Below are 55,405 nucleotides of genomic sequence, written 5' to 3' on the forward strand. Positions count from 1 at the left end.
GTGTCTGGGGGGGCCGCCGGTCCGCGCCCGCCCCGCGACAGCCCCCCCGCCCCCCCCCGGGGGGGGGGGGGCCCCCCCCCGGCGGGGGGGGGGGGGCGCGCCCCGCGCGCCGCCCCCCCCCACGCCCCCTGGCACTTCACCTGAGGGGTTCTCAGGGAGACTTTTCCGCTACGAGTCGACCCGCGCGGTCACCACGCTGGAGAAGGTGGTCAGCCGGGTGTACACACCCGGGTGACCGGCCTCCGCACAGCCCTCGCCCCAGGAAGTGATCCCTGCCAGGACGCCCCCGATGAGCAGGGGACCGCCGCTGTCGCCCTGGCAGGTGTCCACGCCGCCGGATGTGTATCCGGCGCACACCATGTCGCTCGCGACGAAGTCGGAGCCGTACGAGCCGCCGCAGCTGGAGTTCGACACGATCGGCTGGGGTGCCGCGGCAGCGGTGGGGGCGCTGAGCAACGCCGACGCGGCGGCCCGGTCGCGGCGACGAGCGCCGCTCTCTTCCTGACACGGTCGAGCCCGAACATGGATCTCCTTGCTGGGGGAGCTGCCGGTGGGGGGTCGCGCGGGTGTGGGGGGCACGGGGGTCGCGGGACCGACCCCCGTGTGCCCGGGCGAGCGGCACGTCCCTTACGCTAGGGCCGGAGCCCTCGGCGCCCAATGAGGGAACCCCCTAAGGGAGTCGGGTGAGGGAAAACCCTCGGTCGCCTCCCGGCGCACGCGCTCCGCACGCATTCCGCGCACGCACCCGCGCGGTGGACCGGCCGTGGATGTACGCCACGGGCCCGCGTCAGGCGTCGACCCGCGGAACCGCTACTTCGCGTGACGCCCCGCCGCCAGGCGGACGATGTCCACCCGGGAGCGGATCCCCAGCTTGCGGTAGACCCGGGTGAGGGTCGCCTCGACCGTCTTGACGCTGATGAACAGCCGCGCGGCGATCTCCCGGTTGGTCGCGCCCTCCATGACCAGCGCGGCGACCTGTCGCTCCATCGAGGCCAGCCCCTCCAGCGCGTCCGACGCGGGCACCGGCGCGGGCGGCGACGACGGCTCCGCCGGAACCTCCGCGGCGGCCGCGTCGACCTGGCGCAGCCACGGAAGCGCCCGGCACCGCCGGAACAGCCGCGCCGCCTCGTCGTACGACGTCGGCCCCGGCCGCCGGGTGCGCAACCGGGCCAGCGCGAAGGCGGCCCGCGCCTCCTCCAGCCCGTACCCCAGCTTCGCCAGCCGGGCCTGAACGGACGTCAGACGGACCAGCGCGCCCTCCAGGTCACCCTGCGCCGCCCGCACCAGCGCCTCCGCCCGGTCCAGCACCGCCAGCACGCTCTCCCGGCCGAGCCGCAGCGCGTGCTCGCGGGTGACGTCGATGACGTCCTGCGCCTCGCCCGGCTCCCCGACGCGCACCAGCGCCTCGGCGAGATCGCCCTGCCAGCGGCCGCGCGCCGGGTCGGTGATGCCCAGGCCCTGCTCCAGTTCCCGCACCTGGCGCAGCGATCCCACCGCGCCCGCCGCGTCCCCGGCCACCAACTGGGCGTAGCCGAGCGCGGCCAGGGCCCGGGAGAGGTACATCTGGTCGCCGTCCTCCTCGGCGCGGTCCACGGCCTCCCGGGCCAGCGCCAGCGCCCGGTCGACGTCACCACCGGAGGCCTCGGCGAGGGAGGCGAGCATGGCGGAGGCGCCCAGGCCGATGCCGGAGTCACGCGCCAGCCGCAGGCTCTCCCGGGCCAGGTCGAGGGCGCGTCCGCAGTGCCCGGAGCGCAGTTCGATGTCGGCGAGGAACCGCTGGAAGTGCACCTCGCTCTCGACCATGCCGCGCCGGCGCACCTCGCGCAGCAGCGCGGTGATGGTCGAGCGGGCCTCCGGCAACTGGTCGCTCATCAGCAGCCAGCGGAAGCGGGCCATGCCGGCGCCGTTGTGGTGGCAGGCCACATACGGGTCCTGAGGCTCCTTCAGCGCCCGCTTGATGGTGGCGGGGGCGTCCGGATGACCCATGAGGATCTCCGTCGAGGCCTGGAAGGAGAGCGCCATCAGCTCGGTGCGCCGGTCCTCGCCGCGCGCGGCCAGCTCCGCCGCGTGCGCGGCCTGCTGACGGGCCTCGGCGAAGTCGCCCTCGACGACCAGGCCGCGCCAGGCCAGCTGGTAGTGGACCTGGGAGAGCAGCCCGGGGTCGTCCCCGGCGTCGGCGAGCACCTGCGGGTAGACGGCGTCGACGTCACCCAGCGCCTGCCCGGCCGCCTCGATCACCACCATCCAGGCCCGCACCCGCTCGGCGGGCGCCGTGGCACGGGTCAGCACCTCGCGGGCGATGTCCCGGGCGAGGTCCACCTCGCCGGCGGTGATCGCGTCCTCCGCGGCCTGAAGGCGCCGTTCGTCCGGGCCCGGACCGTCGTCCGCCGGGGTGTGGCGGGCCGCGAGCAGCCCGAGCGAGGCGGCCACCGAAGGCGCCCCGCGGTCGCGGGCCAGCGCGGCGGCCTCGGCGAGCCGCGCGGCCACGTCCGGGTCCGTCCCGGTGGTGGACAGCGCCAGGTGGCGGGCCCGCTCGATCGGATCGGAGGCGGCCGTGGACAGCGCGGCGTGCGCGGCCCGCCGCTCCTGCGCGGGCGCCTCCGCGTACAGCGCGGCGGAGATCAGCGGATGCGCGAACCGTACGGCCGGGCCCTCCGGCTCCGTCGCCAGCAGTCCGAGCGCCGCCGCCTGGGCCGTCTCGGCCTCGGCGTTCTCCCGGCCGGCCGCGTGCAGCAGCGCCAGCGTGGGGCGGGCGCCCGCGCTGACGACGAGGAGGGTGCGGCGCGCCTCGTCGGAGAGCATGTCGAGGCGGCTGAGGACGAGGTCGCGCAGCGAGGTCGGCACCGGGAGGGGCTCGCCGGGACGCGGCGGGGTCGGGTTCTCGCCGAGGGCACGGCCCAGTTCCAGGGCGAACAGGGGGTTGCCGCCACTGGTGCGGTGGATCTCGCGGACCGTGGAGCGGGGCAGGTCGGTGTAGCCGCGGTGGTCGAGCAGGGCGGAGACCTGGGCGCGGGAGAGCGGGTTGAGGCGGACGGCGAGGGTGTCGGGCGGAGACGCGCGTAGATGGCGGTCGTACTCCTGCCCCTCCGTGCGGACCGCGCACAGCAGTTGGACGGGGGTGTCGCCCAGGCGGCGGGCGGCGAAGCCGAGGAGTTCGGCGCTGGCGGAGTCCAGCCACTGGAGGTCGTCGGCGACGAGCAGGACGGGACCCGTGGCGGCGAGGGCGCGCAACGCCGAGAGCACGGCCAGCCGCAGCGCCAGGCCGTCGCGCTGCAGAGTCGATTCGCCGCGTCCGGTGAGCGCCGACTCCAGGGCCGTGCGCTGAGCCGACGGCAGCTTGTCCGATATCTCGTCGAGGACCAGACCGAAGAGGTCCGCGAGGGCCAGGAAGGGGAGATGGGATTCGGACTCGGTCGCCGAGCAGCGCAACACGGTGCGGGCCGCCTCGCCGTAATCCGCGGCCAATGCCCGCAGCACGGTCGACTTTCCTATTCCGGCGGGTCCGTGGAGCAGCACACTGCCACCGCGGGCCAGCTGGTCACGGGCGCCCGCGAACAGTTCCTCCCGGCCGATGACCAGGTCGGGGCGGCACCTGGCAGGCTCCTTGAAGTCCCGTCGCACGGTCACCGCTCCCCTCCGTGTGTCGTGTCCGGGCCAAATTCTAGGCAACGTGTCATTGAAATCCGGAGGGACGGCGTGGTGAGGGAGATAACAGCTTGGGCATGGAGAAATTCATCAGGGTGCCCGGTGAATGGGCGGTCGACGTCCGCCACGACGGTCACTCCTCCCCGGCCTCGCGCCCACGGCCGCTCCCGCGGTCCGTCCCTACGGCAGCAACCCAGCCCTCCGAGCCGCCACCACCGCCTCCCCCCGCGTGTGGGCCCCCAGCTTCCGCATCGCCGAGCGGAGGTAGCCCTTGACCGTCTCCGGGCGCAGCCCCAGCCGCCCCGCGGCCGCCGCGTTGGTCGCCCCCGCCGCCACGCAGGCCAGGACGTCCAGCTCGCGCGGCGCCAGCGTGACCTCCGCGGTCGCCGGACGCGCCGTCAACAGCCCGCACGCGGCGAGGAGCTCGGCGCGCAGGTCCGGGTCGCTGATGCGCGGAGCCAGCGCGCGCAGGGCCGCGTGGGCCTCCCGGACCTGCTCCCGGCCGACCGCGGGACCGGTCGAGCCCTCCGGGCGCGCCGCCGACAGCAGGTCCCGCGCCTCGTCCCCGACCACCAGCGACTGCTCCACGTCCCGCGCCACGTCGACGGCCGCGGTCAGCGTGCGGTCGCCGAGCGGCTGGGCCGTGCGCAGGGCGCCGTACAGCACCCCGCGCACCCGGCGGCGTACGACGACCGGGATCGCGAGGACCGAGCGCAGACCCTCCTCGGCCACCGCCGCGTCGTACTCGTGGCTGATCTGCCGGGAGAGCGAGTAGTCGGTGACCGCGCAGGGACGGGCCAGGGCGACCGCCTTGCCGCCGAGACCGTTGCCCGACGTCACGGCGAGGCCGCGCAGCGCCGGGGTGGCCGCACCGCTCAGCTCGCTGATGCGCATCCGCCGCCGCCCCGGCTCCACCAGCCCGCCGAAGGCGACCGGCAGCCCGGTCACCCGACGCAGCCGTGCCAGCGCGCCACGGATCTCCACCGCCCCGGCCGCGTCCGCTGCTGTCACCTGCCCGCCCTTCCCCGCGGCCCGTCCGCCGCGGTGCCCCCCGTTCGGGGGTAGTGAGACCCGCATCACGGATTACACGATGGCAGAGAGCCGCCCGGCAATGGCCCGGGACCGAACGGGAGCGAGCCGGAGGGGCGCGCCGCAGGCGAGGGCGCGAGCGCACGGAGGCCCGGAGGGCCGAGCACGGTCGCACTCCCGCCTCCGGCACGCCCGGAGGTGAACGACCAGGTGGAAGAGGTGGAGACATGAGCACGGCGACGGAGCAGTTCCGCAGGGCACGGGACTTCCTGCTGGAACACCGCGAGGACTACGCCACGGCCTACGAGGGCTTCGACTGGCCCCGGCCCGAGCACTTCAACTGGGCCCTCGACTGGTTCGACGTCATCGCGGACGGCAACGACCGCATCGCCCTGCACATCGTCGAGGAGGACGGCTCCGAGGTCCGGCTCTCCTTCGCCGAACTGTCCGAGCGCTCCGACCGGGTCGCCAACCTGCTGCGCGAACGCGGCGTCGAGGCCGAGGACCGCATCCTCGTCATGCTCGGCAACCAGGCCGAACTGTGGGAGACCGCGCTCGCCGCGATGAAGCTGCGCGCCGTCGTCATCCCCGCCACCCCGCTGCTCGGCGCCGCCGACCTGCGCGACCGCGTCGAGCGCGGCCGCGTGCGGCACGTCGTCGTCCGCGCCGAGGACGCCGGCAAGTTCGACGAGGTGCCCGGCGACTACACGCGCACCGCCGTCGGCGGCGTACCGGAGGGCTGGCAGCCGTACGAGGACGCGTACGCCGCCTCCGCGGAGTTCCTGCCCGACGGCCCGACCCTCGCCGACGACCCGCTGATGCTGTACTTCACCTCCGGCACGACGGCCCGCCCCAAACTCGTCGAACACACGCACGTGTCGTACCCGATCGGGCACCTGGCCACCATGTACTGGGTCGGTCTCAAGCCCGGTGACGTGCACCTCAACATCTCCTCGCCCGGCTGGGCCAAGCACGCCTGGTCCAACCTCTTCGCCCCCTGGAACGCGGAGGCGACCGTCTTCCTGCACAACTACACGCGCTTCGACCCCGCCCGCCTGATGGCGGAGATGGACCGGGCGGGCGTGACGACCTTCTGCGCGCCGCCCACGGTCTGGCGCATGCTCATCCAGGCCGACCTCACCCAGCTGCGCACCCCGCCGCGCGAGGCCGTGGCCGCCGGGGAGCCCCTGAACCCCGAGGTGATCGAACGCGTGCGGCGGGCCTGGGGCGTGACCATCCGGGACGGCTTCGGCCAGACGGAGACGGCCGTCCAGATCGCCAACAGCCCCGGACAGCCCCTGAAGACCGGCTCCATGGGCCGCCCCAGCCCCGGCTACCGCGTGGAACTGCTGGACCCGGTGACCGGCGCCCCCGGCGCGCGGGAGGGCGAGATCGCGCTGGACCTGTCGCCGCGGCCGGTCGGCCTGATGACCGGCTATCACGGCGACGCCGACCGTACGGCGGAGGCGATGGCGGGCGGGTACTACCGCACGGGTGACATCGGCGAACGCGACGACGACGGCTACATCACCTACGTCGGCCGCAGCGACGACGTCTTCAAGGCCTCCGACTACAAGATCAGCCCGTTCGAGCTGGAGAGCGCGCTGCTGGAGCACGAGGCGGTCGCCGAGGCGGCCGTCGTCCCCGCCCCGGACGAGCTGCGGCTGGCCGTGCCCAAGGCGTACGTCGTCCTCGCCGAGGGCTGGGAGCCCGGTCCCGACACCGCGAAGGTGCTGTTCGAGCACTCCCGTGAGGTCCTCGCTCCCTACAAGCGCGTCCGCCGCCTGGAGTTCGCGCCGCTGCCCAAGACCGTCTCCGGCAAGATCCGCCGCATCGAGCTGCGCGAGGCCACGGCCGCGGGCTCCGTCGACGAGTACCGCGAGGAGGACTTCCGGTGAGCTCCTACACGCACGGCACCGGTACCACCCCGCTGCTCGGCGACACCATCGGCACCGACCTGGACCGCACGGCGGCGCGGTGGCCGGACCGCGAGGCGCTCGTCGACGTGCCCTCCGGGCGGCGCTGGACCTACGCCCGGTTCGTCGCGGACGTGGACCGGCTGGCCTGCGCGCTGCTCGCCAGCGGGGTCGCCAAGGGCGACCGGGTGGGCGTCTGGGCGGTCAACTGTCCCGAGTGGGTGCTGGTCCAGTACGCCACCGCCCGCATCGGCGCGATCATGGTGAACATCAACCCGGCGTACCGCACGCACGAGGTGGAGTACGTCCTGAACCAGGCCGGGGTGTCGCTGCTGTTCGCCTCCCTCGGCCACAAGACGAGCGACTACCGGGCGATGGTGGAACAGGTGCGGGGCAGGTGTCCGCAGTTGCGGGAGACCGTCTACATCGGGGATCCGAGCTGGGAGACGCTGGCCGGCCGCGGCACACCCGAGCTGCGGGAGGAACTGCGGGCCCGGGCGAGCGAGTTGTCCTGCGACGACCCCATCAACATCCAGTACACGTCGGGCACGACGGGCTTCCCCAAGGGAGCGACCCTTCCACCACTCGCGGACATCGACGGGGTCGAAGAAGCGATGCCCGTCTGGATTAGATGCGGGTGACAGACGTCAGTGAGTTCGATCACCGCCGTGGCCAAGAGTGCCCGGTGCGGCTGGCTCAGCTTGTGCCCTCACCTTCCCCCTTGGGAATGTTGGTCGAGCTGACAACAGGTTGAGCGTCCTGGTCGCTTGCCGCTGACGGTGGATGCCGGCCCGAGCCGTGGCTGGGTGTCGGTCGTTGCCGTGTTGCTGAGCTGCCGGGAGCCGCTTTGCCGGCTGTTGCGTGAGTGGCGCGTGCTGCCCTGGGCCGCCTTGGTGCCTGACTGCCCGCTCGGGGCGGGGGTATGACCCCCTGAGCCGTGGTTTCCGGACCGCTACGTCTTACCGGCCACGATCGCGCCACGGTTTCAGGGTCGATCTGAGCGCACCCTGATGCGGATTGGCCCGAGGTAGATCGACGTTCGGCTGAGTGCCTCGGCGAGCGCTCGCGACCGTTCCCCTGGCGCCTCGGAGACTGGAGTGACATCGACCAGCGGAAACCTGACCAAGTCCACTGGCTTTTCATCGCCGTCGACGAGTACAGACAGTACGACTTCCTGCCCCTTGCTCAGCAGCGAGGGGAGGACGTCAACCCAACATTCTCCCGATGTGTCATTGCCCACGATGCGCCAGCCGGCGGTGTCGAATGTGGGGCGAATGCTTCCGGCGGGGGATGTCGTCACATCCAGGATGGTGCAGACGGGAGCTCCAAAATCGAACCGGAGTGGTTGAGCGTCATGGAACATGGCGGCGGTGATGTCACGCCGACCTGAGTTGGCAATGACGAGTTCGACGATGCGCGGAGATGCCAGCGGTGCGCCGAAGAAGGTGACCGCGAGCTCTGACCCCTCAGAGGTACCTGGCATGTTCATGAGTGGGGTATTGGACCGCACCCACCAGGTAAGTTGCCGCTTCGGGTTGCTGGCCCTGAGTGTTGCCCATGCCGCGAGAACGCCCACCGCGATGCCGACAGCGATCGTGATGACGAACTGCCACCACGAGCCGGATTCCCACCAATCCCCCGCCAGAGTGTTCATGGCCGGAAGCTACATCATCGCCGTTGCCTCCCAGTCACTTCAGGTCGATCTCAGCCTGGCTGGGGGTGTGAACGAGCAGGTCAGACCGAGTCGTCTTCGGTCGGGAGGAGGTCGGGCTCGTAGCGCTTCATCGCTTCGCGGCGCTCTTTCTCGAACTGAGCTTGGATCATCTCAGGAGTGATCCCCCGCTGCCTCGCGAGAGGGTCAAACACCCTCTCGGTCAGCCGCTCGTCCGTCTGGGTGAACAGTCGGCAGTCCGCCTTGAGGTCCGCGCACAACTTGGCCCTACTCGATTCGTCGACCATCTCTTGGATGCGCTCGCGCCAGAAGTGGTGAACCAGGAAGTTGCGCCGCTTCAGGCTGCTGGTCAGGTCGTCCACTACTTCCGGGTAGGCGCTCACGTACGGCTCGGCACGCTTGATGAGCTTGCCCATCATGTCCTTGAACCCCTGGGCCCACGGGTCGCGGATGAGCCGTTCCCCCTGCTCCTCCGCCGTGATGATCCTGGCCATGGCGAGGGTGTTGACGAGGGTGTGTTCGAGGACGTTGGCCTTGAAGATGGCCAACCCAAAGAGGGCGTACACAGTCTTGTGGTCTGTGTCGCTGTCGTACTCGTCGTCAGGCTCCGGCTCCTCGCGCCAGGTCGGCTCATGCCTGACCACATACAGTCCGTCCATGCCTCAAGTGTGACGCCAGAGGTCGCCCAACTCGTACTGGGCCTCTACGACTTGGCCTCAAGCCCTCCTGAGCCGGCCGACCTGCGGTGGGCGTGTCCTGAGCACTACGCAGGACACGCCCCGTGCCAGTGCGTCTGAGGCTTCGGGCTGAGTCCCTACGCCGCACGGCCTCGGTTGTCGAGAGCGAAACCTGAGTCAGGGAGGCTCTGCGTGTCCGTCTCGACGCTCAGCCGAAGAGAGAGTGCCAGACCCTCACGGATGGCGTGAGAGCCAGTGAGGGCGCTGCCAGTGACCCAACCGAAGCCCTTCACTTCGTGGTCAGTGACGGCGTCCAGGACGGGCGCCACGGCGTCGAGAGCTTCCATCGTGTCGGCGTGCGGGTGGACGTGCCCCTTCGTGGCGTGCAGCTCGACGTCGAGCCAACGGGCGGAGCCTCGGCCCTGGTATGCGTCGGCGGAGATGAGTCGGACGTCCACGCCAGGGGGCGTGGCGGAGTCGAGCAGGGCCGCCAGGTGCTCGCCAGTACGGCGGGCGGCGTGGTGCACGTGGGAGACGGTGAACAGGGGCGTCACTTCCTTCCAGTAGGGGGTGGTCATGCGGCCAGGGCCTCGGCGATGACGAGGGCGATGGAGATGCCAGTACGGCGCTGCGCCTGCCAGGTGTCGAAGCTGCGGTGACAGGGCTTGGCGAGCGGGGCGTAGTGGTCGGGGTCGGGGGAGTACAGGCGGCCGGACTCGTCGACCTTCACTGCCGGGTCAGTCCCGAGATACGCCCAGTCGGTGGCCTGTCTGCCGCAGCCGCAAGCGCACTTCCACTCGGCGGCCTTGCCGTGCTCTCGGGTCACACGGTTGTGCGCGCCGATGTACGAGACGTCCTCGCCCTTCCAGTTGCGCGAGGCGTGGGAGCGCAGCGGCTTGTCAGCCTGCGGGTCGCCGTGCACGCGGACGCGCTGAGCGTGCGCCAGGCAGAGGCCGCGCGTGCGGTGCGGACGGCCGCATGTCTCGATGCCGCAGAGCTTGCGTCCATCGGCGGCGATGATCGGGGAGTAGGTAGTCACTGTGTAAGTCCTCCTTGTGATGGGGCGCCCTGTCGGGCGCCGCTTGAGCAGAGCTGCAACGGCAAGGTGAAGTCGCTTGCCGTGAGGGTCTTCGGGAAGTGGGGCGCTACCGCGCCACCAGTGAGCAAGCGGCCTTGCGCCAAGGGCGCCCGGTAGGGCGCCACAGAGCAGATCTGTAAGACGTCTTCGGAAGGGGCCGGGCGGGAGCCCGGCGCAGCGCAGAGCTACTTACTGCTTGCCCTCGCCGTTGCCCGCAACGGACTGTGTCTGTCCGCGCGGAGACTCCGCCAGGAGTCGAGCACGACAGTGCTCTTACTCTGGCCAAAGTTCTCAGCAGGCGGGGGCGCTTACTCTGGCCAAAACTTCGTGATGGATCGGCGATGCGCCGGGCTTCCTTACTCTGGCCAAAACTTCTCAGGCGGCATCGTCGAGCCAGTCGTCAGCGTCGACCCAGCCCAGCCACTCCGTGGCCCGGTCTCCGGGCTCCAGACTGAACGTCGTCTTCGCTCCGCGCTTGGCGCCGATCGTCTCGACCGTCAGCCACCCGGCCTCGACGAGCACCTGTACGCCTCGCTCGGTGTACGCGCGCTCTCTGCTGGCACTGTCCCGGACGCCCACGGCATCGGCCAGTGAGCGCCACGGCACCGTCACGCGGGAGTCGTCGCCGCAGAGCCGGGCAAGTTGCTTCGCTACCCGTTGGCCGCTGCGAGGTACGCACTGGATCACGTCGGCGTACCACTGCGCCGTCTGTCCGGTCGGCGGGTAGTGCTCGGCCGCCAGGGCGTATCCGCGCTTCCGCAGCTTGGCTCGGCTCTCCTCGATCTTGGGGAACAGGTCTTCGAGCACCGGTCACCCCACCGGCCGGGAGAGCTGCCAGGTGTCGTAACCGAGTCGCCGGAGCCAGCCCTCCTCTTGCAGGGAGCGAAGGCCAGACTCGAACTCGGCTGCGGGGATGGAGCACTTCCGGGCCAGCTTCCGCGGAGGCAGGCGGAACGGCTCGCTTGCAGGGATCGTGAGGTGACGGGACGCGTAGCCGACCCAGGCAGGGGCGGCGGGATTGTTGGTCTTAGGCATGGGTGTGCGACCTCCTTCGTGTGATGGGAGATCGCGCGTACCGCTACGCACTGCCGGACACTGACCGTCCGGGTGGGATGCCCTCGGCGTCCCTTGGCTTCTCTCGGAGGAGCCGACTCGACCACCTCAGAGGGTGGGAGTCACGGTGTCCGCCCTCGGTGGGCAGAAGGGATTTTCTAGGTGATCGAGTGGCTTGTCGTCAACTTCGCGCATCGTGCTGTTCGGTGTCCGGAACCGTGCGCCTCTCGGCGGCGTTCTCAGGTTCGACCCGTTGACCAGCCGAGGAGGAACCGTGGCCGAGACGATCTACCGGGTGACGTGGAAGGACGTCGACACCGGTCCCGACGTGGACCACGTCAGGGACTTCCGCGACATCGACCAGGGTTACGACTACTACCAGATGATGCAGCGGGCATGCGGGCGCCTACAAGGTGAGGTGGGATCACGTCGTCTTGTGATCACCGGTGGTGGGTTCGGTCATGCTCGGTCGACGGCCGTCTGAACCCCGACCGCATCCACCCGCAGAACGAGTGCATGTCGTCTCCCGCCTTGAAGCGTCCCTCCATCCACTTCAGCTTCGCCTGCGCTTCGTGGGCTTCGTCGGCGAGACGTTCGGACTTCTCCTTGAACTCCTCGCGTGCGCGGTCCGCCTTCTCAGCGGCGACGGCGTCGGCCTGAGCGATCACGTCGGCGTAAGTGGTGGGCTCCCGCTCACGTTTGCGGCGCCTCTTGGCTGAGCGCGTGGACCACGGCGCCCGAGTCTTCGGCCAGGACATCCGCTCAGGGGCGCCAGCCATGATGTCCGCCAGCGCCGTGACGTCGATCAGACAGCCGCCGTCCGGGCCGGTCGCGAACAGAGGCTTCCAGAACTCCCGGTTTGGCTCCGAAGTCCGCACGAATCCAGCTCTGATGGCATCCGATGAGGTAGTGGGCGGTGTCCTTGACCGTCCAGTAGTCGTGCTCGTCGGTCACCGGGTGGCCCGCTTTCGGGCGAAGTCCTCGACGACTTCCTGTCGGTAGACGACGTTCGCGCCGAGCTTCACGTAGTCGGGGCCGCGCCCCTCCGAGCGCCAGAGGCGGAGGAGCGCGGAAGACACACCGATGATGGCTGCGGCCTCCCGTGTGCCGATGTACGTCCCTGCTTCAAGGTCCACTCGCGGACCTCCTTCCTTGCTGCGGTGTTGTGAGTGAGTGTCGAAATGAGAGAGGCCCCAACCCGCCTACAGGAGTAGGTAGCTCAGGGCCGGTCCGCCCCCACGCGCGAGGAGCGGAAGTCTGGGTGCGTCACCTTCGCCTCACCGGCCAGTGACCGAGACCGGCGAGGCGAAGGTGATGTGCGGGGAGCTCTCAGCCCAGGAGCAACCGAGGCCCAACCCGAGGAGGGACGCAGAGGAGGAGGGTGTGCCCGTGAGGTCTGGTGACTGCGCCGCCGTTGGGCGGTGACGCAAAAGAACAACGCCCGACCCGTAGGCCAGGCGGGCGAGGAGCGAACGCTCCCTACTTACTGATACGGAGGGAGCAGGGGGGAAGTGCCCGTCCCTCACACGTGACGCCGGTCACCTTCCGGGCGAACGCCCCCACCTACTGATACGGAGCGAGCGGGCCGTCAGTTCGGATGGTGGCTGTGGCGTTGACCACTCGACGAGCGTCGAGAGCGAGGCCCCTCACCTACAAGGATCGGACGAGGGGGCCGTTTGTCCGGGTCGCCACGGGGTGACGCCGGTCACCCGATTGTCAGACCCTCGGCCTACCGTCTCCGCATGAACATGGACGACCCGCAAGACGTAGGCGCCGCCTTCGGCGCGATGATCCTCGGCGGCACGGTGAGCGAGGAGCCGCCCCCGCCAGACTCTCCCCTCGGCCGAGTGCGTGCGTTCGCCGCCCGGTATGGCGAGGAGGCGCTGAAGCCCGAGCACATCAGGGCCGCACAGGAGGGGCGCCCCCTGCTCCCCTGACGGCGCCACGCCGGGCACTTCATGCAACAACGTGCATACCCACGAACGTGCATGGACGGCCAGGCGTGACGCTCGTACGGTCGTGTCCAACGGCTCAACCGAGCCGCCAGGCGAGGGGGTTTCACATGGCACGCGAAGAACTGACTCGGCTTACCGACAACGGAAACGGCGAGTGCGGCGAAGACGACTGCCCCAACGTCTACCGGACCGAGCGGGGGACGTTCATCGTGCAGGGCGACGTATCCGACGCATTCGCTCCGCCGCAGGGGGAAGGGCTTGTCGAGATTCCCGAGAGCGTTCTTCGGGAGGCCGTTCGTGCTCTTGGATGGTGACGACTGGAAGGCGACCCTTCGAGGATTCCAGTCCGAGGCGTGGCGACTGGAAACCTTGCAGCAGTACCGCGTACCGCAGGAATCCGGGGAACTCGAAGACTTCCGGGCGGGTAAGCGAATCGACCCGGATACCTACTCGTCGCCGTACACGGAAGACCTGAAAAGGCTTCGCGGCGAGGGGAAGCGGAAGGGTCGAGTGCACATCGTGACTCGGCCTCTCTCCGAGTATCTGCAATTCGAGTTCTCTCGGTACTACGCGCCCCACGTACTTGCCGGGGAAGACATCCGAATTCTCGACGTGACCGAGCGAGAGAATGCCTTGCCGGGAGTCCAAGACTTCTGGATGTTCGACCGCTCCACGGTCGTTCTCATGCATTACGAGGACGACGGCACGCAGGTGAGTCGAGAGCTCTACGAGGGCGAGCCGGCCGACTTCATCGAGTACCAGCGCATCGCCGTCGCCGAGTCGGTCCCGTTCCTGGAGTACGTGAAGGAGTGACGTTCGAAGCCGAACAGCTCGGCGAGTCCGGCCCGGAACTTGCCTCACTGCTTCGAGAACTGCGTAAGCGAGCCGGTCTCTCCGGGGATCGGCTCGCCGCGCGCTGCAACATGTCTCAGTCCAAGGTGAGCCGTATCGAGAACGGCCGGACACGGCCGTCCCTGGTCGACGTAGAGGCGATCCTCCGAGCCCTGGACGCTCCGCCCGAGCTCGTCGCCAAGGCGTCCGCGCTCGCCAGGATGGCCAACACCGAATGGCGGAATCTGCGAGAGCTTCGCCGTAAGGGGCTCGGAACCCGACAAGCGGAGCTAATAGGGCTTGAAGCGTCCTCGACGCACATGCGCTACTTCCTGCTCTCGATGGTTACCGGCCTACTCGCCACGCCGGAATACGTACGGGCGAGCCTCGCTCACTCCCCGGCAGATACGAGTAAGGCGGTTGCGGGAAAGCTGGAACGGCAAGCCATTCTCTACGACGTGTCGAAACAGTTCACATTCCTGTTGACCGAGCAGGCCATTCGGTGGCCTGTCGTGACGCCGTTGGCTCTGGCCGAACAGATGGACCGTCTGTCTTCACTGTCCTACCTTCCCAACGTACGCATCGGTGTGATTCCCGTGGGGACGGTAACTCCTCGGGCGCCGCTGAATACCTTCACCATCTACGACGCATCGTTGGTCACCATCGAAACGTCGGCGGGCAGTCTCGTACTGCGTGACGGCCGAGACGTGCAGGCTTACTTGAAGGAATTCACGGGGTACGAGGAGTGTGCATTGTTTGGGGAAGAACTTCGAGTGAGGCTCGCCGAGTGGTCGGCCGCCTGTCGTGCATGACTTCAGTCGACAACGCGCATGAACTGGGAATCGGTGCACATTCCACGGGATCATGCTTCGGCAGAGTCGAAGTCCGGGAGGCCGTACGGAATGACTACACCGAAGACGACGATCACGGGGCCGGTGCACCTGACGGCCCCGGAGCAAGAGCCGGTACCCGTGCCAGGCTGCCGGGGATGCCTCGGCTTCGCCGTGACCCGGACCAACGCCCGATCGGTCGGCGACTACTCGAAGGTGTCCGACGCGAACGTCGTACTCCGTAGGCATCTACGGGAAGAGCACGGGGCCGAGTGATGGACATGCAAACCTGGCGAGACAGCCGAGCTACGGCCGTTGAAGCGACCGAGGCACTGCGGGCGGCCCTTGCCTCTCTCGGCGCCCCAGAGCGCGTCTGGGGGGCGCTGCGCCCCGTCGTCACCCACAGGGGCGCGGCGTACGTGCATGTAGGCATGGTGCGTGCAGACGTAGCCGAGCGAATGGCCGAGGCGATGAGAGCCCGAGAGGGCACGCAGTGACCCGCTCGGTCATGCGCTTCGTGAAGCACCGGATCGCCCACCAGTCGGACACCTGCATGACGTTCGAGGCCGAGTGCATGACGTGCGACTGGAAGGCGAGGCCGTCGACAGACGGCGCGACGGTCGACGTCGAGTGCATGAGCCACACCGGCCGGACAGGGCACGCGACGTTCCGTCGGTTGTGTACGTCGCTTGCTCTCGTCGAGCGAGCCGAGTAGCCGAACGCAGCGAACCCGCCGGCCGTGATGGGCTGACGGGGTCGCGGTCACTCAGGGGCGGCGGCTGACTGAATGGAGAGTGGGCGGAAGACTCAGCCGGTGAGCATCTCCGCCTCGTACTACGCCACCCAAAGCTGTTCGGGATCGAGCGGAGGCGAAGCCGCTCGTCTAGGCCCACAACAAGCTCGCCGACATGCATCTTCTGCTCCTGCGAGAGGCAAGCGAGGCGTACTTCCTGCGCGAGGAGGTCGACCGGCTGACGAACGGCCACTACAACTGACGGACGAAAGCCCTGGCACCCTCGAATGGGGGTAGCCGGGGCTTCGCCGTATCCGCTACTCGCTCACGTCACGCCACTCAATCGTGACGTGATCATCGACAGACATGGAGGACATGTGCCGGCCCTTGGCCGGGTTCAGGGTGACGATGCAGCAAAAGTCCACCCACGCACGACGGGTCGGCAGGGGCAGGTTCGGCCACCCCTCGATCAGGCCGGCCACACCCTTCACCGGGTCGAGCGGAGGGATGCCGGCCGTGCTGACGAGCTCCGACTCGATGGCTTCCAGCTTCTTCTGGAGCGCCGCCGACCCTGCGGTCAGCTGAGACAGGCTGATCGTGCCTTCTGCGTAGGCCACAGCCAGCCCGTCAAGCCGCTCCCGCAGTTCCTGTGCCTGACTCTGGAGCTGAGCACCTGAGTGGCCATCCGGGGCGTTCTGAGACTCCAGGATCTGACCGAGGAAGTCGGGGAACATCAGCCGGGCCAGAGTCGCCTTGCTCGCGCGGTCGTCGGCAATGCTGCGAGGCGTGCGCGTGTGCGTGGCAGCGCAGCCGTACACCGGGACGCCCCGGTAGCCCCGACCGTTGACCGTGTCGGTGCAGCCGTCGTACCCGCACCGCCCGATGCCGGCGAGCAGGGTTCCCGGCACCCGGCCGGTCCGCTTGCCCCCCGAGAACCGCTCCGGGTTGTTCAGGATGGCCACGACCCCGTAGTGCACTTCCGGGTCGAGGATCGGGGGCCACTGCGCCTCGCCCATCACCTCACCGTGGTACGTGGACTGCCCGACGTAGCGCGGGGACGTCAGCACCTTCTTCACCCCGCGCAGGGTCCACCCCTTGGCGCCCGTGACCTTGCTGCGGGGCGACTGGAGCTTGGCCTCGTCCCACTTCCGCGCGACGGCAGACAGAGACTCCCCGGCGAGGATCATGTTGGCGCCCTCGACGATGGCCGCAGCCTCCTCGGCGATGATCGTCATGTGGTCGTCGCCGTAACCGAAGGGCCGGATGCCTGCGGTGTACGGGCGGCCCTGTCGGGCGGCCTGGACGTTGGCCAGCTTCTGCCGCTCGGCCTTCTGCTCGCCCTCGTACGTGGCCCAGGCCGTCACCGTGCGGGCGACAGCTCGGCCGGCCGGCGTGGACAGGTCCAGATGTCCGGCCATGACGGCGTGGACGTTGACCCCGAGGTCGATCACCCGCTCCAGGTCCCGCGTGACGCGGATGAGCCGGTCGGTGTGCCAGCAAATGATCGCCTCGGGCTTGCTCTGGAGCATGGCCTCGAAGTCGGGGCGGACGACGTTCTTCTTCGTGGCGCTCAGGTCGTTGTCGACCCAGACGTGCCGGAGTTCCATGCCGAGCTGGGCTGCCAGCTTCCGGCACTCGTCCTCCTGCCGCTGGACACCGAGCTCGTCGCCCGTGAGATCCTGGCTGATGCGGACGTAGATGTCGGCCCGGACTACCGCCCCTGACCCGCGATTTTGCATGAGTGCATGGTACCCTCAAGGTGTACCGCTCGCGGCATGGTGATGGGCAACCCGGCGGCGACCTCGCACGGCGCCTGCATGGTCGTGCCGGCGCCGTCCTTCGACCCGAGGGCCACGCTGGCGGCCGTCCAGCAGGAGCGCTGCACCTCGCTGTACGGCGTGCCGACCATGTTCATCGCGGAGCTGAACCTCCCCGACTTCGCGACGTACGATCTCTCCTCCCTGCGGACCGGCATCATGGCGGGCTCGCCGTGCCCGGCAGAGGTGATGAAGCGGGTGGTCGCCGAGATGAACATGGCGGAGGTGTCCATCTGTTACGGCATGACGGAGACGTCCCCGGTGTCGTTGCAGACGCGGCGGGACGACGACCTCGAACACCGCACCGGTACGGTCGGCCGGGTCCTGCCGCACGTCGAGGTGAAGATCGTCGACCCGGTGACGGGCGTGACGCGACCGCGCGGCAGTGCGGGTGAACTGTGCACCCGTGGTTACAGCGTGATGCTCGGCTACTGGAACGAACCCGAGAAGACCGCCGAGGCCGTCGACGCCGGCCGCTGGATGCACACCGGCGACCTCGCCGTGATGCGCGACGACGGCTACGTCGAGATCGTCGGCCGCATCAAGGACATGATCATCCGGGGCGGCGAGAACATCTACCCGCGCGAGATCGAGGAGTTCCTCTACGGCCACCCCCGCATCAGGGACGTCCAGGTCGTCGGGGTGCCCCACGAGACGTACGGCGAGGAGGTGCTCGCCTGCGTGATCCCGCAGGACCCCGCGGACCCGCCCACCCTGGAGGACCTGCGCGCCTTCTGCCAGGGGCGGCTGGCCCACTACAAGATCCCGAGCAGGCTCCAGGTGCTGGACGCCTTCCCGATGACCGTGTCGGGGAAGGTGCGGAAGGTGGAACTGCGGGAGAGGTACGCCGTCTAGGTCTGCGGCGGGGGCGGGGCGGGGCGGGAGTAGGGGCGAGGGCGGGACGGGGGCGGCCTGCCCGAGCCCTCGCGGTCGGACGTGCCGCGCGGGAAGCGGAACTCGTCGCCCTCCGGGTCCGCACGGGCGATCGTCCCTCTTCGCTCCGTCGCCACCCTGCGGGCGGGCCTGCCGGAACGGTGCCGCACCCGGCGTCGCGTCGCGCCCGGCGGCTCAGACGCCCCGGGTGTCCAGTTCCTCCGCCACCGCGTTGACCGGCTGCGGGGTGCCGGTGAAATCCAGGACGAAGAGAGGGACGCGCAGGGACTCGGCGCGGGCGCGGGCGTCCGGCGCGTAGCCCGCGAGCGAGAAGTACACGCAGTCCGTGGAGTCCGCCATGGCCGTCAGCCACAGGCACTCCAGGTCCCGCAGCGAGACCGGGTGCACGCTGGGGTCGACGTGCGCCAGCAGCCCGTGCGCGGCGAGACCGATACCGGAGGTGGGCCGCTGGCCGGCCCGGCGGATGTCCCGGTACCCGAGCCACCGCAGATACAGCGCCGCAGCCGTGACCGCGTCGCGCGCGGTGCGGATGGCCACCGGATGGAAGGCGCGGCGGGGCGTGTCCCCGCGTGGCGCGGACTCCCGGCGGGCGGCCGCCACGTCCGGCGTCGCCGGGGCGGAGTGCTGTCCGGGGGTGGGTTCTCGGGGCGTGACCGGTCCCCGCCCGGCCTCCTTCTCCGCCGGGGGCGGGTCCTCCGGCTCGGTCGCCTCCCGGGCCGGACCCGTCTCCGGTTCCGCCGGCCCCTGCCCGGTCGCGGGTGGCTCGGCCGGTCGTCGCGGCGCCGGCGCCGCGGTCGGTGCCGGGCTCGCGGTCGGTGTCGGCGTTGCGGTCGGTGCCGGGGTCGCGGTCGGCTCCCGGCCCGTGTGCCCCGTCCGCTCGCGCGAGGGGGGCGGGTCGGTCACCGGGATGTGCAGCACCGTGCCGCAGGGGCAGCCCAGTTCCGGGCGGGGCCACTGGGTGTGGCGGCCGCAGGCGGGGCAGGGGACGGTGATCCACTCCTCGTCCCAGGCGCGGTGCGCGACGGCCGCCGGGGTCGCGCGGGGGTCGAGCCGCGGGGCGACCGCGGTGCCGCAGACGCAGGGGTAGGAGGGCGCGGTGTAGAGGCGCTCGCGCCGGCAGGCCGGGCAGCGCACCGGCACGCTCTCGGACATGGGCCCCATCGTCCTCCAGAAACCCCCGCTTGTCCGTCTCTTGACGACCTTCCCCCACACACCTACATTACTTCCAGATAGTAGAAGTTTAATTCCGCGATACGGAAAAGCATGCCGTCGCGGAAGTGCTCACCGCGGGGCGCGACGGGAGAGCGACATCCGACAGTCGGAGCAGGAGTACTCGATGGCTCGAATGACCGCTGCCCGCGCGGCAGTTGAGATCCTCAGGCGCGAGGGCGTCACCGCCGCGTTCGGTGTCCCCGGCGCGGCGATCAACCCCTTCTACGCGGCGCTCAAGGCCTCCGGCGGCATCGCCCACACCCTCGCCCGTCACGTCGAGGGCGCCTCGCACATGGCCGAGGGCTACACCCGCACCCACCCCGGCAACATCGGCGTCTGCATCGGTACCTCCGGGCCCGCCGGCACCGACATGATCACCGGTCTGTACTCGGCCATCGGCGACTCCGTTCCGATCCTGTGCATCACGGGCCAGGCCCCGACCGCCGTGATCCACAAGGAGGACTTCCAGGCCGTCGACATCGCCTCGATCGCCAAGCCGGTGACCAAGATGGCGGTCACCGTCCTGGAGGCCGCGCAGGTCCCCGGCGTCTTCCAGCAGGCCTTCCATCTGATGCGTTCCGGCCGGCCCGGCCCGGTCCTCATCGACCTGCCGATCGACGTGCAGCTCACCGAGATCGAGTTCGACCCGGACACGTACGAGCCGCTGCCCGTCTACAAGCCGGCCGCGACCCGTGCCCAGATCGAGAAGGCGTTCGCCATGCTGAACGCCGCCGAACGCCCGCTGATCGTCACCGGCGGCGGTGTCATCACCGCCGACGCCTGCGAACTCCTCGTCGAGTTCGCCGAGCTGACCGGAACCCCGGTGGTGCCGACCCTGATGGGCTGGGGCGCCATTCCCGACGACCACGAGCTGAACGCCGGCATGGTCGGCCTGCAGACCTCGCACCGCTACGGCAACGCGACCTTCCTGGAGTCCGACTTCGTCCTCGGCATCGGCAACCGCTGGGCCAACCGCCACACCGGAAAGCTCGACGTCTACACGGCCGGACGGATCTTCGTCCACGTCGACGTCGAGCCCACCCAGATCGGCAGAATCTTCGCCCCCGACTACGGCATCGCCTCCGACGCCAAGGCGGCGCTGGAGCTGTTCGTGGCGGTCGCCGGGGAGGCGAAGGCGGCCGGCACGCTGCCCGACCGCTCCGCCTGGGCCGCCGCCGCGCAGGAGAAGCGGGCGACGCTCCAGCGCCGTACGCACTTCGACGACATCCCGATCAAGCCGCAGCGCGTCTACGAGGAGATGAACAAGGCCTTCGGACCCGAGACCCGCTACGTCACCACCATCGGCCTCTCACAGATCGCCGGCGCCCAGATGCTGCACGTCTACCGGCCGCGCCACTGGATCAACTGCGGCCAGGCGGGCCCCCTCGGCTGGACCATCCCGGCCGCCCTCGGCGTCGCCAAGGCCGACCCGGAGGCGACCGTCGTCGCCCTCTCCGGGGACTACGACTTCCAGTTCATGATCGAGGAGCTGGCGGTCGGGGCGCAGCACAAGATCCCGTACGTCCACGTCCTCGTCAACAACTCCTACCTGGGCCTGATCCGCCAGGCGCAGCGCGCCTTCGACATCGACTTCCAGGTCAAGCTGGAGTTCGAGAACATCAACTCGCCCGAACTGGGCGTCTACGGCGTCGACCACGTGAAGGTCGCCGAGGGTCTCGGCTGCAAGGCGATCCGCGTGACCGACCCGAACGAACTGGGCGCCGCCTTCGAGCAGGCCAAGAAGCTCGCCGCCGAGTTCCAGGTCCCGGTCGTCGTCGAGGCGATCCTGGAGCGCGTCACCAACATCTCCATGAGCGTCACCAACGACATCGGCAACGTCGTGGAGTTCGAGGAGATCGCCACGGAACCGGGGCACGCGCCGACGGCGATCAGGCCCCTCGAGGTCTGACCCGCCGCGTGCGCGGATGAGCAGGGGGCGGCCCGCCGGGGGGACGGGCCGCCCCCTTCCGCATGCCGTTCCTCTTCCGCGTGCCGGTCCTTCTCCGCGTGCCGCTCCTCTCCCACGCGCCGTTCCGCGTGCGAGCCGTTGGAGGAAGACGGTCGCGCTCCATGCCGTTTCCCGCGCTCAGTCCGAGCCGCCGCCGCACCCGCCGCCACCGCCGCAGGAGTGCCCCGCCCCGCTCGTGCCGCGACCCCGCGGGGAGCGTGGGGGGAACGCCCCGCCGCCCACCTCGGCCCGGTCGACCAGCCCCGCCCGCAGGGCGAAGCGCGGGACGAGCACCCGCAGGGCCGCCTCGCCGTGCAGGGCCACGGCGAGCAGCTTGTCGTGGTCCGTCAGCCCGCGCCGGTCCCCGGGCAGGGTGTGGAGCGCCCCCAGGGCCCGTACATGGCGGCGTGCGGCGCGGGTCGGGCCGAGCAGCGGGTAGCGCAGCAGGCCGGCCTCCGCCAGGGGAATGCGCATCAGGGCCACCGCCAGGCGGACATCGGGCCGCTTCGCCAGCGTCCGCAGCCCGCAGGGCTCGCCGAGGGACGCCTGCACGGCGCTCTCCAGTGGGGTGAGGGGGAGCGGCGTCCGCCCCGGGACCGCGTCGGCGACGACCGGCTCCGACGTCCTCATGGTTCCCGGCCGTCCGGCTTCCACCGAGCCCCGCAGGTGCAGGCCGAGGACGGCGACGGTGACGGCGGCGCGCGGACCGCCGCGCAGCAGGGCGATCTCGTGCGGCTGGAGCCGGATCGGCGTGTCTGCGCTCATGGCACACCCCCTGGGGCGGAGCCCGCCACCCCCGTGCCGGCGGGCCCCGCGTGACCACAATGTGCCCTCATCCAGGGGTTGTTGAAGCCTGCTGAACCATGTTCAGAGGTTGATTTGAGGTTGACGTACCCGCCCTACGTCTCGTGCTGGGAATGATGCTCCGACAGTCCCGGCCAGTCCTCCGGGCCGCCGCCCTGCCACTCGATGAGATCGCTCTCCTCCACCTCGATGTCGTCGAGATCGGCGAGCCGGAGGATCTCGACGACGTCGTCGAGGTGCGTGGCGATCCCCAGCGTGTCGTCCCCTGTGGTGACCCGGCGGGAGCCGTCCAGGGCCGGGGCGTGGACCACGATGTGCGGGTACTGCGTCGGATTGCCCATGCCTTCAGCGTGCTGCGGGCGCGGTGGATCCGCACGCCGACGGCAGACGCCCAGGGCCCCTTCCCCGGGTCGGGTTCCGAACCGGGGAAGGGGCCCTGGGCGTCTTCTGGCCGTCCGACGGCGCGAGGCTGGGCGCGACAGGACGTTCGCGCCGCCGGACGGTGTCTCGTACGGCGGGACCGCGGCGGGTACGACGGAACCGGGCGGACCTTCCCTCAGGTCGAGAAGGCGGCTCGGGTCCTTCACCACCGCACTGGCTCACACGCCGCCGCGGTCCTCACCTCGCCCGCACGACTGCGACCGGCCACCCCTCATCCGGGCCGTTCGACTGGTGCGGGCCGTCTTGATCCGGTCCTCGCGCGGGGCGCGGACCGCCTCCTCCACGCGCTTGCCGTACTCGGGGCCGGCGGCGTGAAGCGGGACTTCACCTTGGTGGAGCTCCGGGTGTGGTTCCGGGCGGCGCCACCGCCTTGGGCGCGACAGGACAGATGTCGGCGGTGGCGCCGCCCGGAGGCTTCGGGGTCGTCAGACCCGCGCGCCGGACAGGCGCTCCACGGCCCGCAGCAGCGCCGAGTGGTCGAGGCCGCCGTCGCCCTGCGCGCGCAGGCTGGCCACGAGTTGCGCCACCACGGCGCCGACGGGCAGGGCCGCGCCGACGTTGCGGGCGGCGTCCGTGACGATCCCCATGTCCTTGTGGTGCAGGTCGATGCGGAAGCCCGGCTTGAAGTCCCGGCTCAGGAAGTTGTCCTTCTTGCGCGCCAGCACGGTCGACCCGGCGAGTCCGCCGCCCAGGACGTCCAGCGCCGCCTTCAGGTCCACGCCGGACTTCTCCAGGAAGACCACGGCTTCGGCGCACGCCTGGATGTTGACGGCGACGATGAGCTGGTTGGCGGCCTTCACGGTCTGGCCCGAGCCGTGCGGGCCGCACAGCACGATGGTCCTGCCGAGCGCCTCGAAGATCGGCTCCGCGGCGTCGAAGTCGGCCTGCTCGCCGCCGACCATGATGGACAGCACGGCCTCCACGGCGCCGGCCTCGCCACCGGACACCGGGGCGTCCAGGACCCGGATGCCCTTGTCCTTCGCGGCCCTCGCCAGGTCGATCGAGGTCTGCGGGGTGATCGAGGACATGTCGATCAGCAGGGCGCCGGACCTCGCGTTCTCCAGGATGCCCTCGGGGCCGTACGCGATGGCCTCGACCTGCGGGGAGGCGGGCACCATCGTGATCACGACGTCGGCGTCGCGGACGGCCTCGGCGACGGACCCGGCGGCGGTGCCGCCGGCGGCGGTCAGGCGGTCCAGCTTCTCCTGCTCCAGGGTGAAACCGGTGACGTCGTAACCCGCCTTGATCAGGTTCTCGGACATGGGGGAGCCCATGATGCCGAGGCCGATCCAGGCGATCGTGGGAAGTGTGCTCATCGGGGTGCCTCTCTCACTACGGCGGTGCGTCTTCGGATGGGCGGGCGTCGGCAGGAGCGGCCCGTCCGGGGTGGCCCCTCCGGGGGACCGGGGACGAGGCCCGTTCAGGGCCGGATCGCGGGCCCGGGAGCGGCGGGCCGCGGTCGGGGCGCCTCAGCGGGCGGCGCGCTGACCGGCCGGCAGCCAGCCGAAGGCGTCCGCGCTCGGACGGTCGCCCGGCTTGTACTCCAGCCCCACCCAGCCCTCGTAGCCGGCCTTCCTCAGCAGGCCGAGGAGGTCCTCCAGGGGGAGCGAGCCCGTGCCGGGGGCGCCGCGGCCGGGGTTGTCGGCGATCTGGACGTGGCCGGTCCGCGCGGCGTACCGCTCGATCACCGACGGCAGGTCCTCGCCGTTCATGGACAGGTGGTAGAGGTCCATCAGGAACCTGGCGTTGCCGAGCCCGGTGGCCTCGTCGACCTTGTCGGCGACCTCGACGGCGGCCGGCGCCGACACCAGCGGGTACAACGGCGACTCGGGCCTGTTGAGCGCCTCGATCAGCAGGATCGCGCCGATCCGGTCGGCCGCGCGGGCGGCGAGCACCAGGTTCTCCAGCGCCAGCGCGTCCTGCTCGGCCGGGTCCACGCCCTCGACGCGGTTGCCGTACAGCGCGTTGAGCGCCGTGCAGCCGAGGGACTCGGCCAGGCCGGCGGCCACGTCGATGTTGGCGCGGAACCTCTCCGACTCCTCGCCCGGGACCGACAGGGCGCCGCGGTCGGGGCCCGGGAGTTGTCCGGCGTAGAAGTTCAGGCCGGTGAGCCGGACGCCCGCGTCCTCGATCGCCTTCTTCAGGGCGTCGAGCTCGGACCGCTCGGGGGTGGGGGAGTCGACCCAGGGCCACCACAGCTCGACCGCGGTGAAACCGGCCGCGGCGGCGGCCGCGGGGCGCTCCAGGAGCGGCAGTTCCGTGAAGAGGATCGACAGGTTGACGCTGAAGCGCTGCTCTGCGGCGGTGCCCGATTCAGAACCTGGCATGGGGGGCCGGCGCTCCCTTCCTCGCTATTTCGCATCGTGAAAGTTAGTTTTTGCTTAATGGAAGATTGCCTCCGGTCGGGGACGGCTGTCAAGAGCCGGAGACAGAAAGAGCCCCCGCGCGGTCTCGCGCGGGGGCTCTGCCGGGGAGCAGGTCAGAGGGCGTCGACGGCGCTCACCTTCCAGCCGCCGGGGGTACGGGACATCGTCATCCGCACACGGTTCAGATCCACACGGGACCCCGTGATCCGGGTGCTCTCGGTGACCTGGTTGACGAAGAGCAGCACGACGACCCGGTCCGGGGAGGCCGACACCACGGAGGCAGCCGGGGCGCCACCGCCGGGCGGCTCCACCACCGTCGCCTTCACCACCCCCTGGTACTTCCGGGCGGTCGGCCCCACCACCGCCTTCGTCGTCCTGCCGTACTCGTCGCGGAACTTCCCGGTCAGCCGGGCGCGCGCCCGGTCGAAGTCGCGGTCCAGGCGGCGGTGGTCGTACGACAGCACGACGGGCGCCGCCTCACGCGCCGCCGCGAGCGCCTGCCCGCGGGCCTGCTCGGTCGCCCGCCCCTCGTGGAACCGCCACCCGAGGACGGCCACCGCGACCAGGCCGGCCACGAGGAGCAGCACCAGGGCCGCCGTCAGCAACCCGCGCCCCCGCCCCGGGCGGGCCGGCAGCACCTCGTCCTCGCCGGGGTCCGGGCGCGGCTCCGGCGGGTCGTCCCACCCGTCCGGCGGCTCGATGAGCACGGTCCGCCCGGACTTCTGGTCCTCCGCCCGCCGTGGTGCCTTCGAGCCGTTCGAGCCGTTCGAGCCGTTCACATCGCTCGCGTCGATCCGCTCGGCGCGCTCCGCGCGCTTGGCCGCCGCCCGGGCCGCAGCGTTCAGTGTGCGCCGGGCGGGCGAGCCGGAGGCGCGGGGCTTGGACGTCAGGTTCGCCACGGTCGTTCTCCTTACTGGTCGTACATCGGGTCGGGCGGTGCGTCAGCCGACGAACTCCACGTCGGACGTCAGCCAGCGGCCGTTCTCCAGGACGAGGTCGAGCTGCAGGCGGTACGTGCGGGCCTCGCCCTGGGGCACGGCGGTGTTGGTCACCTTGCTGTCGGCGACCACCTGAACGCGCGCCGAGTGCTCGTCGGCCCGGACGATGCCCGCCTCCAGGACCTGGCCCTCGGACACCGACCTGTTCCGCGCGACCAACTCGGTCAGCTCCGCGGTCTGCGCGGCGAACTGCTCCTTGAAGGCGCCCGTGGCGCCTCTGAGCACGTTCCTGCTGTCCCGGTCGTAGTGCCGGTAGTCGAGCGAGGTGAAGTTCAGCGCCGACTGTCGGGCCGCCGCGAGGATGTCCTGGCGGCGCTGCTCCGTCTGGCGCTGCTCGTACACCCGCACGCTCAGCCAGACGGCCGCCGCCGTCGTCAGCACCGTCGCCACCACCAGCCCCGCCGGCAGCAGCCGGGTGCGCACGGGGCCGCGGCCACGGGCGTCCGCCCGCCCGGCGGCCAGCCGCAGCAGCGGCCGTACCAGCCGTGCCGGTGCGTTCCGGAGCGTCGCGAACAGGCGCTCGGTCACGCCATCGGTCCGACGAGCAGCCATTGCCAGGACTCCTTTCCGAACACGGCCTGCTGGCCGCCCGTCGAGCCGATCTCGACGGATCTTCCGTCCGGCCCCGTGGCGAGACCGGTCTCCGGGTCGTACGGCGAGACGTACGCGGCCCGGTCCGCGCCGTCCGAACGGGACCGCGCGCCGGGCGCGTTCTGCGCGCCCCGCACCGAGGTGTCGCTGCCGCGCGGCTCCGTGCAGCGCGCCTCGGTGTTCGCCGGGCGGGTGCCGGTGTCCGCCGGGTCGCGTCGCGGGGTGTCGTATCCCCGTGTGCACGGCGGCGGGTCGTCGGCGTTGACGACCAGCCCGAAGTGGGTGGTGCCGTCGCCGGGGACGACCGTGTAGCTGTCGGAGACCACCACCGGGAAGGTGACCAGGGCCTGTTCCACTCCGGGCAGCCGCGCCAGCGTGACCTGGCCGCCGCTGATCAGGTTCGCCAGCAGCACCGACAGCCGGGGGCCGGTCGACTTCAGCAGCGAGTTCACCTCGTGGGCGGCCGGTGTCGCGTTGCCGATCAGTGTGCGCAGGTCCCCGTCGCTCGCCTTCAACTGCGCGGTCAGCGCGGCGAGATCACGCGAGAACGACCTGATCGCCGACCCTTGGTCGGCCTGCGTCTTCAGAACCGTCCGCGAGTCCTCGATGAGGTCGATCGTCTCCGGCAGCGCGTCGGACGCCGACTCGACGAGCGCGTTGCCCGAGTCCACGAGACGGCTGAGGTGCGGCCCGGTGCCGGCGAAGGCCTTGCCCAACTCGTCGACGGTGACCCGCAGATCGTCCTTGCCGACCGACTTCACCAGCTTGTCCAGGCTCACCACCATCTCCGTGGCGGGCAGCGGCACCCGGGTCCGGCCGCGCGGGATCGTGCTGCCGTCCAGCAGGTACGGGCCGTCCGACCGGCGCGGCTGCAGATCGACGTACTGCTCGCCCACCGCCGAACGGTTCGCCACCACGGCGAGGGTGTCCGCCGGAATGCCCGGCGCGCCGTCCTCGATCTCCAGCGCCACCGAGACGCCGCCGTCGCCGCTCAGCCGCAGCGTGCCGACCCGGCCCACCGGCACCCCCCGGTAGGTGACCTCGGCGCCGGTGTAGATGCCCCCGGAGTCGGCGAAGTCGGCCCGCACGGTGTAGCCGCGCCCGAGCAGCCCGTCCACCAGGCCCGTGTACTCGGCGCCGACGTACGACACCCCCACCGCGGTGACGGCGGCGAAGGCCAGCAGCTGCGCCTTGACCGTACGTGTGATCACGGCAGTATCCCCTTCAGCAAGAGCTCCGCGAGCGCGAGGTCGATGCCCGGAGGGAGGCCGCCGGCGTCCCCGTAGGCGGCCTGCGTACCGGTGCACACGGGCGGGCACAGCGGGCCGCCGCCGTCGCCGGACGGTGCCGACGGTTCGGCGGGCGTGCCCGGCAGGCCGGGGGTGCCCGGCAGCGCGGGCGTCGGCACGCCGGGCACCTCCGGCAGGTCCGGCAGGTCCGGCAGCTCCGGCGTGTCAGGGAGCCCGGGTGTCTTCGGGGAGTCCCCGTCCCCGTCGGGCTCGTCGGCGAGGTTGCCGTAGATGCTCGACAGATCGAGGTCGGCGGTCACCGCCAGGTTGACGTAGTCGCCCTTGACGGCGTCCACGGCGTTGCGCGGGAACGGGTAGGTGGTCAGCAGCTCCAGGGAGTTGGGGAGGTCGGCGCCCGCCTTGTTGAGCTGTTCGAGGATCGGCCGCAGCGCCTTGAGGTTGGCGACCGTGTCGTCGTGCGAGGCGTTGACGACCTTCGTGCCCGTCTTGCCGAGATCGGACAGCGCCGTGAGCATCTTGGTCAGGTCCCGGCGCTGGTCGGCGAGGACCTTCAGCGCGGGGGGCAGGGTGTCGACGGCCACGGCGATGGTCTTCTTCTCCTTGTTCAGCCGCTTGGCGAGCCGGTCGATGCCCTGGAGCGCCCGGACGATCTCCTTGCGCTGTCCGTTCAGGCCGCCGAGGAACGTGTTCAGCTCCTTCAGCAGACCCTTGACCCGGTTCTCCCGGCCCGCCAGCGCCTTGTTCAGCTCCACGGTGATCGTCTTGAGCTGGGCCACGCCACCGCCGTTGAGCAGCGCGGACAGCGCGGACAGCACCTCCTCGACCTCCGGGTTCCGGCCGCTGCGGGCGAGCGGGATCCGGTCGCCGTCGCCGAGCCGGCCGACGGGCGCGGTGTCCAGGGGGGCGACGAGCGCCACGTACTTCTCGCCGAGCATGCTCGTCTGCCGCAGCTCGGCGACCGCGTTGCCGGGCAGCTCCACCGAGTCGGCGATCCGCAGCCGCACCCTGGCGTGCCAGCCGTCCAGCTCCACCTTCTCGACGGCGCCCACGGTGACGCCGTCGACCTTCACCGCGGACTGCGGCACCAGGTCCAGGACGTCGCGGAACTCGACGGTGACCCGGTAGGCGTCACCGTCCGCGGCGGCGCCTCCGGGCAGCGGCACGTCGTACCAGCCGTTGATCTGGCAGCCGGACAGCAGCAGCGCGCCGGCCGCCGCCCACGCCAGGGCCCTCGGCCCGCGGATCCCGCTCATGCGTCGGCCTCCAGGATTCCGCCCAGCGTCCGGTCGACCGTGCCCGTGCTCGGCACGGCCGGGGCCTTCGGCACCTCGGGCAGGGACTCGAACAGCTTCTCCAGCTCCCCGCAGTCGGGGTTCTCGCCGCCCTCGTCGCCGGTCGTGCGCAGGATGGAGCACAGCAGCGCGGCCGGGTCCTGGGGATGGTCGGGGTTGTTGCGGGTGTCGAGGGTGCCGGAGGACGGGTTGCCGGCGTTCTGCAGGTTCGACAGGCCCGCCGGGGCGACCTCCAGCAGTTCCTCCAGCGCCGCCCGCTGGGTGACGAGCACCTGGGTGACCTTGCTGAGCCCCTTCACGTTCGCGGTCAGTGACGCCTTGTTCTTCTTCACGAACCCGGACACGTCACCGAGCGCCGTGCCCAGGTGCTTCAGCGCCTCCGCCAGGTCCTTGCGCTCGTCGGCGAGCTGACCGGCGACCTCGGCCAGCGTGGTGTTGAACGACCGCACGTTCTTGTCGTCGGCCGCCAGCGCCGCGGTGAACACCTGAAGGTTGCGCACGGTGCCGAACAGATCGCTGCGGCCGTCGGACAGCGTGGTGACCGCCAGCGACAGGTCCTCGACCGTCTGGTGGATGTTCTCGCCCTGGCCCTGCAGGTTGTCCGCGCTCACCCCGAGCAGCCGCGCCAGCGAGCCGTCCTTGCCGGCGCCCTCCGGGCCGAGCGCCTCGGACGTGGTGTGCAGGCTCTCGAAGACCCGGTCCAGTTCCACGGGCACCGCCGTGCGCGACTCGGGGATGACGGCGCCGTCCCGCAGCGCCGGGCCCGTACGGTACACCGGCAGCAGCTGCACGTAACGGTCGCTGACCACCGACGAGTTGATGATGGCGGCCCGGGCGTCCGCCGGGACCTTGCGGCCCGCGTCGTACTCCAGCACCACCCGCACCCGCTCGCCCTCCGGCGTGATCTCCGCGACCTCCCCGATGCGCACGCCGAGCACCCGCACGTCGGAGCCGGGGTAGATGCCGACGGTGCGCGGGAAGTAGGCGGTGACCCGCACGGTCTGCGCCCGCGGCCACAGCGTGAACACGGCGCCGGCGACCAGGGCGAGGACGACCACGGCGGTCGTCCGGCGCCTCGGAATCCTCGGCTTCTTCACCGGTCGCCTCCCGTCCGCGGCACCACCGGAGCGGCGACCAGGTTCTGCACGTAGCTGTCGAACCAGCGGCCGTTGCCGAGGGTGTTGGTGAAGACCCGCACGTACGGCGCGAGCAGCTTGACGCTCCGGTCCAGGCTCGACTGGTTCCGTTCGAGCATCTCGACCACCCGGTTCAGGCCGCTCAGCGCGGGCCCGATCTCCTTGTCGTTGTCCTTGACCAGCCCGGAGAGATGGATGCCGAGCGCGGCCGAGGTGGTGAGCAGCTTGTGGATCGCCTTGCGCCGCTTGCTGATCTCCCTGAACAGCTCGTCTCCGTCCTTGACCAGCGCGGTGAAGTCCTTCGACCGCTCGGCCAGCACCCCCGTCACTCCGTTGGCGTGGTCGAGCAGCCCGCGCAGCTCCTTGTCCCGCTCGGCCACCGTCCTGGAAATCTTCGACAGGCCCTTGACGGAGGCCCGCACCTCCTCGGGCGAGTCCTCGAAGGCGGTGGAGATGGTGTCCAGGGCGTCGGCCAGCCGCTGGGTGTCGACCTCCTCCGTGGTGGTCGTCAGGTCGCTGAACGCCTGCACGACGTCGTACGCCGGGACCGTCCGCTTCAGTGGGATCTCGCTGCCGGGTGTGAGCCGGCCCGGCCCCTCGGGGTGCAGGGCCAGGTACTTGGCCCCGAGGATCGTCTTCACCCGGATCGAGGCGCCGGTCGTGGTGCCGAACTCCGGGTCGCCCTTGACCTTGAAGGTCACCTTGACGTGGTCGCCGTCCAGGTCGACCTCCTCGACCCTGCCGACCTTGACCCCGGCGATGCGCACCTCGTCGCCCGGCTTGAGCCCGCCCGCCTCCGTGAAGGCGGCGCTGTAGGTGTCGCCGGCGCCGATCACCGGAAGGCTGTCGGCGTTGAACGCGACGACGGTCAGCAGCGCGAGCGTGGTGAGCCCGGCGGCGCCGAGGACCACGGGGTTGCGGTCCCGGAACGGCTTCAGGCGTGGTCGGCCCCCCTTCCGGCGCAGCCTGATCCTCGGCAGCTTCGGTGGCAGGACGCGCACCTTCATCAGGGGCTCGGGGCGGCGGCGCCGCGTCGGCACGATGCGGATCCTCATGCGCCGCACCTCGCCCGCGCCACGTGCAGTTCGGGAGTGAGCACCTCCTGCGTCTTCGGCAGCACGATCCGGCCGTCGAAGTCGCAGAGGTAGAAGTTGAACCACGAGCCGTAGGACGCCGTCCCGGTCAGTTTCTCGAGCTTGTTCGGCAGCCGCTTCAGCACGCCCTCCACGGTCTTCTCGTTGTCGTTCAGCGTTCCGGTGAGTTCGGTCAGCCCGGCGATGTCGTCCTTGAGCGGCGGGCGGGCGTCCGCGAGCAGCCCGGAGGTGGCCTCCGTCAGGTCGCCGATGTTCACCAGGGACTCGCCGAGGGGTTTGCGGTCGGCGGACAGACCGGAGATCACCCGCCGCAGCTCCTTGAGCAGGGCGGAGAACCGGCCACCGCGCTGGTCGAGCGTCTTCAGGACGGAGTTGAGGTTGTCGATCACGGATCCGATCAGCTGGTCGCGTCCGGCGAGCGTCGTGGTGAGGGACGCCGTGTGGGCGAGCAGGCTGTTCACGGTGCCTCCCTCGCCCTGCAGCGTCTTGACGATCTCGGTGGCGAGCTGGTTGACGTCCTGCGGACTGAGCGCGGCGAACAGCGGCTTGAAGCCGTTCAGCAGCACGTTGAGGTCCAGCGCCGGCTGGGTCCTGGACAGGGGGATGCGCCCGCCGGGCGGCAGCCGGGTGCCGTCGCTTGTGCCCTCGGTCAGCGCGATGTACCGCTGCCCGACGAGGTTGCGGTAGCGGACCACGGCGCCCGTGCTGGTGAGCAGCGGCCGGTCCGCGCTGACCGTGAAGCCGACTTCCGCCAGCGTCCGGTCCTTGATCCGGATGTCCTCGACCTCGCCGACCCGCACCCCGGCGATCCGGATGTCGTCGCCCTCCTCCAGGCCCGTGACGTCGCTGAACACCGCGCGATACGTGTGCTTCGGGGTGAAGTCGAGGTTGACGATGGTGGCGGCGAGCAGGGTGGTCGCCAGGGTCGTCACCACCGCGAAGAGGCTGAACTTGACCAGTGGCGCGACGGTCCCGCGCGCTGTCGTCGTCCGCACGCTCATGCGACGCTCACCGCCGTCCCACGGGCCAGCGGCCCGAACAGCAGCGTCGCCACGGGCGGCACCTCGTCCGCCGGCACGCCCATGACGGGTGCCACGAGCGAGCCGACCGCCCGCTGCTCGGCCTCGGTAGCGGACACGTTGACTCCTCCGGGCAGCGCACTGCCGGAACCCCCTGACTTCGTGCCGTCGTCGAGCTTGGTGGGCGGCGCGGGCACCGCCGGGTGCGGCAGGCCCCGGCAGTAGGGCCCGGACCGCTCGCCCCAGCGCGGCTCCTCGCCCGGTTCGTAGGCGGGCCTCTGGCGGACGGCTTCGAGGGTGATCCGCATCTTCCCGCCCCGGAACGCCTCCTCCGACGCCTTCTCCTGCCGGACCAGGCCCTCCAGCAGGCACGGGTACTGGGGCGAGTAGCGGGCGAACAGCTCCAGCGTGGGCCGGGAGACCCGGCCGAGGGTGATCAGCCGGTCCCCGTTGGTGTCCAGGAACTCCTCCGCGGTGCCCGCGACGCCGGTGGTCGAGGTGAGCGCGGCGGCCAGCCGGTCCCGCTTCTCCACGATCGTGCGGCTGGTGGTGACGGTGTTGCGCAGGATCGCCATCAGGTCGGGCGCCGCGTCGCCGTACATCTCGGCGACGTCGGCGAACCGCGAGATGTCCTCCTTCAGCGAGGGAAGATGCGGGTTGAGGCGCCGCAGGTAGTCCTCCACGCGGACGAGGTTGTCCCCGATCCGGTCGCCGCGTCCTTCGAGCGCGCCGGCGAACGCCGAGAGCGTGGCGTTGAGTTCGCCCGGTTTCACGGTCCGCAGCAGCGGCAGCAGGTCGTTCATCAGCTGTTGCAGCTCCATGCCGACCCGTGTGCGGTCCTGGGTGATGACGTCGCCCGCGCGGATGGCCCGGGCGGACGAACCGCGCGGCACCACCAGGTCGACGTACTTCTCGCCGAACAGCGTCTTCGGCAGCAGCCGCGCGTGCACGTCCGCCGGGATGAACCGCACGTGCTCCGGCTTGAGCGCGATGTCGAGCGTCGCCTTCCTGCCGTCCGCGCGCACCTCGCGCACCTCCCCGACGAGCAGCCCGCGCAGTTTGACGTCCGCGCGCCGGTCGAGCTGGTTGCCGAGGCTGTCGGCCTCCAGCGTGATCCGCACGACGGGGGTGAACGCCTGCTGGTAGACGGCCACGGCCAGCGACAGCAGCAGCGCGAGCACCACGAGGAAGGCGACTCCGTACAGCCGCAGTTTCACCACTCTCATCGACCTCACCCCGCGATCCGTACGGTCGTGCTGGCGCCCCAGATCGCCAGGGACAGGAAGAAGTCCACGACGTTGACGGCCACGATGGAGGTGCGCACCGCGCGGCCCACCGCGACGCCGACGCCCGCGGGGCCGCCGCTCGCGTAGTAGCCGTGGTAGCAGTGCACCAGGATGATCAGCACCGCGAAGACGATCACCTTGCCGAACGACCACAGCACGTCGACGGGCGGCAGGTACTGCTGGAAGTAGTGGTCGTACGTGCCCGTCGACTGCCCGTAGTAGCCGGTGGTGATGGTCCGGGCGGCGAGGTACGAGGACAGCAGCCCCACCACGTACAGCGGGATCACCGCGACGAAGCCGGCGATCATGCGCGTGGTCACCAGGAACGGCAGCGAGGGCACGCCCATCACCTCCAGGGCGTCCGTCTCCTCGCTGATCCGCATCGCGCCGAGCTGCGCGGTGAACCCGGCGCCGACGGTCGCCGACAGCGCGAGCCCGGCCACCAGCGGCGCGATCTCGCGGGTGTTGAAGTACGCCGACAGGAACGCCACGAAGTTGGACGTGCCGAGCTGGTTCAGGGCGGCGTAGCCCTGGAGGCCCACCTCGGTGCCGGTGAAGAACGACAGGAAGGCGATCACGCCGACCGTGCCGCCGACCACGGCGAGCGCGCCCCGGCCGAAGCTCACCTCGGCGAGCAGCCGCAGGATCTCCTTCTTGTAACGGCGCAGGGTGCGGCCGGTCCAGGCCAGCGACCGTCCGTAGAAGGCGAGTTGGGCGCCCAGCTCCTCCAGGGAGTGCAGGGGGCGTCGGAGGATTCTCATGCGCTAACCCCTCGGCGGGACGACCTGGAAGTACACCGCGGTCATCACGAAGTTCGTCACGAACAGCAACATGAAGGTGATCACCACGGACTGGTTGACGGCGTCGCCGACGCCCTTCGGGCCGCCCTTCGCCGTCAGCCCCTTGTACGAGGCGACGATCGCGGCGATCGCCCCGAACACCAGCGCCTTGATCTCGGCCGCCCACAGGTCGGACAGCCGGGCGAGCGTGGTGAAGGACGCGAGGTAGGCGCCGGGCGTGCCGTCCTGGAGGACGACGTTGAAGAAGTAGCCCCCCGCGACACCGACCACCGACACCAGGCCGTTGAGGAGCACCGCGACCACCATCGACGCCAGCACGCGCGGCACCACCAGCCGGTGGATCGGGTCGATGCCGAGCACCTGCATCGCGTCGATCTCCTCGCGGATCTTCCGCGCCCCGAGGTCCGCGCAGATCGCCGTGCCGCCCGCGCCCGCGATGAGCAGCGCGGTGACGATCGGCGAAGCCTCGCGCAGGACCGCCAGCACCGAGGCGGCGCCCGAGAACGACTGCGCGCCGAGCTGCCGGGTCAGGCTGCCGATCTGCAGCGCGATCACCGCACCGAAGGGGATCGAGACGAGCGCGGTGGGCAGGATCGTCACGGACGCGATGAACCACGCCTGCTGGATGAACTCCCGCACCTGGAAGGGGCGCCGGGGCACGGTCCGCAGGATGTCCAGGGCCATCGCGAAGAGGTCGCCCGCGTGCCGCAGCGCCCCGGTCGGAGACAGGCTCACGCGTCCGCCACCTCCTTCCGGTGCGGTTCGGTCTCCCGTCTCGCGATCGCCTCCCAGCGCGGCGGCCGGGTGATGCCGGGACCCGGCAGCAGGCGCGGAGTCAGCGCCCGGCTGCCGGCAGTCCCGGTGTCCTTGCCGTCGCCGCGGTCGCCCTCGTCCTCGCCGAGCTGGGCCAGCTCCTGCTCGACCTGGGCGGCGTCCTTCTCCTCCGCCATGCCGATCGGCCCCTGCATGCGGCCGTTCAGGAACTGCCGTACGACGGGTTCGTCACTGGTCAGCAGCTTCTCGCGGGGACCGAACATCACCAGCTCACGGCGGAACAGCAGCCCGATGTTGTCGGGGACCTGGCGCGCCGAGGCGATGTCGTGCGTGACGATCAGGAAGGTCGCGTCGATCTGCGCGTTGAGGTCGACGATCAGCTGGTTGAGGTAGGCGACGCGCACCGGATCGAGCCCCGAGTCCGGCTCGTCGAAGAGGATGATCTCCGGGTCGAGCACCAGCGCCCTGGCCAGCCCGGCCCGTTTGCGCATCCCGCCGGAGATCTCGCCGGGCAGCTTCTCCTCGGCGCCGATCAGCCCGACCATGTCCATCTTCTCCAGCACGATGCGCCGGATCTCGCTCTCGGGCTTGCGGGTGTGCTCACGCAGCGGGAACGCGATGTTGTCGTACAGGTTCATCGACCCGAACAGCGCGCCGTCCTGGAACAGCACGCCGAAGAGCTTGCGCACCTCGTACAGGTCGTGTTCCCGCAGCTTGGTGATCTCCTGGCCCGCGACCCGGATCGAACCCCGGTCCGGCTTCAGCAGCCCGACGAGCGTCTTGAGGAACACCGACTTGCCCGTCCCCGAGGGGCCGAGCAGCACGGAGACCTCCCCGGCGGGCAGCGTCAGCGAGACGTCCTGCCAGATGACCTGGTGGCCGAAGGACTTGGTCAGTCCTTCCACACAGATCTCGACACCCATCCGGATCACCCTTCAGCCGGCCGTGGAGCAGCTTCGACATCTGCTCTACGGGGAGGGCCGGGGCGTCCGTCGCGACGGTTCCGGATTTTTTTCGGAGTTCTCCGGGGACGGGGTTTACGGCAGCGCGTCCACCGGGGCGGAGGGCAGCGCGGGGGCCTCCGGGACGTCCGTGACCTGGGGCGGAGCGGGGCTGCCCGGCGCGACCTGCGAGAGGTCGTTCAGGTCCGGGGCCCGGGGGACATCAGGGAGCTCGGGGACCTCCGGTACGACATCCGGCATGTCCGGGACGACGTCCGGCACCTCGGGAGCGGTCAGCTCCGGCCCCGGGGAGAGCGCGACCTCCGGCAGGGACGGCACCGACAGCGGCAGCAGCGACTCCGCGCCGGGGGCACGCGACGGCTGTGGAGCCGCGGGCGTCGAGGCCGCCGTCCGCCCGCGACCGTCCGAGGGCGGCACATCGCCCTCGGCGTACGGCCGCTGCCAGGCCTCCGGGGCCGGCGAGACGGAGGAGCCCGGTCCCCGGCCCCGGCCGTCCCCGTCGTGGACGTGCGGCAGCGCGAACCCGGCCACGACCAGGGTCACCGCCGTCGAGGCCAACGCCACCGCCTGGGCGTGGCCGCCCGCCCGCGGCCTGCCGCGCCCGGACAGGAACAGGACGAGGCCCAGCGTGCCGGCGAGCGAGTTGCGCAGCGTCCGCCGGGCGCGGGCCAGCAGCGACTCGACGGTCCGGTAGCTCAGCCCCATCCGGACGGCGACCTGGTTGACGTCCAGGTCCTCCGACTTCAGACGCAGCGCCTCCGCCTGGCGGGCCGGGAGTTCGCCGCTGCGGACGGCGAGCCACCGGGCCTCGGCCCGGTCGCACACCGCTTCGTCGACCGGCACCGGACCCGGCTCCACCAGCGTGGGGCTGCGGTGCACCTCCGCCTCCCGGCTGACCTGGCGGTGGCGGTCCACACAGAGCCGCATCGTGACCGTGGTCAGCCAGGCGGCCAGCCGCTCGTCGTCCAGGTCCGGACGCTCCGCGGCGCGCAGCATCGCCTCGTGCACGGCGTCCTCGGCGTCCTCCAGGCTCACCGACCTGCGGCGCGCCACCTTGAGCAGGTGCTCGCGATGGCACCACATACGCTGCCAGCGGTCGTGGGCCGCCTGTGCCTCCGCAGGCATGTCCGTCGTCGTCGCCATGAGGGCCCCTTCGCACGTACCCGCCGGGCTCGTGCCGCCCGGCGGGTCGCGACATTACCGCCGAGTATCCGCGGTGTGGAGGGGGCCGCCGCTATCGAGTCGGCAACGGTCCGTCATCGCCTCCGACCAGCGGCAGCGCGTCCTCCGCGGGCAGGTCGACGCCGGCGTCGGGGAGCGGGGCCACGGGCTCCGCCGGCTCGTCGGGCGCGATCGGCGTGCGGGACGGGCGGGGGGAGGGCGAGGACGGCGCGGCCGGAGCGGTCGGCCCGGGCGAGGCGCCGGGCCGTTCCGACGGTTTCGACGGTTGCCGTGAGGGCGTGGCGGACGCGGTCCGGGACGGCGACGGGGGCGGCCCGGCGGGGGAGCCGGCGGCGTCGGGGACGACCCGGTGCCCGCCGAGGAAGTACGCGTACCAGGCGCGGACCGTCCGCAGGTACGCCCGGGAGTGGTTGTAGCCGAGGATCGCGCGGTCCAGGTCGGCGGGGTCGGACAGGTCCCGGTCGCCCGAGCACAGGTAGCGTCCGGCGGCGAGCGCGGCGTCGTGGACGTTGTTCGGGTCGGCGCGTCCGTCGCCGTTGCCGTCCGCCCCCCAGACCGCCCAGGTCGACGGGATGAACTGCATCGGTCCGACGGCACGGTCGTACGCCGTGTCGCCGTCGTGTGCGCCGCCGTCGGTGTCCCGGATCTCGGCGAAGCCGTTGCCGTCCAGCCGCGGGCCGAGGATCGGCGTCAGCGTCGTGCCGTCCGCGGCGACCCGGCCGCCGCGCGCCTGCCCGGACTCCACCTGGCCGATAGCGGCCAGCAGTTGCCAGCGCAGGCCGCAGCCCGGGTCGGTCCGCGCGAGCGTCTCCTCGGCCCGGCGGTACGCGGCGAACACGCTCGCCGGCAGCGCCCCGGCGACGGGGCCCGCCCCGGCCGCCCTGTGCGGGGCCTCCCGCTCCGGGGCCCGCAGCGGCGGGAGCTCCGTGCGGTACGGGGTGTCGCCGGACACGCTCGGCCCGCGCTCGGCGGGCGCCTCGGGCGCGGGCGGCGTGGCCCGCGCGGTCACCGCCCCCGGCGCCTGTGAGGCGGTCAGCGCGGCCATGGCCGCCACCGCGATCGCCGTTCCCCTGGCCCGTCTGCCTGCCCGCGTCGCCATGTCTGCGGTCCCCTCCTCGCGACGAATTCGGTCATCTGCTCTGCTCTACGGGGAGAGGCGCGGGTTCCGTCGCGGCAACCCGCTGCAACCGTCGTGGCCACGCCGGATCCGTCGCGGTTGCCGCCGGATCCGTCGCGGCCACCACGGGATCCGTCGCGGCGGGCAGGGCCTTCCGTCGCGGCGGAACCGGGCTTTCCCTCAGGGGCGGGTGAGGGGCGCCGGTCGGTTAGGGTCGTCACCGAACGGCCGGGGCGGACCCGTCCCCGACCGCGGACCTGGCGGAACGCGCCGGCCGGAGCGGATGCCATGGGGGCACAGTGCGATTGCGAGTGGAATTCACGACCGAGCCCTTCGACCTGGACGAGGCGCCCGCGCACGCGCTGGTCGCCCGCGAGGTCGTCGAGGCCGCCGACCTGGACGCCGTGGACGTCGGCCCGTTCGGCAACACCGTGGAGGGCGGGGCCGACGCGGTCCTGAGCGCCGTGGACGCCCTGCTGCGCAGGACCCTGGCGGCGGGCGCCACCCGGGTCTCGCTCCAGGTCAACGTCCTCGGGGAGGGCGAGAAATGACCGGCACCGGCGACGAACCCTTCATCACGGCCGTGAAGCCGCTGGTCGACGCGATGGGCGGCGAGCTGGTCCCGCCGGACGAGGCCGGCCCCGACGACGTCGTGCTGGTCTGGGAGGGCGCCGACGTCGTCGCCGTGCGCCTGCCGCAGCTCGCCGACTCCCTCGACCACATCCTGGCCGCCATGGAGCGCAAGAAGGGCAAGCCCCTGGCCGACCTGGACCGCAAGGCCAAGCAGGAGGTCGTGCGGACCCTCGAGGCGCGCGGCGCCTTCTCCGTGCGGCACGGGGTGGAGACCGTGGCGAGCGCCCTCGGGGTGAGCCGCTTCACCGTCTACAACTACCTCAACCGGGAGAAGGGGAACTGAGCCGGCGCCTCCGGCGGGGTGGCGCCGGCCGTCTCGTGCGGCGGGTGTCGCGTCATCCGGGTTTCGTCACACGGAATTTTCAACAAAGTGTTGACGGCTTGTCGGGGGAGGGCGTTAGCTAGCCGCAGCCCGTTCAGCAACGAAGGCCCTCGCGGCCACGGAGGCTCCCGTGACGTCGACTTCCCTGCCCCCGGGCCTGGCCCGGTTCAACGACCTCGAGGAGTCCGCGGCCCTCACCGCGCTCCACGAGGCGTGCGCCTCGACGACCTGGGCGAACCGGCTGCTCGCGGCCCGCCCCTACACCACCGCCGAGGACCTGTACGCCGCCAGTGACGCCGCCATGGCCGAGCTGACCACGGCGGACCTGGAGGAGGCGATGGCGGGGCACCCGCCGATCGGCCGCCCCGAGCCCGGCGACCCGACCTCCGCCCGGGAGCAGCGCGGCATGGCCGGCGCCTCCGAGGAACTGAAGGCGGAGATGCTCGAACTGAACCTGGCCTACCAGGAGAAGTTCGGCCATGTCTTCCTGATCTGCGCCACCGGCCGCACCGGCGAGCAGATGCGCGACGCGGTCAGGGAGCGGATCGGCAACGCGCCGGAGCGGGAGCGGGAGATCGTCCGCACCGAGCTGGGCAAGATCAACCGTATCCGGCTCGCCCGACTCGTCGAAGAGGACGCCTGAGAGATGAGCACCAGCACCACCGCCTCCGTGTCCACACACATCCTGGACACCTCCGTCGGCCGCCCCGCCGAGGGCGTCGCCGTCCGGCTCTCCGCCCGCTCGGGGCGGGAAGCGGACTGGCAGGCGCTCGGCGGCTCCGCGACCGACGGGGACGGCCGGTGCAAGGACCTCCCGGCACCGCCGGAGGGCACCACCCATGTACGGCTCGACTTCGCGGTGGAGCCGTACTTCGAGACATCCGCGAAGAAGCAAGCCGATGCGCAGCAGGACGCCCCCGCGAATCGGGACAGCGGTGCCGTGTTCTTCCCGGAGGTGGCGATCACCTTCGCCGTGAACCCCGGCGAGCATTACCACGTACCGCTGCTGCTCAACCCGTTCGGCTACTCCGTATACCGAGGGAGCTAGCGAGCACATGCCCACCATTCTGGGACAGAACCAGTACGGCAAGGCCGAGAACCGAGTCGTCAAGATCACGCGGGACGGCGCCACCCACCACATCAAGGACCTGAACGTCTCCGTGGCACTGAGCGGCGACATGGACGAGGTCCACTACTCCGGCTCCAACGCCAACGTCCTGCCGACCGACACCACCAAGAACACGGTGTACGCGTTCGCCAAGGAGTACGGCATCGAGTCCGCCGAGCAGTTCGGCATCCACCTCGCCCGCCACTTCGTCACCAGCCAGGAGCCGATCCACCGGGCCCGCATCCGCATCGAGGAGTACGCCTGGGAGCGGATCGAGACCTCCGACGCGAACGGGCGGGCCGTCGGCGCCGACGAGGTCAGGCACTCCTTCGTACGCAAGGGCCAGGAGACCCGGCTCACCCAGATCACCTACGACGGCCGGTCGTGGGAGGTCGTCTCCGGCCTCAAGGACCTCGTCGTCATGAACTCGACCAACTCCGAGTTCTGGGGCTACGTCAAGGACAGGTACACGACGCTGAAGGAGGCCTACGACCGCATCCTGGCCACCCAGGTCTCCGGCCGCTGGCGGTTCAACTGGACCGACGACGAGCAGGAGATGCCGGACTGGGAGAAGTCCTACGAGCAGACCCGGAAGCACATGCTCCAGGCCTTCGCCGAGACGTACTCCCTCTCGCTCCAGCAGACGCTGTACCAGATGGGCGCGCGGATCATCGACCACCGCGCCGAGATCGACGAGGTCCGCTTCTCCCTCCCGAACCAGCACCACTTCCTCGTGGACCTGGAGCCGTTCGGGCTGAAGAACGACAACGAGGTGTACTTCGCCGCCGACCGCCCCTACGGCCTGATCGAGGCCACCGTCCTGCGGGACGGCTGCGAGGCGAGGATCCCGGTGGACCTCACCAACCTCTGACCCCTCCCCCCGACGCACCCCTTTCGGCACCCGTGGCCGGGGAACCCGGGCACCCGCCCTCCCCGGCCACGGCACTCAAAATTCCCAGGGTCCTGCCGTGCCCCCTCCACATCAGCGCAAAGGACGAACCATGGCAGCAGACCGGCGCATCGTCATCGAGAACTGCGCGATCGCGACCGTCGACGCCCACGACACCGAGCACGCGAGCGGTCACGTCGTCATCGCCGGCAACCGCATCGAGGCCGTCGGCGCGGGCAGGGCCCCCGAGGGCCTGGAGAACGTCGCCCGCCGCATCGACGCCACCGGCCACCTGGTCACCCCCGGTCTGATCAACACCCACCACCACTTCTACCAGTGGATCACCCGGGGCCTGGCCACGGACCACAACCTCTTCGACTGGCTCGTCGCGCTCTACCCCACCTGGGCCCGCATCGACGAGCCGATGGTCCGCGCCGCCGCCCAGGGCTCCCTCGCGATGATGGCCCGCGGCGGCGTCACCACCGCCATGGACCACCACTACGTCTTCCCGCACGGCTCCGGCGACCTCTCGGGCGCGATCATCGGCGCCGCCCGCGACATGGGCGTCCGCTTCACCCTCGCCCGCGGCTCCATGGACCGCAGCGAGAAGGACGGCGGCCTCCCCCCGGACTTCGCCGTCGAGACCCTGGAGGGCGCCCTCACCGCCACCGAGGAGACCGTACGGCAGCACCACGACGCCTCCTTCGACGCGATGACCCAGGTCGCCGTCGCGCCCTGCTCCCCCTTCTCCGTCTCCACCGAACTGCTGCGCCAGGGCGCCGAACTGGCCCGGCGTCTCGGCGTGCGCCTGCACACCCACGGATCGGAGACGGTCGAGGAGGAGAAGTTCTGCCACGAGCTGTTCGGCATGGGCCCGACCGACTACTTCGAGTCCACCGGCTGGCTCGGCGAGGACGTGTGGATGGCGCACTGCGTCCACATGAACGACTCCGACATCGACGCCTTCGCCCGCACGAAGACGGGTGTCGCCCACTGTCCGTCCTCCAACGCCCGCCTCGCGGCCGGCATCGCCCGCGTGCCGGACATGCTCGCGGCCGGCGTCCCCGTCGGCCTCGGCGTCGACGGCACGGCGTCCAACGAGTCCGGCGAACTCCACACCGAGCTGCGCAACGCGCTGCTCATCAACCGCCTCGGCGCCCACCGCGAGGCCGCCCTGAACGCCCGGCAGGCGTTGCGCCTCGGCACCCACGGCGGCGCACGGGTCCTGGGCCGCGCGGCCGAGATCGGCTCCCTGGAGCCGGGCAAGCTCGCCGACCTGGTGCTGTGGAAGCTGGACACCCTCGCCCACGCCTCCATCGCCGACCCGGTGACCGCGCTGGTCTTCGGCGCGGCCGCCCCGGTCACCGCCTCCTTCGTGAACGGCCGGCAGATCGTCGAGGACGGCCGCCTGCTCACCGCCGACGAGGACGCCATCGCCCGCGCCACGCGCGAGGAGGCCCGGCGGCTCGCCCGGATCGCCGCGCAGGGCTGAGCCACCCAGAACTCCGGGCGAGGGGGACGGCCCTCGACCGGACGCCGTGACCGGGGCGCGCGTGGACGCGCGCGCCCCGGGGACGGTCCCCTCGTCCGTCCCGCGTTCCCGGTCCCTCCCCCACTCTCGACTTCGCTCGAGCGGGAGGTGCCCCCATGACCGCGCACCACCTCCCTGAAACCCACGCCAGAGCTGCCGTGTAACCGACCGGAGGAGAGCCGCCGTGTCCGCCCACCCCGTCGACGAGAAACTCCCCGCCCTGAGAATGGCGACGACCGGCCTTCAGCACGTGGCCGCCATGTACGCGGGAGTCGTCGCCCCGCCCCTGATCGTCGGCGCGGCCGTAGGCCTGTCCGGCACCGACCTCACCTTCCTCACCGGCGCCTGCCTCTTCACCGCGGGCCTCGCCACCTTCCTCCAGACGCTCGGCGTCTGGAAGATCGGCGCCCGTCTGCCCTTCGTCAACGGCGTCACCTTCGCCGGGGTCGCCCCCATGACGGCGATCGTCGCCTCCACCGAGGACAAGGCCGACGCCCTGCCCGTCATCTTCGGCGCGGTGATCGTCGCCGGCCTGCTGGGCTTCCTCGCGGCCCCCGTCTTCTGCAAGGCGGTCCGCTTCTTCCCACCCGTCGTCACCGGCACGGTCATCACCCTGATCGGCGTCTCGCTGCTGCCGGTCGCCTTCGGCTGGGCCCAGGGCCCGAACCCGGCCGCCGACGACTACGGCTCGGCCACGAACCTCACCCTCGCGGGCGTCACCCTGCTGCTCGTGCTCCTCCTGCGCCGCTTCACCCGTGGCTTCGTCAAGCAGATCGCCGTCCTGCTCGGCCTGGCCGTCGGCACGCTCCTCGCGATCCCGTTCGGCGTCACCGACTTCGGTCCGGTCGCGGACGCGGACCTGGTCGGTTTCCCGACCCCCTTCCACTTCGGCGCCCCGCAGTTCCAGCTCGCCGCGATCCTGTCGATGTGCGTGGTGATGGTGGTCTCGATGACCGAGTCGACCGCCGACATGCTCGCCCTCGGTGAGATCGTCGACCGCCCGGCGGACGAGAAGACCATCGCGGCGGGCCTGCGCGCCGACACCCTGGGATCGGCGATCAGTCCCGTCTTCAACGGCTTCATGTGCAGCGCCTTCGCCCAGAACATCGGCCTGGTGGCGATGACGAGGATCCGCAGCCGCTACGTCGTGGCGACCGGCGGCGCCTTCCTGGTCCTGATGGGCCTGTGCCCGATGGCCGCCTCGCTCATCGCCGTCGTCCCGCGCCCGGTGCTCGGCGGGGCCGGCGTGGTCCTGTTCGGCTCGGTGGCGGCGAGCGGCATCCAGACCCTGGTCCGGGCCGGCCTCGACAAGGACAACAACGTCCTGATCGTCGCCGTCTCCCTGGCCGTCGGCATCATCCCGATCACCGCGCCGGAGTTCTACCACGCCTTCCCGGAGACCGCGAGGATCGTCCTGGACTCGGGCATCTCGACGGGCTGCGTGGCGGCGGTCCTGCTCAACCTCGTCTTCAACCACCTGGGCAGGAGCCGGGACGCGCAGGACGTGACCCATCCGATGGAGGCGGGGGAGGAGATCACCGGGGCGACCCGGGCCCCGGCCACTCCATGAGGTTGGCGAACAGCTCGGCCTGCTCGACGGCGTCGTCCAGCGCGTGGTGCGTGTGGCGGCGCCTCGACAGCAGCTCGCGCGGCATCGTGCCCTTCGCGACGGCCCGCAGCGGAAGGCCCGCCTTCGTGGCGTACAGCGTCTTCATGTCGAGGCAGCCCGAGTGCCCGAAGGGGCTCACCCCGGTGAAGCGGATCAGGTACCAGTACAGGAACGTCCAGTCGTACGACGCCGGATAGCCGCACATCACCGGCTGGGCGTCGCCGCTGACCTCGCGCACCCAGCGGGTGAACCGCGCCATGGCCACGCGGGGGTCGAGGCCCTCCACGCGCAGGCGGTCCCGGTCGAGGCCGCTCACCGCCAGAGCCTCCGGGACGAACTCCTCGCTGACGGGCCGCAGTTCGCAGTAGAACGTCCGGGCGGTGGGGTCGGCGGCGGTGAACCCGTCGCCGTCCTGCACACCGGCGACCGCGGCGCCCAGGCTCAGCATGGAGTACGGCCCCGGGATCGGGCCGTCGGCCTCGATGTCGACGGAGACGTAGAGGCTGGGTTTCACGCGGCGACGGGACATGGGACCGGAGCATCGCAGGCGAGCGGCGTGCCGCGCATCCGGATTCCGCCCGGCCGACGCCTCTTTCCGCCCCCGCTTAGCGCCGGCGCGCAGTCGGGGGGCCTTCTGCCGGGGGAGCGGCTGCGGCTGCGTGGTGGCCGTTCGCGCAGTTCCCCGCGCCCCTTGAAGTGGGTCCGGCCGGGCCCCGTGAAGGAGCCCGGGGAACCGCGCGACCAGCCACCCACCACGCGCGGCGGCCCGCGAAACCGGAAGGACGCCGGGCGGCGCCGGGGTCGTACGGCGGAGCCGGGGCAGTGCGTGGCCGGTCAGAGCCCGAACAGGCTCGGATCGGACGCCAGCTCCTTGAAGTGGTCCTGCGGACGGGCCACCATCCGCCGTTCCTTCAGGTCCAGCAGGCCGCCCACCGCCGTCAGCTCCGCCGCGACCGTGCCGTCCGTCTTGCGGATCGTCTGCTCGATGCGGAACGTCTTGCCGTCGCCCCACTCGAAGACGCACGTCACGTCGACCTCGTCACCGGCGAGGAGCTCGCGCTTGTAGCGGATGGTCGTCTCCAGGGCGACCGGCCCGATGCCCCGGCCGATCAGCCCGGCCTGGGTGATGCCCGCCGCCTGGAGCAACGACCAGCGCGCGTGCTCGGCGTAGTTGATGTAGACGCTCTGGTTCAGATGGCCCTGTACGTCGGTCTCGTAGCCGCGGACGGTGACCCGGACGGAAAACGGCTCGCTCACTGGTTCCCCTTCTCGTCGACGGGAGATCGATGCCGTGTCCACCGACTCCCCCGGCCCCGATCTTGGCATGTCCCTCACACGCGGCGGGGGGAGGCCAGCAGGTAGCGGTTCCTCGTGCGGGGGTCGGTGTGCTCACCGACCTGCCAGCCCGCCTTCTCCAGTGTCGCCGCGCAGCCCCGGAGCGTCCCCTCGTCCGGCCCGTGCACGGCGACGGCCTCCGGCTGAGGGGTCGCGCGCACTCGGTAGCCGTCGCCGTCGGGCCCGGCGGGCCGGTGCCCCGCCGCCTCCAGGGCGAGCGCGGCGGCCCGCACCAGATGCGTCCGCTCCCAGCCGCACGGCCGGTCCACCACCCCGTCCGGATTGGTCATCCGGCGCAGCTCCAGCAGCCCCTGCCAGGCGCTGTGCACCTCACGGGCGCGGGACGGTCCGGTGTCCGGGGTCTCCTCGCCGCCGACCCGCGCGGCGAACACCCCGGTGTCCGCCTCGGGGGCCTCGGCGGCGGCGACCGGCTCGGGCACCGCCTCCCGTATCCGATGCCCCGCGGGCGTCAGGAAGTGGTCGTGCGGCGGCCGCGGATGCCGGAAGGCCAGTCCCCGCCCGACCAGGGCCGCGAGCTGGGCCTCCGTGCCCCTGAGGCGCCCGGTGACGGGGTCGGCGGCGTCGATCACCCGCCGCTGGGCGGCGGTCGGCGGTCGGGTCACGGCGTGCTCCTCCCCACGCTCGGCATGGCCTCGAAGGGCTCCCGCACCACTGCGATGAGCCCGTTCGAAGGCTACGCCGGGGGTCTGACATTCCACCCCGAGATCACCGGCCGCCCGTGCTCCGTGCCCAGCCGGCACAGTGTTCCGGTCGCCAGCTGGAACAGGGCCCCGTGCGACGGCGGCAGTCCCAGCCGTCGTGCGGTGAGCACCCGCAGGATGTGCCCGTGCGCCACCAGCACCACGCATCCCTCGGTGTTGGCGAGCGCCGCGTCGACCTTGCCCAGCATCCGGTCGGCCCGCTCACCGACCTGCTCCGGCGTCTCCCCGGGGTGGTCGGGCGGCCCCGGTACCACCCCGTCCGTGAACAGGAACCACCCCGGCCGCTCGCGCTGGATCTCGACCGTGGTCACGCCCTCGTAGCCGCCGTAGTCCCACTCCTGGAGGTCGGCGTCGACCCGCGCGTCGTGCAGCCCGATCAACTCGGCCGTCTCCCGGGCGCGCTGCCGCGGACTGACGAAGACGGCCCCGATCCGGTGCGAGCGGATCAGCGGCACCAGCCGGCGCGCCTCCTCCCGCCCGTGCTCGGTCAGCGGGACGTCGGTCGTTCCGGTGTGCCGGCCGGAGCGCGACCACTCGGTTTCCCCGTGCCGGACGAGAAAGAGATCACCCATGGTGACAGGCTCGCACAGCAGATTCCGTCACGCCGACGCCACGCGCCCCGGTCAGCGATCGGCCGCGTGCGAGACGAAGGCGGCCCACTGGGTGGCGCCGAAGGCGAGTTGGGGGCCGTGCTCGTGCTTGGAGTCCCGTATGTGGACGGTCCCGAGGGCTGAAGCGACCTCGACACAGGCGGGCCCGTCGTCGGTGCTGTAGCTGCTCTTGAACCACTTCAGCTCGGACCCGTGACCGTCCGAGGGCTTTGCGCTCATGTCTCTCCCAGAACTTTCTCGATGAAGGTCAGCGACTCCTGCGGTGGGAGCGCCTGAGCCCGGATGATCCCGTAGCGCAGCTCAAGGATCTGGATCTCCTGGCGGTCCGAGATCAGTCGGCTGGTGCGCTGCACTTCGTTGTGCACCACCGTGTTGCCCTCCCTCAGCCGCAGCAGCGTGAAGGGGCCGCCGAGACTGGCGTTGTCCTCTCGATCCAGTGGCAGCACCTGGATCTCCACGTTTCGCATCCGCCCGATTTCCAACAGTCGTTCGAGCTGTCGGCGCAGAACCATTCTGCCCCCGACGCGCCGCCGCAGTGTCGCCTCATCGTGAACGAAGCTGAAGGCAGGGATCATCCGCGAAACGTCGACAATCTTCTGACGCGCGAGACGGCCGGCGACGAGGCGCTCGACCTCCTCCTCGGGGAACGCCGGGCGCCGCGAGCGGAACACCGCCCGCAGGTACTCCTCCGTCTGCAACAGCCCGTTGACGACGGAGTTGTCGTAGGCGCAGATCTCGACCGCCTCCCCCTCCAACTTCTTCAGGTCCCGCACCTTCTTCGGGTACCGGGCCTCCTCCACGTCCCTCTGCAACCCGGCGATCAGCCCGCCCGCCCCGAGCACCTCGTCCGCCGCCTGCAGGAACTGCGGCTTCGGTGCCCGCCGTCCCCGTTCCACCGAGGACACCTGCTCCTCGCTGTACCGGATGGCCGTTCCCAGCTCGGCCTGGGTCAACCCCTTGCGTTCCCGGCACATCTTGATGACCTTGCCGACGGTCCGCAGCACCGCGGTCGACTCCTCGTCGTCGGCCTGCGGCTGTTCGGCGTCTCCCTGTCCCGTCGCGTCCACCCTCGGACACCTCCTCGTGCCGTCCGTCCCCAACGTCCCACCGGCCCCGCAGGTGACGCGTCGCCGCCCGGACAGAGCCGGACGACGAGCGGACAGTGACGCTGCGTACCGCCGACGGTCCTGTTCAGAGTAGAGTCGCGCGACCACGCTGAGTGACATGAACGTGGAGATTGCCCAACCAGCCCCCACCGCCCGTGAGTTCTGCGTCCGTCTCTCGGGAACCCCCAGAGGCGCCCGCCTCGCCCGTCACCTGGCGGCCGAACAGCTCGACACATGGGGCTGGCCCTACGCGACGGACGCGAACGGCACGGCCGCTCTCCTCGTCGCCGAACTGGCGGCGAACGCCGTTCGCCACGGCCGGGAACGGGGCCGCGACTTCCGGCTGCGCCTCACGCTGCACCCGGAGGGCGCCACGCTCCGTATCGAGGTGACGGACGCCCGCCCCGGCCGCCGCCCGCCCACCCCCGGATCGCTCCGGTTCCCGGGCCCGGACGCGGAGTCGGGCCGGGGCCTCCTCCTGGTCGAGGCCCTGTCCGACCACTGGGGAGCGACGTGGGGAGACCAGTACACGAAGACGGTGTGGTGCGAGGTCACGCTGGGATGAGTCCCGGCGGCGTCCGAGGGCTCCTACTGCCGGTACCCGCCGAGGAACCGCCCGATGCGCCCGATCGCCGCCTCCAGGTCCTCCGCGTGGGGGAGGGTGAGGATGCGGAAGTGGTCGGGGGTGGGCCAGTTGAAGCCGGTGCCCTGGACGACCTGGATCTTCTCCCGCAGGAGGAGGTCCAGGACGAACTTCTCGTCGTCGTGGATCTTGTGGACCTCGGGGTCGAGGCGCGGGAACGCGTACAGCGCGCCCTTCGGCTTCACGCACGACACCCCCGGGATCTCGTTGAGCTTCTCCCACACCACGTCCCGCTGCTCGCGCAGTCGTCCGCCCGGGGCCGTCAGCTCCTGGATCGACTGGCGGCCGCCGAGCGCGGCCTGGATGGCGTACTGGGCGGGCGCGTTGGCGCACAGGCGCATGGAGGCCAGCATGGTGAGGCCCTCCAGGTAGTTGCCGGCGTGCTGCTTGGGGCCGGTGACGACCAGCCAGCCCGAGCGGAAGCCCGCCACCCGGTACGTCTTCGACAGGCCGCAGAAGGTGAGGACCACCAGGTCGGGCGCGAGGGCGGCGGCCGAGTGGTGCACGGCGCCGTCGTAGAGGATCTGGTCGTAGATCTCGTCGGCGAAGACCATCAGACCGTGCCGACGGGCGAGGTCGAGGATGCCCTCGACGATCTCCTTCGGGTAGACGGCCCCCGTGGGGTTGTTCGGGTTGATGATCACGACGGCCTTCGTCCGGTCGGTGATCTTCGAGGCCATGTCGTCCAGGTCCGGGTACCAGTCGGCCTGTTCGTCGCAGAGGTAGTGGACGGCCTTCCCGCCGGCGAGCGTGGTGACGGCCGTCCACAGCGGGAAGTCCGGGGCCGGGATCAGGATCTCGTCGCCGTCCTCCACCAGCGCCTGGACGGCCATGGAGACCAGTTCGGAGACGCCGTTGCCGAGGAAGACGTCGTCCACGTCGACCTCCAGGCCCCGGTTCTGGTAGCGCTGGGCGACCGCCCGGCGGGCGGAGAGGACGCCGCGGGAGTCCGTGTAGCCGTGCGCCTGCGGGAGCATCCGGATCATGTCCTGGATGATCTCCTCCGGTGCCTCGAACCCGAACAGCGCGGGATTGCCGGTGTTCAGGCGCAGCACGCTGTGGCCCGCCTCCTCCAGCGCGTTGGCGTGCTCGATCACCGGGCCGCGGATCTCGTAACAGACCTCGCTGAGCTTGTTCGACTGCCGGAACTCCATGCGCCCCTCCGGTATCTGGTGTTGCTTGGTTTTACCAAGCTCCGGCTTGGAAAGTCCAACGACATGTCTAGACTGCGTCGCATGTCTCGCCGCCGAAGCTACGACCAGTACTGCTCCGCCGCCCGCGCGCTCGACGTCGTCGGCGACCGCTGGACCCTGCTGATCGTCCGGGAACTGCTCGCCGGCCCGCGCCGCTACACGGACCTGCACGCCGACCTGCCCGGCGTGAGCACGGACGTCCTCGCCTCACGGCTGAAGGACATGGAACGCGACGGGCTCGCCGCGCGACGCCGGCTGCCGCCGCCCGGCGCGGCCTACGTGTACGAACTCACCGGCCGCGGCCGGCAGTTGCTGCCCGTGCTCCAGGCGCTCGGGGCGTGGGGGCAGGCGGAGCTGGGCGAGCGGCGGCCCACCGACGCCGTCCGCGCGCACTGGTTCGCGCTGCCCCTGCTGCGGGCCCTGGAGGGAGAGGCGGGGCTCGTCGAAGTCCGCCTGGAGGAGGGCGACTTCCACCTCTTCGTGGGCACGCCGGAGGGACCCGTGTACGGCGACGGGCCCGCCCCCGGAGAGCCCGACGCGCGGCTCGTCCTGGACACCGGCACCTGCACCGCCCTGGCGCGGGGGGAGCTGGGGCTGCACGAGGCGGTGCGGGCCGGGCGGGTCGACGTGACCGGTGACGGCACGCTCGCCAAGGCGCTGCGGGAGGCGTGAGAGAAGGCGGAAGGCCCACCGCGGTCGCGCGGTGGGCCTCCTGACGGTGACTCAGGACCTCAGCGACCTGTCAGACGGTCGGCGGCACCCGCGACGGACGTCCCGAACCCCGGGTGAGCGCGTATCCGCCGATCCCGGCGAGCGCGGCCAGGATCCCGCCCACCGCCGTCCACACCCAGCGGTCCGACCACCAGCCGGACGACCAGCCGTCGTCCGGCTCGAGGCTCGACAGCACCGGGGAGGACGACGCGTCGTCCTCGTCGTTCCCGGACGTGACCGCGACGCCGGGCACCAGCGGCTCGGCCAGCGAGCCGTCCACCGCCGCCGACCCGCCGATGTCCTTGGAGGTGACCCGCAGTTCGGCCTCCACCGGCAGACCGAGGTCGGCCGTCTTCACGCCGACCGCCGTCAGGCGCACGTAGTACGTGCCCGGCAGCGGGTCGTTCGCCCACGGCTCCGACCAGGCGCGGACCGTGCGCAGGACGCAGGCCAGCTCGACGGAGGCGGTGCCCGGGGCGGCGGTGCGGGTCTGGGCGCCGTACTGACAGGCCTGGCGGCGGCGCAGACCGTCGTACACGTCGACCTGCCAGGTCTGGCCGGTGTGCTCCTCGGGCAGCTTCACCGTCGCCTCGACGGTCGGGCGCCGGCCGGCGTCGGCCGGGAACGACCAGTACAGGTAGTCGCCGGTGGAGGCGCTCGCGGTGGCCGTCCGTCCCTGCTCGACCTCCGCCGCCGTACGGAACGACGTGCCCGCCGAGGTGGGCGCGGAGCCGTCGTCGGACGGGCTCGGGGAGGGGGTGGAGTCGGCCGCCGCCGGCCCGGCCGCCAGGCCCAGCGCCAGCAGGGCGGCCCCCACCACACGTGTGATCCGCATCAGTTGGTCCTCCACACCGCGACACGCCAGCGCGACAGCCAGCCCCACACGAGACCCGCGAGGAAGCCGGTCAGCACCAGGGCGCCGAGCAGCCACCAGCCGCGGCCGAGACCGAAGGAGGCCACGTCGCTCGCCTGCGACGGGCCGTCGACGACGTCCACGGTCAGCTCCAGCGGCATACCGGGCGTGGTCTTCACCCCGGCGGCCGGCGAGAAGGAGTTGGTCACCTGGAGGCACACCGTCTCCGCCGGGGCCTCGTCCTCGTCGCTCTCCGCTTTCGGGTAGCGCAGCCCCGTCGAGACGACGTCGGTGCGGCCGTTGCCCCCCGCCTCGCCGCGCACGATCTCCCGGCCGTGCACCGTGACCGCCCGCAGCAGCACCCCGTGCCCGGGGTTCATCGCGCGGTCCGCCGCCACGCTCACCGAGGCCCGCAGCTCCCGGCCCGGGTCCACGTCCACCCGGTACCAGCGCTCCTGGCCGAACTCCTCGCGGTCGGTGTACAGGCCCGACTTCAGCGTCGGCGCCTTCGCGCAGGAGTCCGCGCCCTGCGTGGCGACCGGCGTCACCACCGGGTCGGCCGCGCGGTCAACCAACTGGTTCACCTTGTCGGTGAGTTCGTCGGTGTGCTCCACCGAGGTGTACGTGCCGCCCGTGGCCTCCGCGATGCAGCTGAGCTGCTGCCGCATCTTGACGTTGGGCACCAGGCCGAGGGTGTCGATGGTCAGGCCGATGCCCTTGGCCGCGATCTCGCGGGCCACCTCGCACGGGTCGAGCGGCGCGCACGTGTCCTCGCCGTCGCTGATCAGCACGATGCGCTTGGAGCCGGTGCCGCCGTCGAGGTCGTCGGCCGCCTTCAGCAGCGCGGGGCCGATCGGCGTCCACCCGGTGGGGGTCAGGGTCGCCACCGCCGTCTTGGCCTCGGTGCGGTCCAGCGGGCCGACCGGGTACAGCTGCGCGGTGTCCTTGCAGCCCGTCTTGCGGTCGTCCCCGGGGTAGTCGGCGCCCAGGGTGCGGATGCCGAGCTGGACCTCCTCCGGGGTGGCGTCCAGCACCTCGTTGAACGCCTGCTTGGCCGCGGCCATGCGCGTCCCGCCGTCGATGTCCTTCGCCCGCATCGAACCGCTGACGTCGAGGACCAGGTTCACCTTCGGCGCGCTGGCTGTGGTCTCGTCGGCGACCGCCCCGGCCGGGAACGCGAGCCCGGCCGTGAGCGCGGCGAGCAGGGCGCCCACGCCCGCCGCCAGCCGTTGTCTTCTGATCATCGGCGGATCCTATTGATCAGAGGCGCCCGGTCACAAAACAGGGCCCGGCCTCACCTCCCGGCCCGTCATCCCTCCCCGGCCACCAGCGGATTGGGAAGCTCCGTCCACTGGTCCCCGCTCACCCCGGGCGACAGGCGCATCAGCGTCAGCGCCTTCACCGGCAGCGGCTCCTCGCACAGCGCGGCGGTGTCCGCGGTCGACGGCACCTCCCGCACGGCCGCCGCCAGCGCCGCCCGCAGTGCCTCCCGGCTTCCGGCGGTCCCCGCCAGCGCGCCCGCCACCAGGGAGCCGAACAGCTTGCGCCGCAGCGCCGTCACGTCGTCCGTGAGGATCCGCTCCGGCAACTTGGGCAGCGTCAGGCCGTGACGGGCCGTCCGCGCCGGGCTGACCCGGATGTCGGCGAGGTCCCGGTAGACCAGCCGCAGCGGGGCGCCCGACGCCGACAGGACCACCAACAGGTTCTGCCCGTGCGCCTCCAGCGCCACGCCGAGCTCCAGCAGCCGCAGCCCGACGGTCAGCGCGAGACGCGCGAACTCCGCCAGCCAGCCCGCCCGCGCGGGCAGTTCCGTGGTGGCGAGGGCGGCCACCGGGACGACGTGCTCACCGCGCGCCGCGTACACGGCGGGCGACTCGCGCAACAGGGCCGCGAGGTCGGGGGTGCGGGCGGTGACCGCGCCCAGCGTGCGGGTCGTGTGCAGCAGGCCGTCCGTGCGGGCCGCCAGCGTCTCCCCGAACGCCGACAGGGCCGCGGAGGCGGTGACCGACCCGACGGAGATGTCCCGCACGGACGACGTCAGCCGGGCGCTCAACGCGGTCTTCACGTGCGGCCCGTCCGGCAGCGCGAGCGTGCGCAGCGACATCAGCGGGTGCGCCGCGAGCCCCTCCTCGCACGTCCGCTTGAGCACGTGCTGCGCCTGCCACGGATGCACCGGGATCACCACCCGCTCCCCGTCCCGCAGTTCCGACGGCCACACCCCCGACACCAGGCACTCACCGGCCGGCACCGGCAGCAGCCCCAGCCGCACCGAGCGCGGCCGGTGCTCCGGCGCGTACGCGAGCTGCTCGGCCACCGAGAAACCCGGCCGGGAACGGCAGTTCGGGTGGTACGGGTGGCCGTCGACCACCCGCTGCTCCCACTCCCAGTCGTGCGCGGGCCACTCGTTCGGGTGACGGCCGAAGGATGCGTGCCCGGCCCGGGACAGCGCCAGCGACGCCGTGCTGTGCCCGAGTTCGTCCGCGAGGCTCCCGCCGTGCGGCACCGCGAGGTCCGTCATCAGCCGCGCGGGATCGACGTGCACCGCCTCACGGCCGGCCACCCCGCCCCCGGCCCCGCCCCCGGCCCCGGCGTCCAGGCGTACCTCGGTCACGTACCCGGCGGTCGCGTAGGGGTCGGCGTGCGGGCCGTGCAGGCGCCGGCCGTCGCGGAGGTGCAGGGTGAGGCCCTCCCGGCCCGGTTCGCGGCGCGCGATCCACGGCAGGGGTTCATGGGCGAGGGCGCGCCACAGACGCGTCAGCACGGCCGCGCGGGCGCCGGGCAGCGCCGCCGCGAACCGCGGACCGAGCGCGGGGCGCAGGGCGGCGAGCTCGGCGGCCAACTCGGCCTCGGCGGTGGGGGAACGGTGCACGGGCGGGCTCCTCGGGTCAGTACGACGTCAGGGCGGGCCGTGACGCCAGCGATACTGATCGTCTCCGCCCGAAAGAACCGTAGGGAACGAGTGCAACGCGTGGACCTCATCCCCCCGCCCGCCGCGACCGTGGCGCCGGCCGGCCACACCGGACCCGTGGGCGTCGACGGCCTCGCCGACGCCCACGCGGCCGCGCCCCTGCTGAACTGCCTGCTGCGGGAGGTCGCCGAACCGCTGCCGGAACGCGACGGACGGCTCGTGTACCGGCTGCCCACCGGCCGGGTGGTGCGCGTCCGCGGCGCCCGCCGCCCCGCCGGTCCCGAGGTGCGCACGGCCGGCGCCTGGCATCCCCTCGACCACACCGCCCTCGTCACCCTGGTGGCCGAGGAACTGCGCCACCACACCGGGCTCGCCAACCACCGACTCACCGCCGAGATGCTCGCCAGCAGGGACGCGGTCGCCGCCCTGCTCACCGCACGCGCGCGTGCCACCCCGCCCGACGACCCGTACCTGCGCTCCGAGCAGTCCCTCGTCACCGGACACCCCCACCACCCCGCCCCCAAGGCACGCGGCGGAGGCCCGCCCGCCGACTGGCTGCCGTACGCCCCCGAGGCGCACGCCCGCTTCCCGCTCGTCCTGCTCGGCCTGCGCGAGGACCTGGTCGTCGAGGAGGGCGACACCTCCGCGCTCGACGCCCTGGGCGAGGCCCCGCCCGGCTACCGGCTGCTGCCCGCCCACCCCTGGCAGCTCGATCTGGCCGGCCGGGAGCTCGCCGAGGCCTTCGCCGACGGCCGGCTGGTCCGGCTCGGCGCCACCGAGACCCCGGCGTGGCCGACGGCCGCGATCCGCACCGTGTACACGCCCGAGC

56 protein-coding genes and 3 pseudogenes (1 of these 59 cut by a window edge) are annotated in these 55,405 nt (G+C 71.5%); 19 read left to right on the plus strand and 40 right to left on the minus strand.

Going from position 1 to position 55,405, the window contains the following annotated elements:
* Window positions 1-168: 168 nt before the first annotated feature.
* The 3 genes and pseudogenes from ACIHAR_RS09425 to ACIHAR_RS09435 all read right to left on the minus strand — a co-directional run.
* Window positions 169-429, minus strand: a pseudogene (locus tag ACIHAR_RS09425) (trypsin-like serine protease); the annotation flags it as partial.
* 381 nt (window positions 430-810) lie between these two features.
* Complete coding sequence (locus tag ACIHAR_RS09430) at window positions 811-3,627, minus strand: LuxR family transcriptional regulator (RefSeq protein ID WP_365469407.1); 2,817 nt, start codon at window positions 3,625-3,627, stop codon at window positions 811-813.
* A 198-nt stretch (window positions 3,628-3,825) separates the two neighbouring features.
* Window positions 3,826-4,722, minus strand: a complete 897-nt coding sequence (locus tag ACIHAR_RS09435; RefSeq protein ID WP_365469410.1) for a helix-turn-helix transcriptional regulator — start codon at window positions 4,720-4,722, stop codon at window positions 3,826-3,828.
* Window positions 4,723-4,901: 179 nt separating this feature from the next.
* Between ACIHAR_RS09435 and ACIHAR_RS09440 the strand changes: the two genes are divergently transcribed.
* On the plus strand, window positions 4,902-6,572 hold the full coding sequence (locus tag ACIHAR_RS09440) for an AMP-binding protein (RefSeq protein ID WP_400018261.1): 1,671 nt from the start codon (window positions 4,902-4,904) through the stop codon (window positions 6,570-6,572).
* Window positions 6,569-7,168: pseudogene (locus ACIHAR_RS09445) on the plus strand (AMP-binding protein); the annotation flags it as partial. The gene ACIHAR_RS09440 and the pseudogene ACIHAR_RS09445, both read left to right, overlap by 4 nt.
* A 407-nt stretch (window positions 7,169-7,575) precedes the next feature.
* Here the strand turns inward: ACIHAR_RS09445 and ACIHAR_RS09450 are convergent.
* From ACIHAR_RS09450 to ACIHAR_RS09475, 6 genes are all read right to left on the minus strand, one after another.
* Complete coding sequence (locus ACIHAR_RS09450; RefSeq protein ID WP_400018263.1) at window positions 7,576-8,244, minus strand: hypothetical protein; 669 nt, start codon at window positions 8,242-8,244, stop codon at window positions 7,576-7,578.
* A gap of 80 nt (window positions 8,245-8,324) precedes the next feature.
* Window positions 8,325-8,921: a hypothetical protein gene (locus tag ACIHAR_RS09455; protein ID WP_400018265.1), complete on the minus strand. Its 597-nt coding sequence runs from the start codon at window positions 8,919-8,921 to the stop codon at window positions 8,325-8,327.
* Between the two features lie 155 nt (window positions 8,922-9,076).
* Window positions 9,077-9,517, minus strand: a complete 441-nt coding sequence (locus ACIHAR_RS09460) for a hypothetical protein (RefSeq protein WP_400018267.1) — start codon at window positions 9,515-9,517, stop codon at window positions 9,077-9,079.
* Complete coding sequence (locus ACIHAR_RS09465; RefSeq protein WP_400018269.1) at window positions 9,514-9,978, minus strand: hypothetical protein; 465 nt, start codon at window positions 9,976-9,978, stop codon at window positions 9,514-9,516. Before ACIHAR_RS09465 ends, ACIHAR_RS09460 begins: the two co-directional genes overlap by 4 nt.
* Window positions 9,979-10,392: 414 nt before the next feature.
* Window positions 10,393-10,824 (minus strand): hypothetical protein, encoded by a 432-nt coding sequence (locus tag ACIHAR_RS09470; RefSeq protein WP_400018271.1) that lies wholly within the window; start codon window positions 10,822-10,824, stop codon window positions 10,393-10,395.
* A gap of 3 nt (window positions 10,825-10,827) precedes the next feature.
* The gene (locus ACIHAR_RS09475) at window positions 10,828-11,052 is read right to left on the minus strand and encodes a hypothetical protein (RefSeq protein WP_400018273.1); all 225 of its coding nucleotides are present in this window, start codon (window positions 11,050-11,052) and stop codon (window positions 10,828-10,830) included.
* A 292-nt stretch (window positions 11,053-11,344) separates the two neighbouring features.
* Between ACIHAR_RS09475 and ACIHAR_RS09480 the strand changes: the two genes are divergently transcribed.
* On the plus strand, window positions 11,345-11,554 hold the full coding sequence (locus ACIHAR_RS09480; protein WP_400018275.1) for a hypothetical protein: 210 nt from the start codon (window positions 11,345-11,347) through the stop codon (window positions 11,552-11,554).
* Here the strand turns inward: ACIHAR_RS09480 and ACIHAR_RS09485 are convergent.
* Window positions 11,511-11,948, minus strand: a complete 438-nt coding sequence (locus tag ACIHAR_RS09485) for a hypothetical protein (RefSeq protein ID WP_400018277.1) — start codon at window positions 11,946-11,948, stop codon at window positions 11,511-11,513. The genes ACIHAR_RS09480 and ACIHAR_RS09485 overlap by 44 nt on opposite strands.
* Window positions 11,949-12,020: 72 nt before the next feature.
* The gene (locus tag ACIHAR_RS09490; protein ID WP_400018279.1) at window positions 12,021-12,206 is read right to left on the minus strand and encodes a helix-turn-helix transcriptional regulator; all 186 of its coding nucleotides are present in this window, start codon (window positions 12,204-12,206) and stop codon (window positions 12,021-12,023) included.
* 606 nt (window positions 12,207-12,812) lie between these two features.
* Here ACIHAR_RS09490 and ACIHAR_RS09495 point away from each other — a divergent pair.
* The 4 genes from ACIHAR_RS09495 to ACIHAR_RS09510 all read left to right on the plus strand — a co-directional run bounded on the left by ACIHAR_RS09495 (window position 12,813) and on the right by ACIHAR_RS09510 (window position 14,668).
* A complete protein-coding gene (locus ACIHAR_RS09495; protein WP_400018281.1) occupies window positions 12,813-13,007 on the plus strand; it encodes a hypothetical protein in 195 nt (64 codons plus the stop codon).
* 125 nt (window positions 13,008-13,132) lie between these two features.
* Window positions 13,133-13,339 (plus strand): hypothetical protein, encoded by a 207-nt coding sequence (locus ACIHAR_RS09500; protein WP_400018283.1) that lies wholly within the window; start codon window positions 13,133-13,135, stop codon window positions 13,337-13,339.
* Window positions 13,323-13,838, plus strand: a complete 516-nt coding sequence (locus tag ACIHAR_RS09505) for a DUF6879 family protein (RefSeq protein WP_400018285.1) — start codon at window positions 13,323-13,325, stop codon at window positions 13,836-13,838. Before ACIHAR_RS09500 ends, ACIHAR_RS09505 begins: the two co-directional genes overlap by 17 nt.
* Window positions 13,835-14,668: a helix-turn-helix domain-containing protein gene (locus tag ACIHAR_RS09510; RefSeq protein WP_400018287.1), complete on the plus strand. Its 834-nt coding sequence runs from the start codon at window positions 13,835-13,837 to the stop codon at window positions 14,666-14,668. The genes ACIHAR_RS09505 and ACIHAR_RS09510 overlap by 4 nt, the downstream gene beginning before the upstream one ends.
* Before the next feature lie 1,068 nt (window positions 14,669-15,736).
* Here ACIHAR_RS09510 and ACIHAR_RS09515 read toward each other — a convergent pair.
* On the minus strand, window positions 15,737-17,158 hold the full coding sequence (locus tag ACIHAR_RS09515) for a recombinase family protein (RefSeq protein WP_400018289.1): 1,422 nt from the start codon (window positions 17,156-17,158) through the stop codon (window positions 15,737-15,739).
* A 33-nt stretch (window positions 17,159-17,191) separates the two neighbouring features.
* Here ACIHAR_RS09515 and ACIHAR_RS09520 point away from each other — a divergent pair.
* Window positions 17,192-18,091: pseudogene (locus ACIHAR_RS09520) on the plus strand (AMP-binding protein); the annotation flags it as partial.
* Between the two features lie 213 nt (window positions 18,092-18,304).
* Here the strand turns inward: ACIHAR_RS09520 and ACIHAR_RS09525 are convergent.
* Window positions 18,305-19,282 carry a hypothetical protein gene (locus tag ACIHAR_RS09525; RefSeq protein WP_400018291.1) on the minus strand — a complete coding sequence of 326 codons (978 nt, stop codon included), beginning with the start codon at window positions 19,280-19,282 and terminating at the stop codon, window positions 18,305-18,307.
* 184 nt (window positions 19,283-19,466) lie between these two features.
* Here ACIHAR_RS09525 and gcl point away from each other — a divergent pair, with 184 nt between their 5' ends.
* The gene (gene gcl, locus ACIHAR_RS09530) at window positions 19,467-21,251 is read left to right on the plus strand and encodes a glyoxylate carboligase (protein WP_365469422.1); all 1,785 of its coding nucleotides are present in this window, start codon (window positions 19,467-19,469) and stop codon (window positions 21,249-21,251) included.
* 177 nt (window positions 21,252-21,428) lie between these two features.
* Here gcl and ACIHAR_RS09535 read toward each other — a convergent pair whose 3' ends face one another.
* From ACIHAR_RS09535 to ACIHAR_RS09615, 17 genes are all read right to left on the minus strand, one after another.
* A complete protein-coding gene (locus ACIHAR_RS09535; RefSeq protein WP_400018294.1) occupies window positions 21,429-22,055 on the minus strand; it encodes a TIGR04222 domain-containing membrane protein in 627 nt (208 codons plus the stop codon).
* A 134-nt stretch (window positions 22,056-22,189) separates the two neighbouring features.
* Window positions 22,190-22,435, minus strand: a complete 246-nt coding sequence (locus ACIHAR_RS09540; protein ID WP_365469428.1) for a hypothetical protein — start codon at window positions 22,433-22,435, stop codon at window positions 22,190-22,192.
* 525 nt (window positions 22,436-22,960) lie between these two features.
* Window positions 22,961-23,851 (minus strand): 2-hydroxy-3-oxopropionate reductase, encoded by an 891-nt coding sequence (locus ACIHAR_RS09545; RefSeq protein ID WP_365469431.1) that lies wholly within the window; start codon window positions 23,849-23,851, stop codon window positions 22,961-22,963.
* A 153-nt stretch (window positions 23,852-24,004) separates the two neighbouring features.
* Window positions 24,005-24,862, minus strand: a complete 858-nt coding sequence (locus ACIHAR_RS09550; protein WP_365469434.1) for a TIM barrel protein — start codon at window positions 24,860-24,862, stop codon at window positions 24,005-24,007.
* A 152-nt stretch (window positions 24,863-25,014) separates the two neighbouring features.
* Window positions 25,015-25,800, minus strand: a complete 786-nt coding sequence (locus tag ACIHAR_RS09555; protein ID WP_365469437.1) for a hypothetical protein — start codon at window positions 25,798-25,800, stop codon at window positions 25,015-25,017.
* Between the two features lie 42 nt (window positions 25,801-25,842).
* Window positions 25,843-26,307 carry a hypothetical protein gene (locus tag ACIHAR_RS09560; protein ID WP_365469454.1) on the minus strand — a complete coding sequence of 155 codons (465 nt, stop codon included), beginning with the start codon at window positions 26,305-26,307 and terminating at the stop codon, window positions 25,843-25,845.
* A 116-nt stretch (window positions 26,308-26,423) separates the two neighbouring features.
* On the minus strand, window positions 26,424-27,701 hold the full coding sequence (locus ACIHAR_RS09565) for an MlaD family protein (RefSeq protein ID WP_365469440.1): 1,278 nt from the start codon (window positions 27,699-27,701) through the stop codon (window positions 26,424-26,426).
* Window positions 27,698-28,993 (minus strand): MCE family protein, encoded by a 1,296-nt coding sequence (locus ACIHAR_RS09570; protein WP_400018298.1) that lies wholly within the window; start codon window positions 28,991-28,993, stop codon window positions 27,698-27,700. Before ACIHAR_RS09570 ends, ACIHAR_RS09565 begins: the two co-directional genes overlap by 4 nt.
* Entirely contained in the window at window positions 28,990-30,129 is a 1,140-nt protein-coding gene (locus tag ACIHAR_RS09575; RefSeq protein WP_365469446.1) for an MCE family protein, read from the minus strand. Before ACIHAR_RS09575 ends, ACIHAR_RS09570 begins: the two co-directional genes overlap by 4 nt.
* Window positions 30,126-31,223, minus strand: coding sequence for an MCE family protein (locus ACIHAR_RS09580; protein WP_400018301.1), 1,098 nt, complete (start codon window positions 31,221-31,223; stop codon window positions 30,126-30,128). The genes ACIHAR_RS09575 and ACIHAR_RS09580 overlap by 4 nt, the downstream gene beginning before the upstream one ends.
* The gene (locus ACIHAR_RS09585; protein WP_400018303.1) at window positions 31,220-32,263 is read right to left on the minus strand and encodes an MCE family protein; all 1,044 of its coding nucleotides are present in this window, start codon (window positions 32,261-32,263) and stop codon (window positions 31,220-31,222) included. Before ACIHAR_RS09585 ends, ACIHAR_RS09580 begins: the two co-directional genes overlap by 4 nt.
* Window positions 32,260-33,507 carry an MCE family protein gene (locus ACIHAR_RS09590; protein WP_400018305.1) on the minus strand — a complete coding sequence of 416 codons (1,248 nt, stop codon included), beginning with the start codon at window positions 33,505-33,507 and terminating at the stop codon, window positions 32,260-32,262. Before ACIHAR_RS09590 ends, ACIHAR_RS09585 begins: the two co-directional genes overlap by 4 nt.
* Before the next feature lie 5 nt (window positions 33,508-33,512).
* Window positions 33,513-34,328, minus strand: a complete 816-nt coding sequence (locus ACIHAR_RS09595; RefSeq protein WP_400018308.1) for an MlaE family ABC transporter permease — start codon at window positions 34,326-34,328, stop codon at window positions 33,513-33,515.
* Between the two features lie 3 nt (window positions 34,329-34,331).
* Complete coding sequence (locus ACIHAR_RS09600; RefSeq protein ID WP_365459073.1) at window positions 34,332-35,102, minus strand: ABC transporter permease; 771 nt, start codon at window positions 35,100-35,102, stop codon at window positions 34,332-34,334.
* Window positions 35,099-36,064, minus strand: a complete 966-nt coding sequence (locus ACIHAR_RS09605; protein WP_400018311.1) for an ABC transporter ATP-binding protein — start codon at window positions 36,062-36,064, stop codon at window positions 35,099-35,101. The genes ACIHAR_RS09600 and ACIHAR_RS09605 overlap by 4 nt, the downstream gene beginning before the upstream one ends.
* Before the next feature lie 114 nt (window positions 36,065-36,178).
* Window positions 36,179-37,246 carry a sigma-70 family RNA polymerase sigma factor gene (locus tag ACIHAR_RS09610; RefSeq protein WP_400018313.1) on the minus strand — a complete coding sequence of 356 codons (1,068 nt, stop codon included), beginning with the start codon at window positions 37,244-37,246 and terminating at the stop codon, window positions 36,179-36,181.
* 91 nt (window positions 37,247-37,337) lie between these two features.
* Entirely contained in the window at window positions 37,338-38,384 is a 1,047-nt protein-coding gene (locus ACIHAR_RS09615) for a lytic transglycosylase domain-containing protein (protein WP_365459082.1), read from the minus strand.
* A gap of 317 nt (window positions 38,385-38,701) precedes the next feature.
* On the opposite strand from ACIHAR_RS09615, the gene ACIHAR_RS09620 reads away from it, so the two are divergent.
* The 7 genes from ACIHAR_RS09620 (at window position 38,702) to ACIHAR_RS09650 (ending at window position 44,455) form a co-directional block, all read left to right on the plus strand.
* Window positions 38,702-38,953, plus strand: coding sequence for a thiamine-binding protein (locus ACIHAR_RS09620; protein WP_365459085.1), 252 nt, complete (start codon window positions 38,702-38,704; stop codon window positions 38,951-38,953).
* The gene (locus ACIHAR_RS09625) at window positions 38,950-39,318 is read left to right on the plus strand and encodes a helix-turn-helix domain-containing protein (protein WP_365459088.1); all 369 of its coding nucleotides are present in this window, start codon (window positions 38,950-38,952) and stop codon (window positions 39,316-39,318) included. Before ACIHAR_RS09620 ends, ACIHAR_RS09625 begins: the two co-directional genes overlap by 4 nt.
* A gap of 169 nt (window positions 39,319-39,487) precedes the next feature.
* A complete protein-coding gene (uraD, locus tag ACIHAR_RS09630) occupies window positions 39,488-40,000 on the plus strand; it encodes a 2-oxo-4-hydroxy-4-carboxy-5-ureidoimidazoline decarboxylase (RefSeq protein WP_400018316.1) in 513 nt (170 codons plus the stop codon).
* Window positions 40,001-40,003: 3 nt separating this feature from the next.
* On the plus strand, window positions 40,004-40,405 hold the full coding sequence (gene uraH / locus ACIHAR_RS09635) for a hydroxyisourate hydrolase (RefSeq protein WP_365459094.1): 402 nt from the start codon (window positions 40,004-40,006) through the stop codon (window positions 40,403-40,405).
* A gap of 7 nt (window positions 40,406-40,412) precedes the next feature.
* Window positions 40,413-41,336: a factor-independent urate hydroxylase gene (gene pucL / locus ACIHAR_RS09640; RefSeq protein ID WP_365459097.1), complete on the plus strand. Its 924-nt coding sequence runs from the start codon at window positions 40,413-40,415 to the stop codon at window positions 41,334-41,336.
* A gap of 130 nt (window positions 41,337-41,466) precedes the next feature.
* Window positions 41,467-42,846, plus strand: coding sequence for an 8-oxoguanine deaminase (locus tag ACIHAR_RS09645; protein WP_365459100.1), 1,380 nt, complete (start codon window positions 41,467-41,469; stop codon window positions 42,844-42,846).
* Between the two features lie 223 nt (window positions 42,847-43,069).
* Window positions 43,070-44,455, plus strand: coding sequence for a nucleobase:cation symporter-2 family protein (locus ACIHAR_RS09650; RefSeq protein ID WP_400018320.1), 1,386 nt, complete (start codon window positions 43,070-43,072; stop codon window positions 44,453-44,455).
* Here the strand turns inward: ACIHAR_RS09650 and ACIHAR_RS09655 are convergent.
* The 6 genes from ACIHAR_RS09655 to ACIHAR_RS09680 form a co-directional block, all read right to left on the minus strand.
* Window positions 44,421-45,023, minus strand: a complete 603-nt coding sequence (locus tag ACIHAR_RS09655) for an exonuclease (protein ID WP_400018322.1) — start codon at window positions 45,021-45,023, stop codon at window positions 44,421-44,423. The genes ACIHAR_RS09650 and ACIHAR_RS09655 overlap by 35 nt on opposite strands.
* A 305-nt stretch (window positions 45,024-45,328) precedes the next feature.
* The gene (locus ACIHAR_RS09660; protein ID WP_365459108.1) at window positions 45,329-45,751 is read right to left on the minus strand and encodes an acyl-CoA thioesterase; all 423 of its coding nucleotides are present in this window, start codon (window positions 45,749-45,751) and stop codon (window positions 45,329-45,331) included.
* 74 nt (window positions 45,752-45,825) lie between these two features.
* On the minus strand, window positions 45,826-46,452 hold the full coding sequence (locus ACIHAR_RS09665) for a hypothetical protein (RefSeq protein ID WP_365459111.1): 627 nt from the start codon (window positions 46,450-46,452) through the stop codon (window positions 45,826-45,828).
* 71 nt (window positions 46,453-46,523) lie between these two features.
* Entirely contained in the window at window positions 46,524-47,123 is a 600-nt protein-coding gene (locus ACIHAR_RS09670) for a histidine phosphatase family protein (RefSeq protein WP_400018325.1), read from the minus strand.
* Window positions 47,124-47,174: 51 nt separating this feature from the next.
* Complete coding sequence (locus ACIHAR_RS09675; RefSeq protein ID WP_400018327.1) at window positions 47,175-47,381, minus strand: DUF397 domain-containing protein; 207 nt, start codon at window positions 47,379-47,381, stop codon at window positions 47,175-47,177.
* Window positions 47,378-48,262, minus strand: coding sequence for a helix-turn-helix transcriptional regulator (locus ACIHAR_RS09680; protein ID WP_400018329.1), 885 nt, complete (start codon window positions 48,260-48,262; stop codon window positions 47,378-47,380). Before ACIHAR_RS09680 ends, ACIHAR_RS09675 begins: the two co-directional genes overlap by 4 nt.
* A 124-nt stretch (window positions 48,263-48,386) precedes the next feature.
* Between ACIHAR_RS09680 and ACIHAR_RS09685 the strand changes: the two genes are divergently transcribed.
* Window positions 48,387-48,833, plus strand: coding sequence for an ATP-binding protein (locus ACIHAR_RS09685; protein ID WP_365459123.1), 447 nt, complete (start codon window positions 48,387-48,389; stop codon window positions 48,831-48,833).
* A gap of 23 nt (window positions 48,834-48,856) precedes the next feature.
* Here ACIHAR_RS09685 and ACIHAR_RS09690 read toward each other — a convergent pair whose 3' ends face one another.
* Window positions 48,857-50,065, minus strand: a complete 1,209-nt coding sequence (locus tag ACIHAR_RS09690; RefSeq protein WP_400018332.1) for a pyridoxal phosphate-dependent aminotransferase — start codon at window positions 50,063-50,065, stop codon at window positions 48,857-48,859.
* An 81-nt stretch (window positions 50,066-50,146) separates the two neighbouring features.
* Here ACIHAR_RS09690 and ACIHAR_RS09695 point away from each other — a divergent pair, with 81 nt between their 5' ends.
* A complete protein-coding gene (locus ACIHAR_RS09695) occupies window positions 50,147-50,776 on the plus strand; it encodes a winged helix-turn-helix transcriptional regulator (RefSeq protein ID WP_400018334.1) in 630 nt (209 codons plus the stop codon).
* Between the two features lie 70 nt (window positions 50,777-50,846).
* On the opposite strand, the gene ACIHAR_RS09700 is transcribed toward ACIHAR_RS09695, so the two are convergent.
* From ACIHAR_RS09700 to ACIHAR_RS09710, 3 genes are all read right to left on the minus strand, one after another.
* Entirely contained in the window at window positions 50,847-51,650 is an 804-nt protein-coding gene (locus tag ACIHAR_RS09700; protein WP_365459132.1) for a hypothetical protein, read from the minus strand.
* Window positions 51,650-52,912, minus strand: coding sequence for a VWA domain-containing protein (locus ACIHAR_RS09705; RefSeq protein ID WP_400018336.1), 1,263 nt, complete (start codon window positions 52,910-52,912; stop codon window positions 51,650-51,652). The genes ACIHAR_RS09700 and ACIHAR_RS09705 overlap by 1 nt, the downstream gene beginning before the upstream one ends.
* A 65-nt stretch (window positions 52,913-52,977) precedes the next feature.
* Window positions 52,978-54,537 (minus strand): IucA/IucC family protein, encoded by a 1,560-nt coding sequence (locus tag ACIHAR_RS09710; protein ID WP_400018339.1) that lies wholly within the window; start codon window positions 54,535-54,537, stop codon window positions 52,978-52,980.
* A gap of 90 nt (window positions 54,538-54,627) precedes the next feature.
* On the opposite strand from ACIHAR_RS09710, the gene ACIHAR_RS09715 reads away from it, so the two are divergent.
* Window positions 54,628-55,405, plus strand: the 5' portion of a protein-coding gene (locus tag ACIHAR_RS09715; protein WP_400018341.1) for an IucA/IucC family protein. The gene runs 758 nt beyond the window's last position; 778 of the gene's 1,536 nt are visible here — the first part of the coding sequence; its start codon is at window positions 54,628-54,630; its stop codon lies off the right edge, out of view.

Origin of the sequence: Streptomyces sp. NPDC052016 (assembly GCF_044548445.1) — a bacterium.
In the GTDB taxonomy this organism is placed as follows: Bacteria; Actinomycetota; Actinomycetes; order Streptomycetales; family Streptomycetaceae; genus Streptomyces.

Excerpts from the sequence above, each read along its gene's own strand:
- ACIHAR_RS09705 (WP_400018336.1), bottom strand. The coding sequence starts at position 52,912 with ATGATCAGAAGACAACGGCTGGCGGCGGGCGTGGGCGCCCTGCTCGCC.
- ACIHAR_RS09585 (WP_400018303.1), bottom strand. The coding sequence starts at position 32,263 with ATGAGCGTGCGGACGACGACAGCGCGCGGGACCGTCGCGCCACTGGTC.
- ACIHAR_RS09685 (WP_365459123.1), top strand. The coding sequence starts at position 48,387 with ATGAACGTGGAGATTGCCCAACCAGCCCCCACCGCCCGTGAGTTCTGC.
- ACIHAR_RS09540 (WP_365469428.1), bottom strand. The coding sequence starts at position 22,435 with ATGGGCAATCCGACGCAGTACCCGCACATCGTGGTCCACGCCCCGGCC.
- pucL (WP_365459097.1), top strand. The coding sequence starts at position 40,413 with ATGCCCACCATTCTGGGACAGAACCAGTACGGCAAGGCCGAGAACCGA.
- ACIHAR_RS09590 (WP_400018305.1), bottom strand. The coding sequence starts at position 33,507 with ATGAGAGTGGTGAAACTGCGGCTGTACGGAGTCGCCTTCCTCGTGGTG.
- ACIHAR_RS09645 (WP_365459100.1), top strand. The coding sequence starts at position 41,467 with ATGGCAGCAGACCGGCGCATCGTCATCGAGAACTGCGCGATCGCGACC.
- gcl (WP_365469422.1), top strand. The coding sequence starts at position 19,467 with ATGGCTCGAATGACCGCTGCCCGCGCGGCAGTTGAGATCCTCAGGCGC.
- ACIHAR_RS09670 (WP_400018325.1), bottom strand. The coding sequence starts at position 47,123 with ATGGGTGATCTCTTTCTCGTCCGGCACGGGGAAACCGAGTGGTCGCGC.
- ACIHAR_RS09535 (WP_400018294.1), bottom strand. The coding sequence starts at position 22,055 with ATGAGCGCAGACACGCCGATCCGGCTCCAGCCGCACGAGATCGCCCTG.
- ACIHAR_RS09455 (WP_400018265.1), bottom strand. The coding sequence starts at position 8,921 with ATGGACGGACTGTATGTGGTCAGGCATGAGCCGACCTGGCGCGAGGAG.
- ACIHAR_RS09570 (WP_400018298.1), bottom strand. The coding sequence starts at position 28,993 with ATGAGCGGGATCCGCGGGCCGAGGGCCCTGGCGTGGGCGGCGGCCGGC.
- ACIHAR_RS09550 (WP_365469434.1), bottom strand. The coding sequence starts at position 24,862 with ATGCCAGGTTCTGAATCGGGCACCGCCGCAGAGCAGCGCTTCAGCGTC.
- ACIHAR_RS09440 (WP_400018261.1), top strand. The coding sequence starts at position 4,902 with ATGAGCACGGCGACGGAGCAGTTCCGCAGGGCACGGGACTTCCTGCTG.
- ACIHAR_RS09525 (WP_400018291.1), bottom strand. The coding sequence starts at position 19,282 with ATGTCCGAGAGCGTGCCGGTGCGCTGCCCGGCCTGCCGGCGCGAGCGC.
- ACIHAR_RS09460 (WP_400018267.1), bottom strand. The coding sequence starts at position 9,517 with ATGACCACCCCCTACTGGAAGGAAGTGACGCCCCTGTTCACCGTCTCC.
- ACIHAR_RS09545 (WP_365469431.1), bottom strand. The coding sequence starts at position 23,851 with ATGAGCACACTTCCCACGATCGCCTGGATCGGCCTCGGCATCATGGGC.
- ACIHAR_RS09675 (WP_400018327.1), bottom strand. The coding sequence starts at position 47,381 with ATGAGCGCAAAGCCCTCGGACGGTCACGGGTCCGAGCTGAAGTGGTTC.
- ACIHAR_RS09580 (WP_400018301.1), bottom strand. The coding sequence starts at position 31,223 with ATGAGGATCCGCATCGTGCCGACGCGGCGCCGCCGCCCCGAGCCCCTG.
- ACIHAR_RS09500 (WP_400018283.1), top strand. The coding sequence starts at position 13,133 with ATGGCACGCGAAGAACTGACTCGGCTTACCGACAACGGAAACGGCGAG.
- ACIHAR_RS09700 (WP_365459132.1), bottom strand. The coding sequence starts at position 51,650 with ATGCGGATCACACGTGTGGTGGGGGCCGCCCTGCTGGCGCTGGGCCTG.
- ACIHAR_RS09690 (WP_400018332.1), bottom strand. The coding sequence starts at position 50,065 with ATGGAGTTCCGGCAGTCGAACAAGCTCAGCGAGGTCTGTTACGAGATC.
- ACIHAR_RS09695 (WP_400018334.1), top strand. The coding sequence starts at position 50,147 with ATGTCTCGCCGCCGAAGCTACGACCAGTACTGCTCCGCCGCCCGCGCG.
- ACIHAR_RS09515 (WP_400018289.1), bottom strand. The coding sequence starts at position 17,158 with ATGCAAAATCGCGGGTCAGGGGCGGTAGTCCGGGCCGACATCTACGTC.
- ACIHAR_RS09605 (WP_400018311.1), bottom strand. The coding sequence starts at position 36,064 with ATGGGTGTCGAGATCTGTGTGGAAGGACTGACCAAGTCCTTCGGCCAC.
- ACIHAR_RS09595 (WP_400018308.1), bottom strand. The coding sequence starts at position 34,328 with ATGAGAATCCTCCGACGCCCCCTGCACTCCCTGGAGGAGCTGGGCGCC.
- ACIHAR_RS09655 (WP_400018322.1), bottom strand. The coding sequence starts at position 45,023 with ATGTCCCGTCGCCGCGTGAAACCCAGCCTCTACGTCTCCGTCGACATC.
- ACIHAR_RS09610 (WP_400018313.1), bottom strand. The coding sequence starts at position 37,246 with ATGGCGACGACGACGGACATGCCTGCGGAGGCACAGGCGGCCCACGAC.
- ACIHAR_RS09435 (WP_365469410.1), bottom strand. The coding sequence starts at position 4,722 with ATGCGGGTCTCACTACCCCCGAACGGGGGGCACCGCGGCGGACGGGCC.
- ACIHAR_RS09450 (WP_400018263.1), bottom strand. The coding sequence starts at position 8,244 with ATGAACACTCTGGCGGGGGATTGGTGGGAATCCGGCTCGTGGTGGCAG.
- ACIHAR_RS09615 (WP_365459082.1), bottom strand. The coding sequence starts at position 38,384 with ATGGCGACGCGGGCAGGCAGACGGGCCAGGGGAACGGCGATCGCGGTG.
- ACIHAR_RS09625 (WP_365459088.1), top strand. The coding sequence starts at position 38,950 with ATGACCGGCACCGGCGACGAACCCTTCATCACGGCCGTGAAGCCGCTG.
- ACIHAR_RS09475 (WP_400018273.1), bottom strand. The coding sequence starts at position 11,052 with ATGCCTAAGACCAACAATCCCGCCGCCCCTGCCTGGGTCGGCTACGCG.
- ACIHAR_RS09495 (WP_400018281.1), top strand. The coding sequence starts at position 12,813 with ATGAACATGGACGACCCGCAAGACGTAGGCGCCGCCTTCGGCGCGATG.
- uraH (WP_365459094.1), top strand. The coding sequence starts at position 40,004 with ATGAGCACCAGCACCACCGCCTCCGTGTCCACACACATCCTGGACACC.